Consider the following 57,671-nt stretch of genomic DNA (forward strand, 5'->3'; position numbering starts at 1 on the left):
AATGGTCTTCTCCGAATTTCCTCCTCCGCCGGCATGGATAGCAAGCCGGATGGCAGTGAGAGCCAGGCTGCCATAAATAACCGCACTGATCATGTAACCAATCCGTTTTGCCGTTCCTTTAGCTCCAGTGCCTTCATGCTGGACATCTTTTATCGACTTGATAAGTTCCCATATCACATATCCAATCAGACCAATGCCAATAAGCCAGAGCAGTATCCGGCCAAATGGTTCGTCAGCTACAGTCATGAGGGCGCCGCTTGTATCGGTCGTTCCTCCGCCGGCGCCTGCTGCTGCCATCAGGGCAAAGAGGCCAACGAGCGCATACACCGTTCCTTTTGCCATATGCCCCAGCCGCCCGAATCTCCGAATCCACGGTTTGGCTTCATGTACTTTTGATCGCATGCTTTCTTTTGCTGTCATCTTTTCTCCCTCCCTCCGCTTTCGTTTTCCTTTCTTATTCCCGTTTTTTGTTTTTACGCAAACTGGTATTTTTTTGGTCCATGAGTCCTTTTTGGTACGCAGCCATGGAAAAGAACGAATAAACTCATACATCCCTGCTTAACTTTCTTTTCTGCCAGTTAAGCGAACTGTATAGCAGAACAAAAAAGCACCCTTTTCAGGTGCTTTCTCAGATAGATACACAGCAGCCGCCGCTTCGCTTTGATTGATACAGCAGTCCATCTGCTTCTTTCATTAAAAACTGAACCGGTACTCGTTTTGTGTCAGCGATCCCGGCCGATAAAAACACGCCATATGTACGGAGTTCTTGATTCCGCTTGTTTTCATCGATTATTTCCTGGGCGAATAGAGATGCTTCCTCTGCTGACCGGTGTAAAAAGAGCACACCAAATTCATCACCGCCAAATCGAAAACCATAGGCATCGTCGGGAATGATTTGCTTGATAACTGAAGCAACCTCCATTAAAACATGGTCTCCCGCTTCATGTCCAAACCGGTCATTTACTTGTTTAAACTTATCCAGATCGATCATTAAAAGAGCATGTGTCTCTTTTTCGATCCAATCAGATGTCAGGATCCGCTTCCAATAAACCCGGTTGTACAAGCCTGTTAATCCGTCCTGGATGAGCAGCCGCTCGGTATTAATGGCATAAGACAGGAAGGAAGCAAGCTTTTTCAGAATTTGAACTGTTTTATTGTCGTATCGATTTAAGGATGTGTGAATGGAGCAAAGAGCACCGAATGTGCTGCCGTCCCCCCAAAAAATAGGTACACCCGCGTACGAGCCAATATTCAGCGAGTACGTAAAATCATGACGCTTTATACGCTCGTCTTCCTTAGCATTCTTAATCAGCATCGGCTGTCCGCCTGCATAAGGGATTTGGCAATACGTATCCTGGAGCCGGACAGTTTTCCCTGCTTGAACAAAAATATCACTTTTAGAAAGGGTCTGTAATACCTTCAGACGATCCCTTTCAATCAAGCTGATATAAAACGTTTCATCGCCGATTAAATCGTTGGCTATCGACAAAATATCCGCAAAGACGCGGGAAAATGCTGCTGTTTCCAGCCAGTCTGTTTCCACTTCCCCACCTTCTTTCATCCATGCAATCATTCATTTCAGTATAACGATGAAACAGCAAAAAGTCAGCTCTGCGCGGCTGACTTTTTGCTGTATTTTATTCGAATAATGTTGGGAGCTGGTTGATTAATGTGTAGCCGCCCATAAAAGCCATAAGCACAATGACAATTACTCCTGCGGCTGTCATCCAAATCGGGTGACGGTATTCACCAACAATCGATTTTTTATAAGCTGCAATGAGCATAACCGTAAGTGCGACCGGCAGAATAAGACCATTTAATGCCCCGGCTAAAATAAGCATTTTCACCGGTTTACCAATGGTTATGAAAATAACAGTGGAAAGCAAAATAAATGCGACAATGATTGACTTATCATACTTTGCAATCGTTGGGTGGAACGTGCGGATAAACGAAACAGATGTGTAAGCTGCGCCGACAACAGACGTAATGGCAGCTGCCCACATTACCACACCAAACAGACGGTATCCGATGTCACCTGCAGCCAGCTGGAACACAGACGCTGGCGGGTTTTCCGGATTAATCGGCAAGCCCTGCGCCACAACACCGAGTGCAGCAAGGAAAAGAAAAATACGCATGATTGAAGCTATTCCGATAGCAGATACTGAGCTCTTCGTCACCTGCGGAACTGCACCGACTCCTTTTATTCCTGCATCTAAAAGACGATGCCCCCCAGCAAATGTAATATAGCCGCCCACTGTACCGCCAACAAGGGTAACGATCGCAAGCAGGTCAATCGTATCCGGGGCAAATGTTCTGATTACCGCTTCCCCGACCGGAGGGCTTGCCTTAAAGACAACAAACAGGGTAAGGCCAATCATGACAAACCCCATTAGTTGTGTAAACTTATCCATTAATAGACCGGCTTCTTTCACAAGAAATATGGCGACGGCAATTACAGCACTGATAATAGCACCCATCACCGGGTCTATCCTGAAAATAACATTGGCACCAAGACCGGCACCCCCAATATTACCGATATTAAAAGCAATGCCGCCCAAAACAATAAGCACAGCAAGCACGTAGCCAAGACCCGGAAAAACGAGGTTTGCAATATCCTGCGCCCTCTTTTCCGCCACAACAAGAATTCTCCAAATATTCGTCTGAGCGCCAATATCCAGCAAGATTGAAACTAAAATAACAAAACCGAAGCTGGCGGCGAGCTGCTCAGTAAAAACCGTTGTCTGCGTTAAGAAGCCCGGTCCAATGGCAGAAGTTGCCATCAAAAAGGCAGCGCCTAGTAATATACTCCAATTCGACTTTTCCTGCTGTTGAAGCTGTTGTTGTTTTGACATATTTATTCCTCCCTGGCAATTGAACGCACTTCAATGCCTTCGTCCTGCAGCTTTGTCCGGATCAGCCGGGCAAAAGAAAGCGCATGTGGTCCGTCACCATGTATACAGACCGTGTCCGCTTGAATATCGACCTCTGTCCCGTCTGCTGCCCGTACTTTCTTTTCTTTCGCCATACGGATTACCTGAGATACCGCTTCCTCTGAGTCCTCAATTACTGCATGGGGCAAACGCCGCGGCGTCAGCATCCCTTCCCGGGTATAAGTACGGTCCGCAAAAACTTCACTAGCTGTTTTCAGTCCTGCTTTTTGGCCGGCTTCAACCAGTTTGCTTCCCGCCAGACCGTATAGAATAAGAGATATATCCACATCTTTAACGGCTGCCGCAATAGCAGACGCCATCTCTTCATTTGAAGCTGCCATATTATAAAGTGCACCATGCGGCTTCACATGATGCAGGGCGGCTCCTTTTACTTGCACGAACGCCTGAAGGGCGCCAATTTGATATACAACAAGTGAGTATACTTCTTCTGGCGAAAGCGCCATATTCCGGCGTCCAAAACCAGCTAAATCTTGAAAGCCTGGATGGGCGCCGATTTTTACGCCATGCTCTATCGCTAAATGGACCGTTTTTTTCATCACATCCGGATCGCCTGCATGAAATCCACAGGCAATATTCGCCGATGTAATGTATGGCATGATGCCCTGATCATGGCCGATAGAGTATGCACCAAAGCTTTCTCCCATATCACAGTTAATATCTATTTTCATAAGCTGCACCTCCAAAATCAGCGATCTACGGCACCGAGTTCAGCGGAGATCTGCCGTGATGCTTCTGTTAGCTTTTCGATCATTTCTTTTGCATGTGCTTCATCCTGAAAGCGGACTTCAGGGCCTACCAGGCTGATTCCGGCTACTGCGTCTCCTTTATGATTAAAAATAGGAGCAGCAATAGCGGAAGAATGATCTTCTAATTCAGAATGGCTGATCGACCAGCCATTCTTCCGTGTTTTTTCAATAAGCTGCCGCAGTTCTTCTTTATTTTCCGGTGTTCCTTTTGCGTACCGTACAATTTGGAATGATTCAATTAACCGCTCTTGTTCGGCGTGCTCCATAAAAGACAGCAGTACACGCGGGCATGCCCCTCCATATAGCGGGGCACGACGGCCAATTTGTGTGTAAACACGGACACGTTCCTGCGTATCAACCTTCTCAATGTAAACCGCTTCATCTCCGTCCCGGATCACAAGATTCACAGCTTCCCCTGTTTCTTTCCGGAGTTTTTGCATGTAGGGCAATGCAATGGAGCGGATATCCAGCCGTTCAGCGACAAGATTGCCGAGCTCCAGAAAAATCAATCCTAAACGGTAGGCACCTTCCTGATCTTTCTCCAGAAATCCGAGTTCAAGCAATGATTCTGCCATTCGATAAACAGACGTTTTCGGGAGCCCTGTTTTTTCTATCATTTGCAGCAGCGTTAATTTTTCTTCTGCAAAAAACAATTGAATGATTTCCATTGATTTAAGAACGGTTTTATTCACTTCTTCCTTCTCCCTGTTCCGATAAATGGAATAGCTCCTCCATTTATGGTTTTGCTCCATCAAATGACCATTTCTTTAGCAAAAGAGCGGTACGAATTTGTTTGATTTCCTGTTCGCGTTCCATGTAAAGCTGTTCTGCTTCATAAAGCGAAATTTCTTGAAAGCGGACGCGGTCTCCCGGCTTCATTTGAGCGATGATCGGTAAATCGGCCGCTGCAATTTGTCCAATTCTCGGGTAGCCGCCGGTTGTCTGACGGTCAGCAAGCAATACAATTGGGTTGCCATCGCTCGGCACTTGAATCGTTCCATTGGCTACCGCTTCAGACAATAATTCAAACGGCTGTTTCAGCCCGAGAGACGCACCTGAAAGGCGATATCCCATCCGGTCCGACTGCGGGGTAATTTGAAATTCCTTTTCGAAAAACTGCTTTTGGGAAGATTCCGAAAACTTCGCGTATTCGGCTCCTTTTAAGACACGGACCACACTTCTATTGACATAACGTTCAAACGGCACATACCAGTCAGTTGACGCAAATGACCTTTGTTTCAGCTTGCTTTGGAGGACTTTTTTTATTTTACGGGAGAAGCTGTTTTCCTCTCCCGGTGGAATCAAATCGCCTTCCTGGAGAGCACGCCCTTTAAAGCCGCCAATTTCCCCACGTATATAGGTACTTTTGCTGTTCATCACATTTGGAATGGAAAAGCCGCCTGCCACAGCAACGTACGCGCGGCATCCCGCTTTACAGCCGGTGAACGAAAGAACCGTATTCTTTTGTACAAAAACGGGCCTCCATAAAGGAACGGGATTTCCACCGATGACCGGGTTTAAGTTTCCGCCCGTAATGGAAATCAATGTGTCTTCGTTAAACTGAAGAGATGTACCCATCATCGTTACTTCAATGGCTGCTTCTCCCTCTTCATTTCCAACTAACACATTTGCGAGACGAAGCGAAAGCGAATCCATTGCGCCTCCAACCACGACTCCGTATTGTTGAAATCCGTATCGCCCTAAGTCTTGAATCGTTGCCAAGAGTCCCGGGCGGATGATTTGTACACTCATTGCCATCTCTCCTGATACTGGTCATATTCTTCCTTGGTAATCGGCACAAATTTCACGATGTCACCCGCCGACAGAACACTTGGTTGATCACGGTCCGGACGAAAAAGAGCCATCGGTGTCCGCCCGATCAGCTGCCATCCGCCTGGTGTAGAAATCGGATATACGCCTGTTTGACTGCCTGCTATTCCAACACTGCCAGCCGGGATAGACGTGCGCGGTGACGGCCGGCGCGGGGCATGTATTTTCTCTGAAAGGCCGCCCAGGTAAGGAAAGCCCGGTGCGAATCCGATCATATAAACGGGATACTCGGCTGAGGCATGCAAATGAATGACTTCGTCAGCTGAAAGATTGTTATGAGCTGCTACAAAATCAAGGTCCGGTCCAAAATCATTGCCGTAGCAAACGGGAATTTCTACAATCCGCGGTTTACTCTCTTCGTCTTCAACAAGTACCTCTAACATCCGTTCTAAGATGGCATGAACAATTTGAAAAGACGTTTTTTCTTTTTCCCCATATGCCTGTTTAACGATAAAGGGGTCATAAAAAACCGTTACACTGGCAAAGGCAGGTGTACATTCAATAAATCCGAAGAATGATTCATGCTGAAGCTTTGATGATAGCGCTTTCACTTTTTTATTAATAAAGGGACTGATTTCGGCTCCAAATTGAACAGTTATCGCCGACTCCCCTAACGGTTTCATTTGAATTTCTTCCAGATTATTTTTCATCTTTTAAATCAATCTCACCACCGCTGTTCCAAATATCGGAACAATAATTCTTATTTTCGGAATATAAAATCATTATAATTATCGGAAAAATGAAATGCAAGAAAAATGAAAAGCGACCAGAATCCTCTCTGGTCGCTTTTAGTATTACCATTCGCCGTTAAAAAACGCTTCCCCGGCTGAAGGAGTTGTGTAATGATTGTTTTCGCCGCTCTGCCAAATGCGTTCACCTGCTGCATTTTCATACAAAAACTTAAATGAGTATGAACGATCTGCCGCAAGATTTACGGAACCGCTCCAGCTGCCATCCATATTTTTAGTCAGCTCATATTTATACTGCTCCGAATTCCAACGGCCCATTTCTCCACGGTCTCCAATCACGTATACATGATTTGCCTCTTTCGGGATATTAGAAACCGTAAATGTGACGGGCATTTGCACTAACGCCAGCTTATCCTTCATCATATAGAATTCATTCGTTGGATTACCTGCTTCATCAAATAAATAATTCATGCGGAGTAGTGTAAAACCATCAAAGCCGTAGTTAAATACCATTTCTGCTGCGTTGTTAAAGCCCCACTCATTATTAATCAGTGCCAGCGCGTTTTCGCCATTCAGCGAAATGCCCCGCTCATTCGCGAGTGTGGCAATTTGAGCTACAAGTGTTTTGGGCGCGCTGTAGTAAGGGAGAACCTGCGCATTGTTGTCATCCATTTCTAAGCAGGTGAATGTAAGGGCCAGATCTGCTTTTTTTACATGATCGAGCAGCCTGCCATACTGATAGTAGCCTGTGCTGTATTCCGCTGCATGCGGCATTTCCGGGTCATTCATTTTCCAGTGTACACCTGAAATTTTAATACCGATCGGCACATCAAATGTACGGTCAAACTGTTTATGGGCCGCTCTTGAGATGTTCTCCATATGTTTTTCTAATGCACCCTGATACCAGCTCATAAACTCCTGGCCGTACCCCGGCTTGTAAGCATCACCGCTCGTAAAAAATGCATCTCCATTTGCTGGAGGCTCGATTTCAGCCCAGCTCTTGTACGCTGTGCCCCAAGCTGCGTTGAGCTTTTTCACATTTTTATATTTCGTTTTTAAATAATCTTGATAGTCTTTTTTTGCTCCTTCTGTATAAGCCTGCAGCTGCCCTCGCTCAGGCCATTCCCATCCGTCTGCAAATTGATAAGACGGATACCGAAGTTCACCGGCTGGTCCACCGCTCAAGTAAATTTTGACAATCAAGTCTTCCTCATCAGCAAACTGCCTCGCAAAAGCACGGTAAAATTCCTCATACTGCTTAGCTGTCCCTTCCCACCACGGAGCCAGCGCTTCTTTGTTAAAGTAACCGCTTTCACTTTTGAACGTCATATTTTCAACACTGTCTTTTTTCCACAGCCAGGATGGAATAGGATAATTACAATCATCTCCGACATTGCCGCCGCACTGATGGGTAGACATAATCGGCACCCATTTTAATCCAGACGACTGGACAGCCTGCGCGTATTTCTCATAATAAGACCAGTCGAATTGATTATCCCCTTTGCCTTCTACCATTCCCCACCAAATGTCTGTAGTGAGCGCGTAAACACCGTTTTCCTTCATCGTTTTAAGCTTTTCTTCAAATGCTTCCCAATCGGTAATTTCCGTTAGCGGTGCCATCACATAAAGCTTGTACTCTTTCTGTACATCCGCCTGAGCCGGCTGTACGCCACCAACCGCAGATACAAACAGTAAAGTGAACAGCAGCCATCCGTACCATACTTTCCTCACTTAACACAACCCCCTTCGTTTTGTGCAAACGTTTGCATTTAAAAGCAAAAAAAGAAGCTCATTCCTTCTTTTCAAAGAAAGTATAGTAAATGAACTTCTATTCAGTCAATCCTGTTTTTCAAAATGAATCTTTATGGCTAGTTTAAGAGAGCACCCTCCGCTCTATATCTGCGTCTTTTGACTTTCTGACGATTTTTCCATATCGATAGTAAACAAACGCTGCGGCTGCAAAGCCGATCACGGCTAAAAAAGCATCAAAAATAAAAATAATCGCGATGTTGCCGGTTTCGGATAAAAGTCCAGTCAATAGGGGCATCACAATGGCTGCCAGCCCTCCTGCTGTCGCGACAATTCCCGTAACTGTACCTTTTTTCTGCCAAAACAGCTCCGTTATAATCGTAATCGCAAGCTGGAAAATACCAGCTGTTGAAAAGCCAATAAAAAAAGCTGTTACAACGGCGACGGCCGGAACTTTCACCATTAAAATCGTTGTGATCGCGATAAATGTCATAATTGGGTAAATGACAATCACAGTGACCGGACGAACCATTTTTTTTAACAAAATAGATAAAGAGAGAACGGAAATAAGTGCTCCGATACTGTAGTAGCTCAACAATTTCACCGCACTGTCTGCGGCCATTCCGAGCACTTCCTCCCCGTAGCTTGGCAGCCAGATTTGCGCGACTGTAAACAATCCTGTCGACGTGAACCCGATAATCACAAGCGCAATTCCTTCACGTGAAAATCTCGGTTCTGATAAAAACTTCGACTGGCCGGCGTTTTCGGCTGCCTGGCTGGCCACAATGGCCCGGTGATCCGGAAATGTAACCGTCATGAGAAACAGCATATTCAAAAAGAAAATAGCGGCTGGCACAAAAAATGCATAGGTGTATGAGGCGCCCTGATTGGTGAAAAACAAAATCATAAATGGCAGCAGTGCCGCCCCGAGAGAGATAAATGCCTTGACCATTACATTGGCAGAGCCACTCGAACGCGGAAAGATTTCAACCAGTCCAGGATACGAGCCTGCATCCATTGCTGAGTTTGCGACTCCTGCTAACAGCGCAAACATAAAAGCCACTTCATAAACGGGCGACAGTGGAATGCCCACAAGAAAAATCCCCATCGCAAGCGCCGCAAAAATCACAAGCGGCTTCCGCCCAAACCGGTCCGAAAGATGGCCGGACAATGCGTAAGTAAGCAGCTTCCCGATCCCGATTGCACTGATAATGTAACTGATCCCCGCCTTGTCTGTATCCCATTGCTCGGATAATGAGGCCATATTGGATGATAGAATAATATTGACCATACCAAGCAAAAAATAGTTCACATACAGGCCGGAAGCAGCTTTTGTGTATGTATTCATCGTAACCACCCTTCTTTCTACAAACTTTTTTCATTATAGCAAATATTTCAATTTCCTGTTTTTCTATAATTTGTCTTTATTTACACCTCTGTTGCCACTAAAATACAAATAGTGTATTATTACACTAAATAAACCATATATTTATAAAAAGTGAAAATGTATGGAGTGCAATATAACAGAAAGTTAGATGAATTGAATAGAAAGGATGTGGCTGGATGAATACAAACAAAGGAGTTTTTTATTTTTTTAATTATGGATTGGTTCCGTTTTTTCTTGCTTTGCTTGCTGCCGGAGGACTTCTGATTTTTGAGCAGTTAACAGTAGTTTGTGCTGCCGTCTTTGCAATTGGCGGTTTTGCTGCCGGCATGTGGGCAGGCAGTAAAGCAAGTGTCAGACCGCTGGGCATATTTCTTTATCCGCTTCTTTACACACTTGGATTATGGGCATCGTGTATGATTATAAGCAAAGGCTTTTACGGAGCAGATGCATGGTCCTTGTTTGCTCTGCTGCACCTTCCGTTTGGACCCGCATATTTTTTCTCTTCGCTTTATGGGATTGGCTATTTATTTATTATCATTCCTGTACTATATGAATTCGCTTTTTTAATCGGCTTTTTGGCCAGAAATCGAAAGCTGAACATTCAAGCTTTGAAAAAAACGGTTCTGACAGCAGCAGCAATAGTCATTTTTGCCGGAACAGGCTTGTTTATCACCTGGGAGCGGGCTAAAACGGTTCTCCCTTCTCATGGATTTGATTATGAAGGAGGCAATTCGAGTACAGATTTAACTCCTTATAATGTGACCAATCCAGACAACATTCTTCCCAAACTGAATGAAAAATCTTTGGTTTGGATCGATAAGCGGCAGAATATGCTTGTACTCGACGGTGCTGAAGCGGCGTTTCCTGTTTACTCCGCTTTTGCACAGGCCGTTTATAAAAATGCAAATCAAAACAGCGATTTTATTACGTTTACCAATACGATCCATGCCTATGAACGGCTGCTTCAAGGGGAGACAGATATTTATTTTGGTGCTGAACCGTCTAAAGCTCAGCTGAAAATGGCCAAGGACGCCGGGGTCGAGTTAGTGATGACTCCGATCGGCAAAGAGGCGTTTGTATTTTTTGTTAATCAGCACAACCCGGTTCAAAACCTTTCGACCGGACAAATTCAATCCATTTACAGCGGCGAGACGAGAAACTGGAAAGAGGCAGGCGGAAACAGCCAGCATATTCTTGCTTTTCAACGCTCTGAAAATTCAGGAAGCCAGACGTGGCTGCAGAAAATCATGGCGGGCAAAACGATTATGACTCCTGTAAAAGAAGAAGTTCCGGAAGGGATGGGCGGCATTTTAGAAGAAGTCGCTGACTACCGTAATTACAAAGGGGCGATTGGCTTTTCTTTTCGTTTTTTCGCTTCCGGCATGCAAAGCTACGAGCAGCTTCGCTTTTTGTCTATTGATGGTGTAGCACCGGTTCCACAAAATATAGCAAATGGAAGCTATCCTTTTACCGCCACTCTTTACGCCATTACACTAAAAGAAAATAAAAAGCCGTCCTTGGCGCCTTTTCTTCAGTGGATGCAAGGCGAACAAGGGCAGCAATTGGTTGAGGAAACCGGTTATGTGAGGCTAAATCAATAAGTTAAGAGCAGACCGCCGTCGGCTTTGCGCAGACGATCCGGTTGCGGCCTGCCTGCTTCGCTTTATAAAGCGCATGGTCCGCTTCTTTGAGCAGCTGTTCAGGGGTAAACTCATCCGATATAGCCAGTCCTGCTGAAAATGTAACGGGCACTTGAACATTGTTCACAGCGACCGGCTGGCTGGCAACCATTTCACGAATTCGTTCAATGGCAGCCAGCGCATTTTTCTTTGCGCAGTCCGGCAGAATGATGACAAACTCTTCGCCTCCGTATCGGGCTACAATATCCACGCTGCGCACATTATTCAGCAGCCTCCCGCTCACTGCCTTTAGTACGCAGTCCCCGACAATATGTCCATATGTATCATTTACCTGCTTAAAATGATCAATATCAATGAAAACTAAAACAAACGGCTTTTTTCCACGCTTTCCAGTTGAAAACTGTTGAAAGTAAGCCATAAATGCCCCGCGGTTATACAGCTTCGTTAATGGATCTCTCCTGGCTGACTCAAGTAAATGCTGTTTGGATAGAAATTCACGGCGCAGGTCGTTGATCATCCAGACGATTAAAAAGCTGAGCAGGATGCTCGTCGGCAGAGCAATCGGTGTTATTTCAACTAAATAGGTCCGGGCGGGAATTACACCTAAAAAAGCAATAAACAAAACATTTACACTGTTTAAAGCTAAAACTGTCCAAATCACTTGCTTGACCGGAGCCAAGTTTGAAAAAACAGTACGTAAAATAACGCCTACTGCTGAAACAGCCATTACCGTCCAAAAGCCTGAGAGGGCTGCTTCATTTATACCAAAAGATAAGCGGGCCAGGCCAATTCCCAGTCCGGCCAGTAAAATAAGTTCTTTTTTCCACATAAACAACACGGCAATAATAATAGGCACAAACCGAAGATCAAAAATCACATGGTCATCCAAGTGGATGCCAAAAAACATGGAAGCCCATCCTGAAAACACCAGCATGGCTGCCAGCAGGCTGTTTTTCAGCCTCGGTCCGGCGTTGACTAAAAATTGTTTATATACCAAGCCGCCCATCGTAATAATAGCCATCAATACGGATGCATTTATGACAAATTCTTTGATGTTCATCATACCGTTTCCCCATCTCTCTTTGTATCATTGCTTCACGTGCTTTACAAACGGTTTAAAGTACTGCTCCCGGGTGAAGCGTATTTTGCTTTTTAGCCAGCCGCCCTTTACATTCGCCTTTCCTGTTACAAGTAGATCCTACTTCACGCAAAGTGTCCTTTAACCCATTATTTATAATTCTTTCGAATCGATAGATTAGTCCCGTTTATGCACGTTCCTCTACCTTATACCCTCTTTTCAGTTATTTAGCACTATCAAACACAAAAAAGACACCTGGAATGTGCCAGGTGTCTCTCTCTTTTAATTTTTCAGCCACTCTTTTAATTCAAGACGGCGTACCTTTTGCGTAACAGCCGGATCATTTTCAGCCAGTTGAAGTGCTTCTTCGTATGTATCGGCTACATATACAACCATTCCACCGGATCCGTCAGCAAAAGGCCCTTTCCCAAACACTTTATTTTCTTTTTCAAGCCCCGCTAGATACTCCAGGTGAAGCGGGCGTACTTCCTTGTTTTTCTCTGGATCGACCATGTGCAACAACGCTGCATAATATCCCACGTTTATTCCTCCATTCGATTCTGAATACTCTGTCAGTATAGCAGAAAAAAAGGAAAGAAAACTGTTACGAGTTTAGGATTTTTTGCTCTGCTGTTTTATAGCTCTCCTGCTCCCCGCCCGGTCTTTTTTTCTTGAAAAAGAAAGAAAGGATCAGCCCGCCGGTAATAAGCAGAGTCAATAAGAGCTGAGACTTCATAGAATCAATAAAGATCATGGAGATTAAAATGATGCCAATGCTGGCAATCACCGCATACGTAATATACGGAAAAAGCCACATTTTCATTTCAAGCTGACTATGTTCACGCTCTGCTTTCTTTCTCAGCCGTAAATGTGATACCGCAATAGCCAAGTACACAAGTAAAGCAATGGCCCCCGATGCATTCACGAGGAAAAGAAACAATTTATCCGGAGACACAAAGCTGAAAACAGCGCACACGTAAGCCAGAATGGTGCTGAGCCAGACCGCACGAACCGGGACGCCATGCTTATTCAGCTTGAGCAGCATTTTTGGCGCATCTCCTTTTTTTGCCAACGAATAAAGCATTCTGGAATTGGTGTAAAGCGCCGAATTTAAGCATGACAGGACCGCCACAAGCACGACTGCGTTCATAATTTGAGCGCCGCCAGGAATCCCCGCCATCTTCAGCATGGTCACATACGGGCTTGTTAACAGCTCCGCTGAATTCCATGGCAAAAGCATGACTAAAATGGATACAGAGCCCACGTAAAAAATTAAAATACGCCATACGACACTGTTGATTGCCATCGTTGTAGACTTAACAGGATCCTTCGATTCACTTGCCGCAATAGCCGCAATCTCGGCTCCAAAATAAGAAAAAATAACCGTTACAACTCCAACAAAAACTGAGCTAAATCCATTTGGCATAAAGCCGCCGTTTCCTGTTAAGTTAGATAAACCTGGTGAATTGGTTCCCGGAATCCATTGAAATAAAATAGCGAGACCAACAAGCATAAACACAACAATCGCTGCTACTTTAATCATGGCAAACCAATACTCAAATTCACCAAACGACTTTACTGAAAAAATATTTGTTAACGTTAGAAGGAACGTCAGAATTAAGCTCCAGGCCCAAATCGGCACGGCAGGCACCCATTGATTCATAATGGCACCGCCTGCTGTTGCTTCAATCGCAATGACAATCAGCCAGAAAAACCAGTAGAGCCAGCCGACCGTATACCCTGCCCACGGGCCAATTGCCTGGCGGGCGTAGGTAGAAAACGAGCCGCTGTCCGGATTTGCCGTTGCCATTTCCCCAAGCATTCTCATTAGAAAAATAACGAGAAGGCCGGCAACTGCATAGGACACAATTGCCCCCGGCCCGGTCGCATTAATCACGGAACCACTCCCGACAAACAAGCCGGCTCCGATAATGCCCCCGATTGAAATCATGGAAATATGCCTGGTTTTTAATTGATTGGTTAGCTGCTGCTCTTTCATTCTTTTCCCTCCTCTGTTTTTCAAAGGTGCATAGAAATGTACTTTACTTCCACGTATTCATCGAGCCCATAATGCCCGCCTTCACGGCCAAGTCCGCTTTGTTTCCAGCCGCCGAATGGTGCTTGGCTCACAGATGGCAGTCCATCATTGATTCCGACGATTCCATATTCCAGCCCTTCGCTGATCCGGATCGCATCGGACAGGTTTTTCGTGTACAGATAAGCGGCTAACCCGTATGGCGTATTGTTCGCCCGGCGAATCACTTCATCCATCGTTTGAAACGTAGCAACAGGAGCAAGCGGGCCAAACGTTTCTTCCTTCATGCACAGCATATCATCTGTTGCGCCGGCAATCACTGTCGGTTCAAAGAAAGTACCCTGTTCCCCATGCTCACGGCCGCCGGAAAGAAGAAGAGCTCCCTTTAAAACAGCATCTTCTACATGGGCCTTTACTTTTTCGAGAGCAGCTTGATTAATAACAGGGCCGATATCGGTACCAGCATCGAGCCCATTTCCTACTTTCAGCTTTGAAACGGCCTCAGCGAGTTTTCCTGTAAACGCCTCGGCGCATGACTCATGAACAAATACACGGTTTGTGCAAATGCACGTCTGTCCTGCATTGCGGTATTTCGAGGCAACAAGTCCTTCAACCGCCTGATCGAGATCCGCATCCGGCATCACGATAAAGGGAGCGTGACCGCCAAGCTCTAGTGACAGCTTTTTCATCGTATCTGCCGCTTTTTTCATCAATAGCTTGCCAATACCTGTCGAACCCGTAAAAGACAGCTTGCGGATACGGCCGTCTTTCATCCATGCATCACCGATTTCTGCCGGATCGCCCGTTACAACAGCAAGCACATCACGGGGAATGCCTGCTTTATAAGCCAGTTCGGCCAGCTTGAAGGCAGTCAGAGGCGTGAATTCGGAAGGCTTTACAACGACCGTGCATCCGGCTGCAAGCGCCGGTGCCACTTTCCGGGTAATCATTGCGGCTGGGAAATTCCATGGCGTAATCGCTGCAACTACGCCGACTGGCTGCTTTTGAACGATAATCCGCTTGTTTCGGTCTGAAGCCGGAATGGTCTGTCCATACAGGCGTTTCCCTTCTTCCGCATACCAAGAAATGTAACTGTTCGCATACCGGATTTCTCCGAGGGCCTCTTTCAACGGTTTTCCCTGCTCTCTTGTCATCAGCTCTGCGAGTTCCTTCTCTGACTGGCTGATCAGGCGGTGCCAGTTCATCAAAAGAACACTGCGTTCTTCCGCTGTCCGCCCTGCCCACTCGGAAAAAGCATTGTACGCAGCGTCTGCTGCCTGCTTCGCTTCCTTTCGTCCCTGTTTTGGCAGCCGGCCCACGATCTGGCCGGTTGCCGGGTTGATCACTTCGATGATGTCAACAGCCGCTGCGTTCATCATTACCCCTCACTTCCCATTAACTTTTCTACTTCCTGCAAAGCCATATTTAGGCTTACAATCAGTTCCTTGATTTCTGTTTCGTTAATGATCAGCGGCGGTGCGAACACAAGCGTGTCCTGCCCATCAAACGTGACGGACCGGCAAATCAATCCATGCTTTGCTGCCTCGGCCACCACTGTTGGCGCAAGCGGCTCGCTGCCAGCCGGCGTGGCCAGTTCAACCGCACCCATTAATCCGCGCGCCCGTACACTGCGGACAATAGAATGCTCTGCTTTGATCGCCTCAAATCCTTTCAGCAGCTCCGCTCCCATTCTTTTTGCGTTCGCAACAAGCCCTTCCTGCTCAATGATTTCAATGTTCTTTAAAGCAACAGCACAGGCCATTGGATGTCCGCTGTATGTGTATCCATGCAGAAGCGTGCCTGTAGAAAGATCACCCAGTTCTTTATAAAGCGACTCAGAAAATACGACGCCGCCAAGCGGTGCATATCCGCTTGTAACCCCTTTTGCAAAACACATCATATCCGGGATAACTTCATCGTGTTCAATACCGAAAAATGTACCCGTGCGGCCGAAGCCGGTAATGACTTCATCTGTGATAAACAAAATGCCATATTCATCACAAATGCGGCGCACCTCTTTGAAATATCCGTCCGCTGCAATATGAACGCCGCCTGCACCCTGAACCGGCTCAGCCACAAAGGCAGCCACTGTTTCCGGCCCTTCTTCTTCAATAACACGGCATAGCTCTTCTGTAGACATATGATCTGCGTAATGAAAGTCCGGCGCGAGTGAATTCGTAAAATCACGGAATGGCTTTAAGCCGGTTGCGCTGGTCGCTCCAATATTGACACCATGGTACGCTTTTGTTCTGGAGATAATTTTCTGGCGATCGGGCTGCCCTTTTAACACCCAGTAGTGGCGTGCGAGTTTATAAGCTGTGTCATTGGCTTCTGATCCGCCCGAAGTGAAAAACACCGCATTTAAATCACCGGGTGCAAGCTCTGCGATTTTGGCCGCCAGACGGATAGCCGGCTCATTGCTAAAGGAAGCGAAAGACGAACTGAATGCAAGCTTTGACATCTGTTCTAACGCTGCTTCCCCCAGTTCTCTTCGTCCATGGCCGACATTTACATTCCAAAGCGAAGACATTCCATCGATTACTTTTCTGCCGCTTTCATCATACAAATACACGCCTTTTCCTTCTGTGAAAATAAAAGCAGGGCCGCTTTCCTGCTGTGATTTCACAGCGGAGGTAGGATGAAAAAAGTGCTTTTTATCTAATTCTGATAGTTCCTGTAACTTTGCTTTTTCTTGAATCATTGTGATCTTCCTTCCTTGTTTAAATAACTTAAATTTATTATTTCAAAAAATCTAAATTTTGAAATTACTATTGTCAGGTTTTATAACAAACTTTATTTCAACTCTTTTATATTAATAAAATCACCTTTTATTGCAATCGCTTACAATATTAGATAAATAAAATTTTGTTATTTTAATATATTTTTATAAAATCTTGCATCTCCTTTGTTTTACTTATTGCAAGAAGTATGCCAATAGCCAGATGTGCTATACATTCGCGCTTTTCATTTCTTTTGATTCAAAATGAATCAAAAGAGAAAAGAAAACCGATTCAAAATGAATCATATTAATTCATTTTGAATCGGTTTTTATTTTTTGAAGCCGGCGGACAACAGTCGGCTGGCTGATCCCTAATGTTTTTGCCATTTGGTAAGTGGAAAGCCCCTTTCTTTCTGCTTGCCGCAGCCATTGCGTTTCCACATCAACGATCATTTCTTTTAGTGTTTTTCCTCCCTCCTCAAACAGGGAGAGAGAAGGCCATTGTTCAGGCTGATCAGGTGTTTCCGTGTGGAATGACAGCAGGCCCGGTGAAATCACAGGCTGGTCAGACATAATAACAAGGCGTTCGATTGTGTTCTCAAGCTCCCGCACATTTCCCGGCCAGTGATATGAAAGACATTTTGCCATTGTTTCTGAATGAAGACGCAGCGCTTTATTGTACTTTTGGTTAAACTGTGTTAAAAACAGATCGACGAGCATAGGAAAATCTTCTTTTCGTTCACGCAGCGGGGGAATTTCTACCGGTACAACATGCAAGCGGTAAAATAAATCTTCGCGGAATTCTCCTCTTTCCACCAGCTGTTTTAAGTCACGATTGGTCGCAGCAACGAGCCGAAAATCGACTTTTGTGCTTTTGACGGCTCCAATTTTTGTAATTTCCTTTTCCTGAAGGACTTTTAACAGCTTCACCTGCATTTCAAGCGAAAGCTCACCGACTTCATCCAAAAACAAGGTTCCTTTGTCTGCAGATTCAACCAATCCTTTTTTGCCTTTTTGACTTGCACCAGTAAAAGCACCCGGCTCATAGCCAAACATCTCCGATTCCGCCAGGCTTGCGGGAATGGCTCCACAGTTCACTTCAATAAACGCCCCGTCATGCCGCCCGCTTTCCTGGTGGATGGCCCGGGCAAAAATGGTTTTACCCACTCCGGATTCCCCAGAAAGCAGAACCGTTGCTTCACTCGGGGCCACGCGCCGCATCGTTTCGCGTGCTTTTCTCATTTTCGGGCTGTTTGTGGCGAGACGGCCAAAAGCTGTTTCCTGTTCACGCAGTTTTTCGATCTCCGACTCGTAACGTTCAAGTTTTGACTGCAGCTTCTCATAATCTTCCTTGAGCTTTTGAATTTCTGTTAAATCATGTGAAAGGCTGATTACACGGACGATGTTCCCCTCACGGTCAAATACAGGAATGCCTTTAGCCATGATCGTTTTCCCGACCGCTGTTTTTTGCATAAGCTGCACTTCCTGTCCCTGCTCAAGCACTTTCACGGTAACGGATGGGGAAAAAATATTTTTTTGTTCCAGCTCGTAAACGGAGCGGCCGATCATAGATTCCGACGATTCTCCGTAAAATTCATCGCTGTTTTTGATAGCGCGCAACACAATTCCGTTGCCGTCCGTTACAATGATATTATCATTGGATGCATGCAATATCGCTTCAAGCTCAAGTTCTAGATGCGTATGGTCCATCGCAATCACTACTCCGTTTTTTTGTTTTATTGTATCAAATGAAAAATAGAGCGACTACGGAAGAAATGGATGAATAACAAATGGATATTAAACACTTGCAATATTTTATCGAGGTTTCAAACTTCAACAGCTTTTCAAAAGCAGCCGATCACTTGTTTATCACGCAGCCGACTATCAGTAAGATGATTAAAAATCTGGAAGTGGAACTTGGCGTGGAACTGTTTGACCGTTCCCGCAAAAAGCTGGCACTCACCGACGCAGGCAAAATTTTATTGGAGCAGGCAAAGCTTGTTAACAAAGCATTTCGTAATCTGGAAACCGAGCTCGATAATTTGCTGGAGCTGAAAACCGGACACATTCGAATTGGCCTGCCGCCCATTTTTGATGCGCACTTTTTTTTAAAGGTCGTCGGATTGTTTCATGAAAAATACCCTGGTATTACGTTTCAACTGAAAGAAGAAGGTTCAAAATCTATTGAAGATGCCGTGGAACAAAACGAGCTGGATGTTGGTGTGATTGTTCTCCCTACACAAGACGAACTGTTTCATCACTTTGCCTTTATGGAAGAAGATCTAATGCTCATTCTCCCTATATCCCATCCTCTTGCCGGACGTGTGGAAATCGATCTGGCATCACTTTCATCTGAGTCCTTTATTTTATTTAATAAAGACTTCGCACTGAACGATCGGATCATTTCTTCCTGCAATGATGCCGGATTCCAGCCTCGTGTGATTTCTGAAAGCTCGCAATGGTCATTTATCGAAGAAATGGTCGCTTCAAAGCTTGGCATTTCCCTTCTTCCAGAAAGCATATGCCGGCATTTAAGCGATCACGTTTGTACAGTGAGAGTGGTAAACCCATCGATTAATTGGAATTTGGCTATTATTTGGAGAAAAAATCAATATTTATCCTATGCAGCGAAGGAATGGCTTTCATTCACTAAGAAAGAGCTTTCAAAAGCGGCTTCTCCCCAATGAAGCCGCTTTCCTTCATGCCGTTTATTTATGAATGAAAACATTTACATAGATAAAAGCTATACTGAAAATGAAAAACAACCATTTTACTTACATTGTAAACGGGCGTACACTGAGAGCGTGATTCCAACATGGAAGGATTGAAAACCATGAGCGCAGTAAAAGAAGCGATCAAAACACGTGAAAGCCGCATCGTACATACCGACCAAGTATTGTCATGCGATTTAAATAATTATCAAACTTTATTCGGCGGCGTGCTGATGAAAAAAATCGACAGCGCTGCCTGCCTGTCTGCAAGACGCCATTCTCGCGTAAAACAGTGCGTGACTGCTTCAACCGATTCCATCGACTTTTTAGATTCGATTCGTGAAACGGATTCGGTTTGCGTTGAGTCGTTCGTTACTTATACAGGCCGTACATCAATGGAAGTATTCTGTAAAGTGATTGCCGAAGATATCGGGACAGGCGCACGCCGTATTGCAGCCACTGCTTTTTTAACTTTTGTAGCTATTGGCGAGGATAAAAAGCCTGTTGAAGTACCTGGTGTCATTCCTGAAACCGAAGAAGAAAAGTTTTTGTTTGAAACAGCAAAGGACCGTGCGGAAATGCGTAAAATCCGCAGAACAAAAAGCAAAGAACTTGCTGAATACATGACTTTGAAAAAACCATGGGACAGATAAAGGAGGAACGAGAATGATTGCAACATTGTGCAGTATTGATGAATTAAAAGAAGTGAAAACGGCGCTTGTCGATTTGCAGGATTCTTATCCTGCTCTTTGTGAAAAATTCGTTCATGTAGCCGGATTAACACGCTCACTTCAGTTAAAGTATCAGTATATGGGCTGCTTGATTATGGACGAAAATTCTGATGACTGCATCCCAAATATTCCATACAGCTCTGTGCTTCGCCTTTACAAAAAAGAAGTTCAAACGCTGAAAAACGATGAGCATATTGATGTCTTGAAAAAGCTTTTCCGTTCATTTAAAGACACAGGCTATGCGAAAATCAGCCTGCTTGCTCTTGGACGTTCACCTGAATCTCTTATCGGGGCATCAAGCGTAAAGTAATTAGAACCAGGAGAAATTTTCCTGGTTTTCTTTGTTTTTCAGCAGGCTTGTATTCAAAAAGCAAAAAGAACCTCCTTTTTATGAGAGGTTCTTTTTTTCTGCCAGCTGATCGACCAGCTTTTCTGCTGTTTTACGGTACATGTTGCTCATATGAACAAGAGCCAGGATCTGCATAATATGGCCAAGCTCATCGGTGCGAGCCGTAATGTCTTCGATCCGGCCGGCAATGTCTGCCCTTCCATGCTTCACATTATCAGCCGCTACCGTTAAAAATTCTTCATAGAAAGAATCCAAATCAATGTCACCGATCCGCTCATTAATACCGGAGAGAGTTGTTTTAATGTCGTTGATCGACAATGACCCTTTCAGCTGGTAAATGAGGCTGATCAGCAGCAGATGCTCTTTCGAATACTTTTTTTGCTGAATAGGAAACAACAGTTTTCCTTTTGCATAGTTGTTGATCATTGTTTTTGTCAATACTTTTTCTTCTTCATTGCGCGTCGAGCTTTCGAATGTTCGTTCGAATAATTGAATAACCTGATCCATGTATAAGTCAATACTCGGTATCTTATCCGGTGTCAACTGGTTATCAAGATGAAGTTCATTTAAAACGTCTGTCAGTTTTCCCACATAAACACCTGCTTTTTAGATCGTTATATTACTTTTATTATAAGGGAATATCCTCCACATGTAAAACTTGACTATATAACATAACAAAAGTATTATATTACGTAGTTATTAAAACTACATGTAACAGGAGGAACGTCTATGACCTCTCTTATTCGCGAACCAATCAATGCCCTTACTCACTGGTTTGGAGCGTTTTTATCTGTAGCTGCTCTTGCTGCGATGCTGCTCAAGGCTTCCACAACCGGCTCTGCACTGGCCCTTTTAGCTGTACTGGCCTTTGGCATCAGCTTAATTCTTTTGTACTCAGCTTCTGCGCTTTATCACTCCGTTATCGCGTCTGACGCGGTGATTGCTCTTTTCAGGCGCTTGGACCATTCGATGATTTTCGTACTTATCGCCGGCTCTTATGCACCCTTTTGCTTGATCAGCCTGCATAGCCGGACCGGGTTGATTTTATTTTGGATCGTCTTAGCTGCAGCTGTTTTAGGTATTTTGTTTAAAATGATTTGGTTCACCTGTCCGAGATGGGTGTCAACCGCTCTGTATATATTCATGGGCTGGATGGCTGTGTTTGTTTTTTCCCCGCTTGCTTCAAGCATGGAAACTGGCGGTCTTGTCCTGCTTGTAGCCGGCGGCATTTTTTATACGATCGGCGGCATCATTTATGGGCTGAAGCCGTCCTGGATGCAATTTGGACAGATGGGCTTTCATGAAATTTTCCACATTTTTATTTTGCTTGGCAGCCTCGCTCACTTTTGGAGTGTGTTTCTTTACGTCCTTTAACTTCAATAAAAAACCACGGGCTCGCGAGTCCCGTGGTTTTGTCCAATTTTATTCAAAGTCTGGTGCCTGACGATGTTCCGTCCCTTCTTGATACGAGTAAGCGAGCTTGATCAACGTCGGCTCGCTAAACGCTGTGCCAAGCATCTCCATGCCAATCGGCAGTCCTTCATCACTGAATCCGATTGGAACCGACATCGCTGGATATCCTGAGAATGGGCTTAATTTAGGATTTGGCCCGCCGCCCTGGTCACCGCCAATTTTTTGCGGCAGTATAGCCGAAGTTGGATACACTAAAGCGTCTATATCCCGTTCTTCGTACACTTCCATTAAACTTTCAGTCGTAATTTTAGGACGGTTTACAATGATGTCCTGATAAGTAGCATCTTCTTCTAGAGATACTTTCGCATCCCGCGCTATCATTGATTCTTCCATTGCAGGATGATATTTTCCGCTCGCGATAATCTCACTCAGCGATTTTACAGGTGCATTTTCTCCAAGCGAAGCTAAATAATCATTTAACTGAAATTTAAACTCATAGGAGCTTAAGCTTGGATAAGCCATAATTTTATCCAGGTTTGGAATGGTAACGTCTACTACCTCCGCTCCGAGCGCTTCCATATCATCAATTGCCTGCTCGGTCGCTTCAATAATCTGCTCGTCTTCTCCAAACAGAGCTTTGACAACGCCGATCCGCGCGCCTTTTAACCCATCTTCATCCAGGTAAGCGGTGTAGCTGTCCGGAATATGGCCATTGCTTTTTTCCGTGATCGGATCCGCCTCATCGTAACCAACAATTGCATCCAGCACAACAGCCGCGTCTTCCACAGTTCTAGCCAGCGGCCCGCCCGTGTCCTGCGTCAGTGCAAGTGGAATAATGCCATCCCGGCTGGCAAGACCCATTGTCGGCCTGATTCCAACCAGGTTGTTGAAAGAAGCCGGTACCCGAATCGAACCGCCTGTATCTGTCCCCAGTCCTGCTGCCGCAAAGTTTGAAGCAACAGCAGCACCGGTTCCACCGCTTGAGCCGCCGGGATAACGTGTTAAGTCATACGGATTCAAAGTCTGCCCGCCCAATGAACTGTATGTATTAAAGCCAAAAGCAAATTCATGCAGGTTTGCTTTGCCGATAATGACGGCACCTTCCTCACGCAGCTTTGCTGTCTGGAAAGCATCATCCGGTGCTATCGATCCTTCCAATGATAAGGAACCAGCTGTAGTTGGCATATCGACTGTGTCATAATTATCTTTTAACACAATAGGAATGCCATGCAGCGCTCCGCGGATTTTTCCTTCTGCCCGCTCTCTATCAAGCTGTTTTGCGGTTTCGATCGCTTGTGCGTTCACGGAGATCATTGAGTTGATCTTTGGCCCCTGCTGGTCAAACTTTTCGATACGATCCAAATAAAAACGGACCAGCTCTTCTGAAGTCAATTTCCCTTCTTCCATCGCAGCACTCATTTCAGCAATGGTTGCTTCTTCTATATCAAACTGCTCAACCAGTTCTTTTTGGAGAAAGTGAAACAGCCGTAAAATGGTTGCGGCAGATTGTTCACGTGTCATATGCAAGGCCGGATTGAACTTGCCGTTCGTGTCGCCATACATAAATTTAGCTCTTTCAACCGCTCCAATCGAACCGGCGAACGCTCCGTCATCCTTTACATCCTCGAACGATTCGGCTGCAGACGCAAGCTCCGCGGTTTCGGCTAAAATTCTGGCAGCCTGCTCGCGCGAAACCGGCTCGTTTGGCCGGAATGTTCCATCGCTGTAACCGGCAATCCAGCCTTTTTCCGCCGCTTTTAAAATCGCAGGGCCTAATGTGCTCGCGGCAGGGACATCTTTAAATGTTTTCGAGGAACCGTCCGGCAGCTCCTCTCCACCGGCTGACTCGTATACAGCCACAACGAGCCGGGCAAATTCCCCTCTCGTCACAGCCTGCTTCGGTTTAAATGTGCCATCTATGTATCCGCTGACTAAACCACGCTCTTTTGCTTCTGTTACTTCTGCTGCCAGCCGCCCTTCTACATCTGTAAACCCGGCTCCCGCTGTTGTCGCAAACACGCTCAGCCCCATTGTAATACTTGCTGTAAATAGTGCTGCTGTTTTACTTTGTTTCTTCATGCCATCTCCTCCTCTAGCTATCTACTTTTTAAATTAGCAAATCCTAGTTCTCATTTCTCTTTTCATGTCATATTTCCTTACATGATTTAATGAAAGCCATTTTTACTTGATTGGGAGGAAATAAAAAACAAGCGCAAATCAATTTGCGCTTGTTTTACTGGCCGAGCTTTTCAATATTATTCCGGAGCTCCTGAAGTTCCTGAACCGTCTTTAACAGTTCCGTATTTTCTAAAAGAGCAGCCGGGTCAAGTGTACCGTTTTCGAGCTTGCTGTTTACTTCATTTAAACCTGATTCAAGCTGTGCACTGTAATCAAGGAGCTTTTCATGCACGCCTTCCGCAATGACCGGCGCTTCCATTTGCTGCACCTGGTCAATTTCCTGCTGCATGTTTTCAAGCTTTCCTTGCGCATCCTCCATCAAGTTCGGATTTGATGCAGCATTTTCAAGCAGCGCCGGAATATCACTTGCAAACTGCTGTGTTTCATCCAAAAAGCCTGATATATCATTGGCATAGGTTAACGTATCATTGGCCTGGTCGAGCAGGCTGCACCCGCTTAATAGAATAGCAGACAGCCCGGCAGCCGCGGCCCATTTTAACATCATATCGTTTCCTCCTGTTTCTTCGTTATCTAGTATACGAATGATACAAGCAAATGGATTCATTTCTTTTCACAAAAAAAATTCACCGGCTTTGAGCCGGTGAATGAAGGTGTAGACAAAATAAGAAAGCAGGCTGATTGAAACCGCCTGCTCTTCCAGGAACGCCGCCGGCTGAGAAGTGAGTGACCTTTTTCGGGTCATGAGCATTCGCAGACGGCAAGTGACGCCGAAAGCGTACATTTGCGGGCAGTCTTATTCAACGAGGTGCAGCCGATAAAGCCGCCCTGCTGCTTTCTCTATTCGCTGTGCCGCTCCTTCTTCAAAGGCAACTAAAAAACAAGTAGATGGTCCGGCTGACTTTTTCATATCCAGCTCACAGCAGCCCTTTTTGCCGGAAAGCTGCTCAAGCTCATGGGCAATTCCTTTTGACCCGACAGGCAAAACAGCCCGGACACCTTCCATTTTGATGATTTCGCGAAAAACAGCGAGAGGCGCTACATCTTCTGCGCATTCCAGTACTTCTTTGCCGACGAGCGGCTTGCCAATAACACCGTACTGTACTTCTCTTCCTTCTACACGGCCGGCTTCCCGAGCATGCCGGCCGATGATGACCATGCCGGCGGCTGACTGAAGCATACTGAAGTTCGATTCTGTACTGCCGGTCACCTCCAGTGCACAGCCAAGCTCAGCAGCCGCCCGCTGAACCCCTTCCTTGAGCGCCTTCCATGCCGCATCTCCAGAGAAATTATGAAGAACTGCCGCAAAAGGCTCTCCGCCAGCAGCCATACATTCCATTAAAGCAACCCGGGCTGAAAAGTAACCAACTACTTCATACGGAGCCCGGACGGCATCATGTTCCTTTTCTCCAATAGCGCCGCTGTTATCAGCAGCGATAATCAGTCCGTTTGTTCGAATTACATCACGCATAAAAACGGCCATACCGTTTCTTAAATAGGGGTACAAGGCGAGGAAGCAATATATAAGCGGCTGCACCGTTGATCAAAGCAGCAACTCCAATCGCCGGTACCGAGCTTACATAAAACGCCATACCCATAAAGGGGATAAACAGCGCCGGCAGCACGATTCCATTTAAAAAGACAAAGGCCGGCAGGGCAATCCATTTCCAGCCTGAACGGTACATCCTACCGAACAGCCACATAACGGCGGCCATTTCCGCTGCCACAATCCCGTGCAGCGGCCCCATCGGAAAACCGCCGAACAGCGCTGAGACGATATGGCCAAAAGCACCGATCAAGGCACCTGCGGCCGGGCCCAGCAAAACCGCACCAATCAGTGCCGGAAATGAATCAAGCGCCACACTTGAAACAGGTGCCGGCACTTTTATCATCCCGCCCGCCACAGACAGTGCAATAAACAGCGCCAGCCAGCTTACTTTTCCCGCTCTCATGATTTGTCCTCTTTCCGCTTTCCTTTCCGGAAAACATTGGCGCTCCGAACGTACTCCACATCTTTCACACTTTCACGAAAGTTAATAACGCGGGCAATGGCAAAGAAATAGTCTGATAAACGGTTTAAATATTTCAGCGTCACCGGGTGCACTTCTTCATCCGTGCGCATAAGCGCGACAACAAGACGTTCCGCCCGGCGCGCTACTGTGCGTGCCAAATGAATATGGGCAGAGCCTTTTGAGCCGCCCGGCAGGATAAATCGTTCCAGCTCCGGCGCTTCCTGAATATACGTGTCAATTTTTACTTCCATATTATCAATTGATTCCTGCTGCAGCTTAAAACCGCGTTTCCCATTGATCGTAGCTAGATCACCGCCACAGTCAAACAGTTCATGCTGAATGGTTTCCAGATCCGCCAGAATATCATGAAACTTGACCGGGTCAAGCTCAGTCATAGCTATGCCGACAACTGAATTTAATTCATCAACTGTGCCATAAGCGTCTACCCGGATATTGTCTTTGCCAACCCGTCCTCCGATAATGCTCGTTTCTCCTTTGTCGCCTGTTCGTGTATACAGTCTCATTCTGTTTCCTCCTTTATTGTTTCGGCAATACCATACCAGACGGTGTCTACACGTCTGGAGGCGGCTGCCGTATCTTGAAAACACCAGCCCGCTGCATCACGGAAAAAACGGTCAAAAGCATTCATTGGCACAATGCCTTTTGTAATATCCGTCCCAATTAAAATCACTATTCGGTCTTCTTTTTGCCACTTCTCCAGCTGTTTTCGAAACAGCAGCCGGGCTTCCTCCGGTGTTTCAGACCGCTCCAGCAGGGCACGTATATACAGCTCTATCCCTTCCAGTACAACGATTTCTTCCCTTAATTCAGGTGCTTCCTTTTCTTTATAAAACGAATGCCACTGGTGCGGTGTCTGCTCCAGCTTATAAAAAGCGGTCACCCATTTTTTCTTGCCGTTAAAGGCACCACCCGTAACGAAGTGCATCGTTTCCCCCTCCTCATGTCGGCCAGGCTTCCCGAAAGCTCGAACCCCTGTCCATTTTCTGATGTCCATTCACCAAATCCTTTTGCTTCCGGCGCCCAAACCGATAATAAATGGCGGATCACACCCCCATGGGTCACAAGCGCCGCACGCTGAATGTCCCGCTCAGCCATTTCGTTTAATACATCGCGAAACCCTTCTTCCACGCGTTTGGCGAAGGAGGCATACGAATCGCCGCCCGGTACTGGAAGGGAGTAGTCCTCAAGCCAGCGCTGATAAGCAAGTTCATGCTCCAGCTCAACATGCGTTTTCCCTTCCCACTCCCCAAAATGGAACTCACGCAGTTTGTCGAACACGGTTTGGGGCTGCGGCCAAAACACTGTGGCAGTTTGCCTGCAGCGCACTAAATCACTTGTTACGATCCAATCATAATCTGCCATTGGCCGCCCAAGCGCCGCTCTCCCGCTTTCGCTGAGCGGCACATCAGTCCAGCCGCAAAATTGCTTCCTCTCATTTGCTTCTGTTATCCCGTGCCGAAAGAGACCGACAGCCACACAATCATCCATAACAGCAGTTCCGCTCCTTCCTGTGAAGCACCGAGTAAATCTCCGGTCATTCCGCCGAATTCTTTTTTCATGGCGCCTTTTATCCATATAAAATATATCCACGAAGCACCTGCCATTACCCAAAACATAGGGTGAAACGCATAAACAAGCACAGCCGCCAGGAAAAAACAGCCATAGATAAACGGCAGTGAAGCAGAATGCCCTTGTTGAAAAAAGGCGGCTAAGCCTTCTTCTTTCGCCGGCGGCACGTACTGAAGCAGAAGGCCGGTCAGCGCCTGTGCAAAAAACGGAATAAGAACGATGCTGTATGTATACCCGCTGCCAGCGCGCACCGTTTCGTAAATAAATAGAAATTTAGCCGCTAAAAGTAAAACAAGGGCCAGCACTCCGAATGCACCCATATGGGGATCTTTTAAAATAGCAAGCCTCTTTTCCTTATCACGAAAGGAAAAGTGGGCATCTGCCCAGTCCATCCATCCGTCCAAATGCAGCCCTCCGGTTAACGCAATAGGCAGCAGCCAGACAAGAAACGCAGCGGACAGCGCTGAAAAGGGACTCCATTCCAGCAAAACCCAGAAAGTGCCGGCATAAATACATCCTTTCGCAATGCCAAGCAGCGGCAGTAAATGCAGAACGGCTTTTCGCTCAGCTCGCTCCATGGGCAAAGTTCGGTGCAAAGGAACGGTCGTAAAAAACTGCAGGATGATCCCGGCAGCGTATAAGTAGGATTTCATCGCCGCTCCTCCAAAATAGCCTCAAACGCCGGCCAATCAAGATATTTCTCGAGATGAGCAGCAATTCGGTCATAGGTGCCATCCCGGTTTATATCTGCCGGCGGCCGCTTCGTCAGACCCTTTGCCAGACGAAGCCTATTCAGCCAGTCGGCTCGAAAAGCATCATTGTAAAATAAATGATGTAAGTACGTGCCGCAAAGCCGCCCATCTTCTGAACGATAGCCGTCCGTATGCGAAGCCCCCGTTAAAAATGGCGGGCCGTCTACGGTCGTCCGGCCAAAGTGAATTTCATAACCGGACAGCGGAATCCCATTCGCTGTTCCTGTTGTACGGATGACCGTTTTTTTCTGTTGGAATACCGTATCAGCCGGAATCAGGCTAAGTGCCCGTTCGATCGAATCCGGCACCCCGGTGTCACGGCCTTCCGGATCAACCAGCTCTCTTCCCATGAGCTGAAAGCCGCCGCACAAGCCCATAACCGTTCCTCCTTTTTCGGCAAAGGAACAGATTTTTTGGGCGAGACCGGTGTCTTTTAAAAAGCGAAGATCCGCAAAAGTGCTTTTTGTACCTGGAATAATGACAGCATCCGGCTGACCAAACGTATCCGCACTGCCCACCCAGCGCACACTCACATCTTCTTCAAATGCAAATGGTTCTATATCACTTCCATTGGATACGTACGGCAGACGGATAACAGCAAGCTCTATATGGGCTCCCTCCCGCTTTACATTGCGGATCGAAAGAGAATCCTCTCCTTCAAGCGCATGCCCCGGCAAAAATGGAAGAACCGCGAGAACAGGGATACCCGTATAATCTTCGATCCACTTTTTCCCGTCTTCAAAGAAAGCAGGGTCACCGTGAAACCGGTTTACGATAATGCCTTTTACCCTCCTGCGTTCTTCTTCCTCTAAAAGAGCGAGTGTTCCGACAAGCGAGGCAAACAGGCCGCCGCGGTCGATATCTGCTGTTAAAAGAACGGGCACATCCGCAAGCTCCGCCGTTTTCATGTTCACGACTTCCCGTTTTTTCAAATTCATTTCAACGGGACTGCCAGCACCTTCAATCACAAGTGTATCGCCCAGCTTTTCTACTTCTGCCAGCCCTTTTTGAATAGCGGAAATGGCCTGCTCATAATAGGACTTTCTGTACGCCATGCCGGACATGACTTCAAGCCGTTCCCCAAACAGCACAATTTCCGACGAACCATTGCCCGCAGGCTTTAAAAGCAGCGGATTCATGAAGGGACTGGCCTCAAGGCCCGCCGCCTCGGCCTGCAGTCCCTGCGCCCGGCCGATTTCTTTTCCGTCAGCTGTCACATAGGAGTTATTCGATACATTTTGCGGCTTAAATGGAACAGGCCGGTATCCCTTTTGCAAAAGAAGACGGCAAAGAGCCGTCGCAACGAAGCTTTTTCCCGCATCGGAAGAGGTTCCCTGAATCATCACTCCGCGCATAAAATCCCGCCTTTCTTGACAATGGGAATACCGTGCTCTACTAAAATAGCAATCTCGCATTCCTGTACAAGCCGCTGGTGAACCATGCCGAGCTTTTTCGCATACTGCGCCGTCAATTCACCCGGCATCGGCTCGAATGACAGCTCGTTGGAAACAAGAACGACCGCATGCGTCCGGCCAGCCAGTGAAAGCAAATCACTTACGATTCGTTCGTCTGCTTCGGAGGCAGGCTTGTCCTCACGAAAAAACTCACCGGCCAAAAGCGTCGTAATACAGTCGACCAGCAGTATATCAGACGGCACTGTCTCGATCTGACCCAGGTCAACAGATTGTTCCACCGTTATCCATCTGGCACCTGAGTTTGCCCGGCGATCTTGATGGTGCCAGATACGTTCCTTCATTTCGCTGTCTGTCCGCTGTCCGCATGCTGCATAAACGAGACGGCTTTCCTCACAGGCTAGCTGCATCGCTAGCTTTTCAGCCAGGCTGCTTTTTCCGCTGCGGACACCTCCTGTAATAAAAACGATCATTGCGTCTTCCACTCCTTTAGAGCAGTGAGCAGATGCTCATTTTCCACCCTTCCTTTGACCGCGGAACGAAGCCATTTTCCATCCAGCCCGCGAAAGTTTTCTGTATGGCGCAGGACAACACCTTTCCCAAGCAAAAAGCGGAGCAGCGGCTTTTGGTCAACGAGTGCCGGATCCCGCAGCAAATAAAAATTTACAGCAGATGGAAGAACCATAAATCCTGCTTTCACCAGCTCACTTGTGCTCCAATCCCTTTCCTCTTCAATCCACTTTCTAGTCTGCTCGGCATGGACCGTATCCTGCGCGATTTTTTCGGCAGTCCGAAGCGCAACCGCGTTTACATTCCAGTGAGGCTGGTAAGGTGTAAGGGCATGAATGATTTCCTGTGAAGCCGCCACGTAGCCGATGCGCAGGCCGGCGACCGCGTACATTTTCGTCATGGAATGCAGCACCGCTAAATGCGGAAACGAAGCAATCTCTGTGATCAAAGACTTCCTGCTGTTAAAATCATAAAAAGCTTCATCCACAACAACCCATGTGCCAAACGGGCGGGTTTGGCGAAGCAGCGCAAGCAGCTCTTCCCTTTGAAATACCTGTCCGGTTGGATTGTTTGGCGTGCAGAGAAAGAGTACGGCTGCTTCTTTTGCCTGCTCGGCCAGTTCTTCAATTGGCAGCACCCAATTTTCCGGGTCAACCGGCACATGCCGGATCTCGCAGCCGTACGCCCGGCAGGCATCTTCATATTCAGAAAAAGCCGGCGTTGCAATCACCACTTTGCGGCCGGCAGCATGGCGGGCAATAAAATGAATAATCTCGGCCGCTCCATTGCCGAGCAAAAGATTTCCCGAGCCGATGGAAAATCGGGCGGCAATGGCTGCTTTGGCTGCTTTACCGGACGGGTCCGGATAGTCTTCCACCACTTCAAAAAGAGACGGCCATGTTTCTTTGAGCCAGCGGGGCGGCCCATACGGATTTGTATTTACACTAAAATCTATTATGCTTTCCGGCTTTTCTACGCCCGATGCCTGATATAAATGACCGGGGTTAGCCCCATGTGATGGCAGCTTCATAAATGATCACTCCTGCAAGGAACAGCAGCACAAATAAATAAGCAGCCCGTTCCATTAATTTAGCGGCTTCGATAATGTGTTCCGCGCGGCGGGGACGAATGGCATCTCCCATTCGGGCACGGTCTGACACAATGCCTTTGTATGTATTTAATCCACCCAGCTCAATTTGAAGCAGCCCCGCTACAGCTGCTTCGCACCAGCCGCTGTTCGGCGATGGATGCTTTTTCGCATCGCGCCGTACGATATACCATGCATAACCCCGTCCTCCCTGCGGCTTTTTGGCCGCTAAAATAAGCAGGACGGCGGTCAAACGGGCAGGAATAAAATTAACTATATCATCAAAACGGGCAGATGCCGTGCCGAACCTGCCGTACCGTTCGTTTCGATATCCAACCATCGAATCACACGTATTGACAGCACGGTACAGGAGGGCGGCTCCGCCTCCGCCAACCATTGCCCAAAACAGCGGAGCGATCACGCCATCCGATGTATTTTCTGCGACGGTTTCCACTGTCCCGCGCGTAATCTCCCCTTCATCAAGCTTTTCCGTGTCACGCCCGACGATCCAGGAAAGCTTATGGCGCGCTTCCTTCATATCGCCAGCAATGAGCGGATGATACACATCCATTCCTGCTTCTTTCAAGCTTCGCGGTGCAATTGATGCCCAGATCATGACGGCTTCTAAAGCAATGGAGAAAAAAGGATGAAGACGGGCAGCGAGTGCCAGCGCGCCAAATGAACATACGCCGGTCACGAAAAGAACAACGGCCAGCATAGCCAATCCTTTTTCGAAACGGCGGGCTCCTTTATTCCACTTTCTGTCCAACAAAGCAATCAGCGCTCCAAACCATTTAACCGGATGCGGCCAGCTGCGCGGATCACCAACAAGCCGGTCCAGAAACAGGGCGATGACGATTGCAGCCGCATGCCCGATCACAGGCCGCCCTTTCTGCGAGCTGTTTTTTCAAGAGACTCCGTCACTGATTGATAGACCGCCCGGCCAATCGCAATGCCAAGCGGCGTAACCGATCCGGCAGACTGCTGATAGGAACCGTTCTGTGTTGCTGCTATTAATATACTATCTGTTGAGGTGCCCGTTGCCGTTGTTCCCGTATTCACATCCAACACTCCTCTATCCGCAAGCGCTTTTGTTTTTGCCTCGGTAGCTGTCATAATCCCTTGGACAAAAGCTTCTTCTGATAATTTTCCATTTACAAAAACCCATATATTGATCGTTCCTGGCGCAATATGCTGCTTCCAGCTGCTGCGCGGATGCGTAACATCTACGGCATTGCCGGCACCAGCTGTTGCCACCGCAAAAACATAAGCATCTTCCTGCACTTCTCTTCGCCAGGCCGCATCCTCCATATAAACGGCCGTCATCATTCCAACGGTTTCCTGCAGGTTAAATCCCTTTTGCGTAAAATAAGCAGCCGCTTCCTGCTCATAGTTATCGATATTGTAATGCTTATCCACATGGCGGTTTACAAACGTGCTCCTCCATCCCCAGCCGGCGCCAATCACGCCGGATGACAGCGATTTAAGGGGAACGGGTGAACGAAGCACCAGGTGCCCGCCATGATGCTCAAGCAAATGCGCATCAATGTCAACGGCTTCTTTTGACAGGACTCTTTCCGGCAGGATACTGATCTGTGGCTTTGGCACTTCCGGATGCGGCTGCTTTTGTACCTCTGTGCTGTACACATCCCGAATTTCCTGCTCCACCATCAGATCAGCCGGCTGGCCAAGCGCATGAATCCTTCCTTTGTTCATAAGCAGCAGCCGGTCACAGTATAAAGAAGATAAATTTAAGTCATGAAAAATGGAAACGACCGTTAATCCATCTGCTGTCATTCTTTTCAGCAAATCGAGCAGGTCTTTTTGAAAAGGCAGATCTAAATGGTTGGTCGGTTCATCAAGCAGCAGGATTTCCGGCTCCTGCGCCAGCGCCTGCGCAAGGAAAACACGCTGCCGTTCACCGCCGGACAGGGCAGACAGCGGTTTTTCAGAAAACGCTGCTGTTCCAGTCCGCTGCATCGCTTCCTGTACCATTTCTTCGTCTCGCTCAGTCCATGATTTAAAAAAACCGGTTTGGTGCGCGTACCGTCCGAGCGAAACCGTTTCTTTTACCGTATAAGCAAACTGGCTGGACGTCATTTGCGGAAGAACCGCTATAATGCGCGCCAGCTCTTTCGGACTGTATGAATCAATCGGTCTTCCCTTTATGAGAACTTCTCCCGCATCCGGCTTGATCAGCCCGCTGATCATATTCAGTAAAGTTGATTTACCACTTCCATTCGGTCCTAAAATACCGAATAATTCTCCCTGTTTAACAGAAAAGGATACGCCGCGGACAATAAGCCCGCTTCCGTATCCTCCTGAAAGCTCGTTCACTTGCAGCATCACGCGACGCCTCCTTTTCGTTTTCGGTTCATTAAAATAAGTGCAAATACCGGTGCACCAATCAGCGATGTAATGACGCCAATGGGCAGCTCTGTCGGCGAAATGATCGTACGGGCGGCAAGATCTGCTATAATCAAAAATCCACCGCCGGCAATCATGGACAAAGGGAGCAAATGTCGATGATCAGGCCCGATCAAAAGCCGTACAAAATGAGGAACCACGAGGCCGATAAATCCGATTGTACCGGATACCGCAACGGCCGCTCCAGTTAAAATGGAACCTGCAATCAGTACGAGTATTTTCTTTCGCTGAACATTCACTCCCAGGTGTTTCGCTTTCTCTTCTCCAAATGACATGGCGTTTAACTCTGGCGCCAAGTACAGCAGAAGGAGTGCACCTCCTGCAAAAAACGGCAGCATCAGCTGTACATAAGGCCATCCCCGCATTGACACACTGCCAAGCAGCCAATTGATGATTTGCCGGAGCTCTTCCCCGGTAAGGGCAATCATGAGCGAAATAAATGAGCCTAAAAACGAACTGAAAATAATACCGGTTAAAATAATGGTTTCAAGTTTCATCGATCGTTCAATGGCCTGCGCAAACAGCAGTACACAAAAAATCGTCAGCACAGCCGTCACTATACTTACGACGGGAAGCGTAAAGCCGCCCAGAAACGGAATAGATACATGAAAAAACAATACAAGAACCGCTCCTACCGATGCACCCGATGAAACACCAAGGGTATATGGATCCGCCAGCGGGTTGCGGAGCAAGCCTTGAAAAGCAGCTCCCGCAATCGCCAGTGAGGCCCCAATCAGTCCTGCCAGTACAACGCGGGGAAAACGGATTTCCCATACAATATTATCAATGGACGGATCTATATTCCCTTCCGTTCCAACGATATGATGTGCTAGAATAGCCGTAATCTGGCTAAATGGCACCCTAATCGTTCCCGCTGCTGTTCCGGCAAATGCGGCAGCAGCCAGAAAAATCAGCGCAATGATGTAAGCCGTTTTTTTATTGAGCAAAAACGTCTGGGTAGACCGCTTCCGCAATGGCTTCAGCTCCTTCTACAAGGCGCGGGCCAGTCCGGCTTGTAAGATCCGCATTTACTTCAAATACTTCTTTATTTTTCACTGCATTTACATTGCTCCAGCCTTCACGCTTTAACACACCATTCACTGCGTTTTCAACATAACCTCCATAGTTTAATAGGATAACATCTGGATTTTTTTCAATAACCGCTTCCTCTGTTACCTGCGGCCAGCCCTCTTGATCGGCCATCGTATTATTAATATGAAGCATGTCGAAGATTTCATTTAAAAATGTACCATTTCCTGCTGTATACAAGGTCGGATCTACTTCAAAGAACACGCTTTTTTCGTTTTCTTCTTTAATAGAAGCAGCTTTTTCTTCAAGGTCGGCAAAGCCAGCTTTTAATTCTTTTACTTCTGTTTCTGCTTCTGCCGTTGTTCCTGTTGCTTCACCAATTAACTCAAATGATTGATACATTTCATCAATGCTCGCTGCATTGTTGATCACAAGTACATCAATACCAGCATCACGAAGCTGTTGAATGCCTGTTTCCGCAGCAGCCCCAGCAGAATCATGCGCCAGCACTAAATCCGGCTTTAAGCTGATGATTTTCTCAACGTTAAACTCCATTCCGCCTACTTTTTCTTTGTTTTTAACATCTTCAGGATATGTATCATTATCCGAAACCCCTACGACTTCCTCACCCAACCCAAGCTCATACACAATCTCCGTATTGCTCGGCGCGAGTGTAACAATACGTTTAGGCGCTGCCTCAATTTCTACTTTTTGATTGTCAGCTCCTGTAACGGTCACAGGAAAAGCAGCGGTTTCTTTCGCCGGCTCATTTTCTTTGGCTGTATCAGTCTTTTTTTCTTCCCCGCCTCCGCAGCCTGCTAAGAGTGCTGCTGATAGTCCAAGTGTAATCCACGTTTTTTTCATTTGTATTTCCTCCTTTTTTAACACACAAAAAAAGCACCTCTGGTTAAAAAAAGGCGCATGAAGAACCCGAAATCAGGGTTCGTCACACCACCTATCCGCGCAGGTTTTTGGTGCATGAGCAAGGCAGGTCTCCTGGCTTATGTTCATCACACCCGGCGCCTTCCCATGCTTTTGCACAGTGGCAAGTCTGCCGGATGCTCCCATTTACAGTGGCGGGACCGCGCTGGACTTTCACCAGCTTCCCTTTTCAGAATCCGCACAAAGCGGCTTCACCTTGCTCATTTCCTATATGTTTTCCGTCATCGCTCATTATACCCGAAGAAGAGTCGAAACTGAATACTTTTTAAATATTCCATTTTAAAGAGTGAGACGAAGGTTTATTGTTCAAAATAAGTGGAAGAGAAGGAATAAAGGAGGCGGGCTCCATGAACGGACTAACAGTCTTTCTGATTTTGGCCGTCATCATCATTGTAGGTTTTATCTTAATCCGCTTTATCCGCGGCTCATCCTATCCTGCCGATGCGCCTAAAGTTGACAGGCCGCCAGATGAAGAGGGCCAATTTATTAATCATCGTGACCCTTCACATAATGACAAACTTTAAAGAGAAAAAAACGGCTCCAACATAAACAATATGTTGGAGCCGTTTTTCTGCACATTTAAAAAAGATAATAATAAGGAAGAAAAACGATCCACTTTCGAACTTTACTATCCGTGTACCGGTTTTTCAGCGATTAGAATGCCGTCTTCATCTGCGTACACATATTGCCCTGGCACAAATTCCGCGCCACCAAATGTGACCGAAATATCCCTTTCTCCCTCGCCTTTTTTCACGCTTTTAAACGGGTTGCTGCCGAGGGCTAAAACACCGATATTTTGTTTGGCAAGCTCTGCTGTATCACGCACACAGCCATTGATAATGATGCCTGCAAGTTTTCTTTCTTCCGCAATTGCACCAAGCAAATCGCCAACAAGTGCACAGTTTTTTGAGCCGCCTCCATCCACTACAAGAACATGCCCGGACGGAATCGCCTGCAACGCCTGCTTTACAAGTACATTGTCTTCAAATACCTGCACGGTTGAAATAGGCCCATGAAATTGCTTTCTCCCCCCGTATGACTTCAGCTCAAGTCCGACGAGCGTGAGTTCTTCTGCATAATGATCACATAAATCAGCTGTTTTAATCACCTTTACCATCTCCCTTTTTCTTTAGGTTCGACAAAACCTGGTTGATCCCTCCAGGTTTTTATGAAGAAAACCCGGGGAAAAGAATGATAATTCATTTTGCAGGGAGGTTTATCATGAAACAGGTAATTGGCTTATTTGATGGAGAAATTGATGTGATTCGTAAAATAGAAGATTTAAAAGTAGAAGGATATGATCCCGCTAAAATAACAGCCCTTACAAAGGATGCCGATGTATACTTAACCATCCAAAACCGGACGGAAGCAAACGTAGAAACAGCCGGTCCTTCCTTAAAAGAAAAAGTAAAATCAATTTTCACCCGTGAAAAGCCGGTCAAAGACGCACTCATTGATTTCGGCTTATCCGAAGAAGATGCGGAAAAATACCATGAAGGGCTCGCAAAAGAAAAAGTGCTGCTCGTCACTGACGAACAGCACGCCGGTACTGCTTAAATAATAGCTGCACTGCTTCGCCGGCAGCACCTGGAAATGCCTTTTCACCAAGTGCCCGCAATGGTACGATTTCTTGAATGGAATTGGTCACAAACACTTCATCCGCCGCTTCTGCCTCGGCCGGCGTATACAGGCCTTCCTCAACGCGGAGACCTGTATCACGGGCAATATCCATGACAAATCGGCGGGTAACGCCGCCCAAAATACCTGTTTGGAGCGCTGGCGTGTACAGCGTTCCTTTTTTAGCCCAAAACATATTCGATACTACGCCTTCTGCGACAAACCCGTCTTCGGTCAAAAATATCCCTTCTATAGAAGGATCACTCCCGGCTTCCCTTTTTCCAAAAATATTATTTAAATAATGATGGGATTTCAGCCGGCTTTTACCTTCCGGACGGTTCCGCCTCGTTTCAAGCCAAACACCCCTCTTTTCGGTCATTGGCCCCGCGGATGCCACCTTTTTTTGAAACACGATCACATTTGGTTTTTGATACGGAGCGGTCTGCAGCCCAATGTCTCCTTCTCCGGCTGACACATTAAACCGGATGTACGCGTCACGCCATCCATTTGCTTCTTCCAGCTGCGCTAAAATATCCAGCACTTCTTCACACGCAACGTGCAGATCAATATGAAGCTCCTGCAAGCTTCGATTGAGCCGGTTTAGATGCTCGTCGAGTAAAAAAGGCGTTCCGTCATACGTGCGAAACGTTTCAAATACGCCAACACCATATAAAAATCCATGGTCAAACGGAGAAATACGCACTTCACTGTTCGGGATAACCTGTCCATTTACGTATGTGAACATGGCCGCTCCTTGTACGTATCCATAAAGTTTTGCAGCATTTCTTTTCCATATTCGGTCATGATAGACTCTGGATGAAACTGGACCGCTTCCACCGCGAGTGTTTTATGGCGGATGGCCATAATTTCACCTTCTTCTGTCCAGGCCGATATCTCAAAGCAGTCCGGCAGTGTCTCTCTTTTTACAATCAGTGAATGATAACGGGTTGCCCGAAATGGGCTTGGCAGTCCTTTGAAAATCGTTTTGCCATCATGAAAAACAGGCGACGTCTTGCCATGCATCAGCCGCTCAGCGCGCACAACATCACCGCCGAAGCTTTGTGCAATCGACTGCTGGCCAAGACAAACCCCAAAAAGCGGAACCTGTCCTGACAGCTTTTCGACTGTCTCCAGGCTGATCCCCGCTTCATTCGGTGTGCACGGTCCCGGGCTGATCATCACAAAATCCGGTTTCATTTCCTCAATGGCGGCAACCGTTATTTCATCATTCCGCCGGACAACCAGATCCTCACCAAGTTCTCCAAGATATTGAACAAGGTTATACGTAAACGAATCGTAATTATCAATCATCAAAATCATGTGTGTGCATCCTCCGCAAGTTCCATCGCCTTTAACATGGCGGCTGCTTTTTTCAGCGACTCTTTGTATTCATATTCCGGCTTTGAGTCAATGACAATGCCTGCACCGGCCTGGACATATCCATAGCCGCCCGCACTAAGCATGGTGCGAATGACAATGTTTAGTTCCATATCTCCGTTATAGCCAATCCAGCCGATGGAGCCTGTGTAAATGCCGCGGCGTACCGGCTCAAGCTCTTCAATAATTTCCATCGTCCGCACTTTTGGCGCGCCGGTAATCGTTCCGCCCGGGAAAACAGCGTCAATCACATCAGCATTTGTTTTCTTTTCCGCCAGCTCTCCGCACACATTAGACACAATGTGCATGACATGTGAATACTTTTCAATGACCATAAATTCATCCACATGAACAGAGCCGTAGCGGGAAACACGGCCCAGGTCGTTGCGCTCCAAATCCACAAGCATTACGTGCTCAGCTCGTTCCTTTTCATTGTCGATAAGCTCTTTTGCAAGACGCTCATCTTCAGCGTCATCCTTACCGCGTGAACGCGTCCCAGCAATCGGCCGGGTTGACAGCTTCTGTCCGCTTTTTTTCACCAGCAGCTCCGGAGAGCCGGAAACGACTTGAAAGTCCGGTGTTTGAATATAAGCCATATAAGGAGAAGGATTCAAGTTGCGAAGCGCCGCGTACACAGCAAGCGGCGGTACGGTGAGGGGACGGGCACGGCGAACCGACAAATTCACCTGGAACACATCTCCTGCCGCAATATATTCACGAATCCGTTCAACCGCTTCTTTAAATTGTTCCTCCGGGAAAGAAACGTCTGTTTTATCCGTTCCCTGTCCAGATGTCCAATCTACCGGTCCCGCTGGGTCACACCATGCTTCAAACCACTCATCCAGTCCTTCTTCCGTTTCGGCAAGCTGCATCACAAAAAGCTCATTCGTGTGATGATCAAACGCCGCCCACTGATCAAAAAACAAAAAGCATGTATCCGGCAGGCCGGTATCATCCTCAGCGTGATCCGGAAGATCTTCGATAAATCGGGCATAGTCATAGCTGATCCAGCCAATAGCGCCGCCTTGAAAATCCGGCAGCCCTTCCTTTCTCGGTACTTTGCGTTCGTCAAGAAGCGAAATAAGCGCATGGACCGGATTGCCGGCTATCCGCTGCTCCTTCCCATCTTTTTTTACAACAAGTCCTTCTTCAGCGGAAACCGCGATGGCAGAAGGCTGAATACCCGCAAAGCTATAGCGGCCGCCCCGGCCGCTTTCAAGCAGTGCATGATGGGACTCATTTTTTGAAAGTGCTGTATATTGGTGAAAAAATTGCTCATGTGTATATGACGTTTTTCGGTAAAAAATGTTCACGTGGTGCCACCTTTCGCATGTTGTTGCCCTTATCATAATACGGCGGCACCCATTTTGAAAATGTTATTTCACAGCGATAAAACGATTGACCGTAACGGGATATTTAGACGACACAAGTTCTGTCCAGCCGTTTAATACAGCTTCTTGTGCTGACTTGGCGGACAGCTGCTGAAATAAGATCGTGGAAAAGCCGGCCGCTTTTAGTCTCTCCCAGTAACCGGCAAGTGATTCGGCGTATGGGTAGTCTGATGCCGAAGGCAGAGAGCTTGATTCTGCAAAATCCGCAACAAACCGGCCCCCTTCCTTCAGCGCTTCATAGGCTTTAGCGGTCCATTGTGCTCCGTCCGCATACGGATGAACAGACAGCGGCGCTGCTACTGTATCAAATTTATGCTGCTGAACCTGCGCAAACGAAACGACCGGCAAAACGGCTGCGCCTGCGTCTGAACACCGCGCTGTCAGCGTTTCAGAGCCGCCGATAATCATGACACGCTCTCCCTGCTGAGGTCGAATAGTAGTATATAAATTTCCTTGTTCAATCTTTAACGGCTTGTCTGTTTTGTTTTTGACGGTCATGACCGACGCCTCCTTTTTAAAAATAAAAAAACCTTTCTTCACGAAATAAGAAGAAAGGTTTTCTAGTTAGTCTTCTTATCTCTCAGCTTTCGCTGCAAGAATTAGCACCGTGCCTTCCATAGGTCGGTTGCCGGGTGTCATAGGGCTTGTCCCTCTACCTGCTCTTGATAAGATGTATGCAATTGTCCGTTTATTTGTTAAGGAGGATTATGACATGTTTCATTTTACCTGTCAACCATGTTACAATTTTTAAAAAAACAACGGAGATGAAAAACATGAAAATTGCCTGTCTGCAAATGGATATAGCGTTTGGCGACCCGGAAGCAAATTACAGCCGGGCGGCAGACTTTTTAAAAAAAGCAAGCGAAGCCGGCTGTGAGCTGGCTGTGCTGCCAGAACTTTGGACAACCGGCTATGATTTAACGCGCCTGAATGAAATTGCGGACCGCGGAGCAGAGCGGGCCAAGCAGTTTTTAACAGAGGCAGCCCAAAAATACGGCATGCACATCATTGGCGGCTCGGTTGCCAATGATACGGGCAGCGGTGTTAAAAATACAATGATTATCGTTGACAAAGACGGCCGCCTCATTCATGAATACAGCAAGCTGCACTTGTTCCGGCTCATGCATGAGGAAAAATATTTAATTGACGGCGAGGAAGATGGTTTGTTTGAGCTGGCCGGTGAAAAGATGGCTGGATTTATCTGCTATGACATTCGCTTCCCGGAATGGTTCCGTAAACAAGTTGTAAACGGCGCCCGTGTTTTATTCGTTCCTGCCGAATGGCCGCTCGCCCGTGTAGATCACTGGCGCACACTGCTCACAGCGCGCGCGATTGAAAATCAGACTTATGTGATCGCCTGTAACCGGTCTGGTTCCGACCCTGACAATCAGTTTGCCGGGCATTCTATGATTATCGGCCCGTGGGGTGAAGTGATTGCTGAAGCAGGCGAAGCGGAGGAAATGCTTATCGGTGAAATAGATTTTGATGCGATTGATGAAATCCGCAGCCGCATTCCTGTTTTCGAAGACAGAAGAACATCGTTTTATTAAGCAAAAAGCGCCGCTGGCACATGCCGGCAGCGCTTTTTTTATGGAGCCAGGGGTATTTTCTGCAAGCAAAAATCCGTCCATTATGCGTGGACGGTCTTGCCCTTTCATTTCCATTCGTACGGTGTTTCCTGGTAGACATAGTAGTTAAGCCAGTTTGAATAAAGCAAATGAGCGTGAGAGCGCCATTTATTTGGCGGACGATTAGCAGGGTTGTTGCCTGGAAAGTAGTTTTCCGGCATGTCTATCTCAAGGCCTTTCGCACAGTCACGCTCGTATTCTTCCGCGAGCGTAGTTGCATCGTATTCAAGATGTCCGGTAATCATAATATTCCGTGCATCTTTTGACATGATGAGCAGCGGTCCTGCTTCTGGTGAAGAAGCGAGCAAAATCAGTTCATCATTCGCCTCAATCGCTTCCTGGCTGACATCAGTGTGACGGGAAACCGGTGCCGAAAATACATCGTCAAACCCGCGCAGTAGTTTTACAGTCGGATCGGTGATTGCATGTTCATACACACCAGAACATTTTTTAGGCAGTTCAAACTTGCCGATGCCGTAATGGTGATACAGCGCTGCCTGTGCTCCCCAGCAAATATGCAGAGTAGACGTTACATTTGTTTTTGCCCAGTTCATAACGTCCTGCAGCTCCGCCCAGTAGCTGACCGCTTCAAACTCCATCAGCTCAATCGGCGCTCCAGTAATAATCAAGCCGTCATAACGGCGGCTTTTCGCTTCTTCAAGCGTAATATAAAATTGCTCGAGGTGGGATTTACTTACGTTTTTTGATTCATATGTGGCCGTATATAAAAACGAGACATTTACCTGGAGCGGCGTATTACCAAGCAGACGCAAAAGATGAGCTTCTGTTTTTTCTTTTTCCGGCATCAAATTCAGAATTAAAATATTAAGCGGGCGAATATCCTGCGTTCTGGCACGATCCGCGTCCATGACGAATATATTTTCCCTTTCCAGCACTTCGCGTGCCGGCAGCTGATGCGGTATATTAATCGGCATAATGTTCCTCCCTACAAGTCATAATGAATAAACAAACGATACAAGCAGTAGCCTAATAGATGTTCCCTGCTCTTGTTTCTGAAATCATTATAGACACCTTTTTCAGAAAAAAACAACCGTCCCAAATCATTATTCTAAAATAATAATAAGGAACGGTTGTTTGATTATAGTTTTAAGTTTTTCAGTGCATCTGCCAGCGCCGTATTCACCGGTTCATCCTGGTTTTGTTTTTTCAGGTACTGATTCACATCACGCTTTGTTGCCGCACCCTTGCCACTTTTTTGCTTTCTTTTTTCGAATGCAGACAGCTTCTCCCGGTGGCCGCATTTGCATACAAACAAGCGGCCTTCTCCTTCGCCCCGCATTTCCATTTTCTTGTGGCAGTTCGGGCAGCGGGCGTTTGTTACACGGGCAACCTGCTTGCGGTAGCCGCATTCGCGGTCCTGACACACGTGCATTTTACCCTTTTTCCCGTTCACTTCAAGCAGCAGCTTGCCGCATTCAGGGCATTGCTTGCCGGTCACATTATCATGCTTGAACTTCGCATCGCTGTTTTTAATTTCATTTGTTACGCTTTTTGCATAAGTGCGGATTTCCGCCATAAACGCCTCAAATTTCAGCTTTCCTTTCGCGATTTTCTCAAGCTTTTGCTCCCAGTCCCCTGTCAGTGCGGGCGTCTGCAGGTCTTTAGGAACAAGATCAAGCAACTGCTTTCCTTTAGAAGTCACACGGATGTTTTGCCCCTGCTTTTCAATTAAAAACGTATTAAACAGCTTATCAATTACATCTGCGCGAGTCGCTACCGTTCCAAGCCCGCCTGTTTCGGTTAATGTTTTCTTCACGTCCTGGTCTACATTCATCACCTTCGACGGATTTTCCATAGCGGATAAAAGAGTGCCTTCATTAAAAAACGGCGGCGGCGTTGTTTCCCCTTCTGTCGGGATCAGCTTGCTTACCGGCAGCTGCTGATTTTTCTCAACAGCCGGCAGTGATGGCTCCGCGTCTTCGTCCTGGCCATATACTTCCTTCCAGCCGGCAGACTTGACCACGTTGCCTTTAACGGTAAATATTTCTCCGCCAATGCTGGCTTCAATGACCGTCTGCTCGTACTCATATGGCGGGAGAAGCGCAGCTAAAAAACGCTTTACGATCAAATCGTAAATTTTCCGCTCTTTGTCGCTCAGCTCATTGAGTATTGGCGGCTGTTCGGTTGGCACGATGGCATGGTGATCGCTTACTTTTGCATCGTTTATAACCGATTTGCCCGGCTGAATGCTACGGCGCAGCACTTTTGCCGCAAATGGTGTATACGGACGCACTTCTACTGCTTCCACCCGCTCTTTTAAGGTAGACACCATATCCTGCGGGAGGTAGCGTGAGTCTGTACGCGGATACGTAACAAGCTTGTGGCGCTCATACAAATTTTGCATGGCATTCAGCGTTTCTTTCGCTGAGTAGCCAAACAGCTTATGCGCGTCACGCTGCAGTTCTGTTAAATCATACAGCTCTGGGGCATATGATTTTTTCGCTGTTTTTTTCACATTCGTAATCACTGCCTTGGCGCCTTCGATTGCTTCTATCCGTTCATCACGCTTTTCCTTTGAAAATGTCCGGCTGTTTCCTTTTGCATCCTGCCACGTCAGTTTCATGCCGCCTGCAGATGCCTGGATGCCATAGTAGCTCTTCGGCTGGAAATTCTTGATCTCCTCTTCCCGTTTGGCAATGATGGCAAGCGTTGGCGTTTGAACACGTCCGCATGACAGCTGCGCATTGTACTTCGTTGTCAAAGCACGCGTCGCGTTGATCCCGACAAGCCAGTCTGCTTCTGCCCGGGCAACGGCAGATCGATACAGGTTCTCGTATTCGCGGCCGTCGCGAAGTTTTTGAAACCCTTCCTTGATCGCTTTATCCGTGACAGATGAAATCCATAAACGCTTCACCGGCTTTTTCGCATGGGCTTTGTCGATAATCCAGCGTGCAACCAGCTCTCCTTCACGTCCTGCATCGGTCGCAATAACGATGGTCGAGACATCTTTTCGCAGAAGCTGTGCTTTTACCGCATGAAACTGCTTGCTCGTCTGGCGGATCACCACGGTTTTCAACGTATTTGGCATAAGCGGCAGGTCCGCTATGTTCCACGTTTTATATTGATCGCCGTAGCCCTCCGGATCCGCATGTGTTACAAGGTGGCCAAGCGCCCATGTGACAATATATTGATTTCCTTCTAAAAATCCGTTCCCTTTTTTGCTGCATCCTAGAACGCGGGCAATATCACGGGCAACGGATGGTTTCTCTGCAAGTACAACGGTTTTGCTCATATAACCATCCTTCCTATTGGTGCACTGTTTCTATTATATCACACACTTAAAAATTATTCTGAAATAGCAACCAGAAAAAGGACAAGAGTTAGCGCATATAAGTAAAAGGGAAAAGAACGAAAAAAGGAGGCGATTTTGTGCGAATTTTTTGGCTTAATTTAATTGGCTTTCTTGTCGTTGTGGCCGTAAACAGCCTGGCAAACGCTATCCCCCTTAATAGACAGACGACCAGCGAGATTTCCGACAGAATAAACGTTCTTTTCACACCGGCCGGCTATGTATTTTCGATTTGGGGATTCATTTATTTCTTACTGCTTATTTGGCTGCTTCGGGGCTTCAAACCATCTCATATTGATCGGAAGATTCATGTGCCCTTTTTATTCAGCTGTGCCTTTAATGCAACATGGATTTTTCTTTGGCACTATGAGTTTTTTGTACTTAGTACATTGGTGATCATCGCCCTGCTCGTTTCACTTATCATCATTTACTCACGCATAGAAAGGGAACACTTTTCTTTTTGGGACCGGTTTCCATTTTCAGTTTATCTCGGCTGGGTCAGCGTGGCTGTAATGGCTAATATAAGCTATACGTTAACGTATTATGAATGGAACGGCTTTGGCCTTTCAGCTGCCATCTGGACGATTCTTCTGATTCTTTTAGCTTCTGTACTGGCTGTGACGTTCCGCTTTGCACACCGGGACCCCGTATATCCGCTTGTGTTTGTTTGGGCCTTCTCTGGCATCGCAGTCCGAAACTGGACAGATGAGCCTTTTATCGCCTTTACAGCCGTCGGAGCCGCTTTAATTGTTTTTCTCTCTTCTCTCTTCTCCCGCAAAAAATAGTATACTGAAAGAAAAAGAAGAGGAGGATTACCCATGTTTGCGCAAAAAAAAGGCGACATTCCTTATTTACTTGGCCTCATTTTTTTCTTTGCTGCCATTATTTATTTTTTCGCCGCCAACTGGCCCGGGCTTGACCGTCCGGTGAAAATCGGTTTAAGCATATCGATTTTGCTTCTTTGTGCCATACTGGCTTTTTTATACCGCAGAAGCCGCACATTTGCGTATCTTGGCAACTGGTGGCTGCTGCTGTCGGTTGTTGCGTTTGCGGTCGCCGCCGCGCTCATTGGCCAGATGTATAATTCACATGCGGATTCATACATGCTATTTTTCGTTACTCTGATCCCTGCCGTTCTCCTGGCCGCCTTTACCCGTTATCGGCCGCTGTACTGGCTCGCATTTTTACTGTTTGAGCTCACCTTCTGGCTGAAGCTGTATCCAACCGGTGCCTTTATTACCTACACAGATGGTGAGCAGCTGCTCATTTATTTAGGGGCCATTCTTTTGCACGGAGCGATTTATGTTTTCTGGCGCAAACTCCAGGAAGAAAAGCTTTCGTTTATATCTCTGGTTATCATGCAGGGGTGCGCGGTTTATTTGCTCGATACGCATATGCTTTATGATACGCTTGCAGGCAATATGGATTACCGTGCCGTTTTTCTGCTGCTTCATGCTGCGTATATTGTATTTATTGTTTTGTTTTGGAGAGCGTTTATCGGCTCACAAAAAAGCCATCCATTTGAATTAGGCGTTCACCTTTTGTTTTTCGGGTTATACGTGGTTCCAAATATGTTTTACATGACTTACCAGCTGCTTGGAGAATTTATTTTTTACACAGGTTTTCCGATGCTGCTTTTGCTTTTTGCTTTTAGTATTATCGGCCTTCGAAAAATTGCCTCTTCCGGCAGCATGCATGATCATAAATGGAGACGGTATACGATTACTTTTTTCACAGGAGCCCTGGCATTCATCGGCACACTGATTGCCGTGTTTTCTCTGAGCTCGTTTGTCGGCATGCTTTTCGGGTTCAGCGGAAACTTTTCGCTCAGCTTTCTCGTTCTCGCCCTTCTTTGCACGGCTGCAGGCCTGACTGTAAAAAAAGAATCGTGGCTGGTGGTCCGTCTCACACTTCAAATTACCGGACTTATCTTTTTGTTTTCTTATCTCGTGTCCGAATGGGATCGTACCTGGACAGCTTTTCTCCTTGCGGTTCCGCTCGTACTGCTGACTGTACTGCTTTTTAAACGAAATGAATCCATTCTTTATTATATATCAGCGAACGCTGTGCTTCTGTATGGCATTTTACGCCTGCTGACAGAAAATGATGTATCGCTTTCTGTCAGCACCTGGGTGTTATTCTCGGCTGCTGCAGGAAATGCGGTCGTGTTTCTTTCTTTTAAAGAGCAGCCTGTCGGCATGGCTGGTTTTTGGCTGTCCATTCTCTTTATGCTTTACTCGCTGACTGAAAAAGGCTGGGATTCTCTTTTTCTTCATGCCGTGTTTCTTTTATATATTTTCTGGCACCTTTTTAAGCCTGCTTCGGAAAGAAGGCTGTACCGCTGGCCGGTCTGGGCAGCTTTTATCGCCTTTTTTATCTGGAAATACTATGAGTACGCCTGGCTGCTTTTGCACAAGTCGCTTTCTTTTTTACTGATCAGCCTGCTGTTTTTCGTCCTTTGGTTCATCTGGGGAAGAAAACACACCGTCCCGGTTCCTGTCAAAAAATGGAGCGCCGGCCTGTTTGCAGTGGTGCTTGTACTTCAAGCTGCCTTTTTAATCACGACTGCCTGGCAGAAAGAACAGCTACTTCAAAAAGGAGAAGTGGCTGCGCTGGAGCTTGCTCCTGTGGACCCGCGCTCCCTTATGCAAGGAGACTATGTTCAGCTTGGCTACACCATCGGTACAGTGTACATCGATCAATTTTATAACAGCTCCACAGCTCCTCCGGAAGGAAAAATCAATGTGTCCTTAAAACCTACTTCAGAGTTTATATCTTATAACGGAAAACAGATTCCAGTCTATCAAGCAGAAGCGTTTACGCACCAGCAGCCAGACGGCCTGTTTATAAAAGGTTCCGGGCGATATGGCATATTAACCCTCGGTATTGAGCATTTCTTTATCCCTGAAAATACAGGAACAAAGTGGGAACAAAAAACACATGCGATTATCCGCATCGCTGAAAATGGAGATGCCTTTTTAGAAACCATTCGCTAAAAAACAGCCCGATTTCTTTCGTGCTGTGAGACTGTAGACAATTTATATGGATGACCGTGCACACGAATGGGATGGATCGGCGGCGTCCAGGCAGCTCCGCTTTCCATGGGGGCAGGCGCTGAGCCCACAGGAGTCTGCGCCGCCTTCCCGCCGCCAAGTGGCTTGCGACAAGATTGTAGATTGTACAGAGCGAATAAGGTCGTATCTTTCTGTTTAAAAAAGAGAAAAGGTCTATTCAGTCCTTGCTTATGGATCTGCACAACACTAGTGAAGCCTGGCGGACGAAGACTCCTGCGGGAAGTACAGTGAGTCGTGAGACCCCGCAGGCGCAGCCGAGGAGGCTCCCGCACTGCCCGTGGAACGCGAAGTCCGGCAGGCTTCACTTATCGGCTCTCATACAAACAGCTTACACTGCTTGGGTACAAAAAAATGAAAAGATATCCCGAAAACAGCTATACCCCTCTGTATTCCGACTATCCAACTTCTTTCAGGCTACTTTTGTCATGAAACTGTAATATGAAATACATAGAACTGTAACTCATTGTCCGGAATTTTCTGATATATTTACATCAACTTACATGTAACCGTTTAGCAGCGGCCATCAGACCGGAGGGACTAGCGTGAAAAAAGGATTATGGATCTTCCTTAGCATTTGTTTCATCATGTTCGGCGGCCTTTTGCCCGCTCAGCAAACAAATGCAGCTTACAACGCCAAGGCGGCAATCGCTGAAGCAAAGGAACATATGGGCACACCTTATCAATTTGGCGGTACAACACCGGCAGGCTTTGACTGCTCGGGATTTATCCAATACGTGCATAAACAAACCGGCTATTCACTGCCGCGTACAGCAGCCGATATGTACAAAAAAGGACAAGCTGTTTCTAAAGCCAACATGAAGCCAGGCGACCTTATGTTTTTTACAACGTACAAAAAAGGTGCTTCTCACGTAGGCATTTACCTTGGCAATAATCAATTTATTCATGCTTCCTCCTCAAAAGGAGTTACGGTTGATCAAACGTCTAACTCTTATTGGAGCAAGCGGTATATCGGTTCTAAAACACTAGATTAATAGCTCAAACGCCCGTCGTTGCTCCTATCAGCGGCGGGCGTTTTTTCGTTTTGAAAATGCACAAAAGACAGACTTCTATCATGATACTTATGACACACACAAGAAAACAGTTATGCTATAAGGAGGCTCACGGTTATGAAAAGAACGATTACATGGCAGCTTGGCGTTATCATTCATTATCGGCATTATTATCGCAATGCTCATGATCACTTCTGTTACTACTTATAAAAAAGCTTACGACAAATTATATGAAGCTGCCGGAATTGAAGCATATAGCTGTGCCAATATTACAACCGGCCTGATTACAGAAGACACCATACGTGCCGTCCTAAAGGCAGCAGCTCAAGCTCTCGGCACTCAGTTAAACTGAACTACTGGCCATAAAGCTATACTTTGAAACACAATATATTGTTGATCAAATCAGAACCCTTTTGGCGCTGGACGATCATTTAAAGGACCAAGGCTTTAACGTTGGAGACTCTTTTATATTGATGAGGAAGCGATATCCACACTGATCCAAGCAGGTCATCCTACCTACTCTAAAGTGTATGAGTACGGAGGCATGAGCCGCTTGTCAGGCTATGAATCTATTTATGAGAATGGGGAAATTGCGGCTGTCAGCGTAACATTGTATCCGAGCGGACGTGGGATGTTGTGAAAAACGGTATTTTAATCAGCTCGATTCCGATAGCTCTCGCTTCTATTGTTACCGTATGGTTAATTCGCCGCAAAACAAAACCAATCTCCGCTTTGATTGACCAGGCAAAAGAAATAGCTGATGGCAACCTTTCTGTTGTAAACAAGTATGATAAGACGCAGGATGAAATTGGTGATTTAGCCCGTACGCTAAATGGAATGGCCGCCAATTTCGGAAATGTAATGGGGACGTTAAAAGAAACAGCCGAGCAGTTAGCGCAAAATTCAACCCATACAGCCGAGTCTTTAACGGAAATGAAAATATCTGTGCAGCAAGTGTCTGCCAGCATGGGAGAGGTTGCTTCTTCCGTATCAGATTACTGCCCAGGCACTGACCGGCATACACGAGGCAGTTTCACAAACCATGCATGAAATCGGCGGAGTATCCCGGCTGACTCATAAAGAAGCGGTCAATTCTGCACGGGTTGTCGAACTAATCAGCCAGCTGGCCGCTACCATCCGTGAGATTGAAGACCGGACGGTAGACATATCAGCCGCCGCGCAGCAAACTCCCTCTGCCAATGACTCCGTGGCGGACCGGTCTGTTCAAACAAGCTTAGTGGCTGGAAAATTAAACGGCATTGTCGCTCTATTCCACCTTTTAAAAAAGAGTCTGCGAAAATTTCGCAGACTCTTTTTATTCAGCTGATGCTGATTCGGCTTCCATCGGCTTGGACTTTTTCACTTCAATCGCATGAATATGGTGACCTTCCGCATCGCGGATAATGAATTCATAGCCATCCTGCTCAATCGAATCACCAAGCTTAACATCGATGTTTTCAGTGAGCGCCCAGCCGCCGAGCGTATCTACTTCCTCATCAGAAAGCTCTGTGCCTAACAGGTCATTTACCTCTGAAATAAGCAGGCGCGCATTTAATAAATAATGCTTTTCACCAAGCTTTTGCACATCCGGTTTTTCATCGGTATCAAATTCATCCCGGATTTCTCCAACGATTTCTTCCAAAATGTCCTCAACTGTTACAAGCCCTGATGTACCGCCATATTCATCCATAAGCACAGCCATGTGAATACGCTCTTTTTGCATTTTTAAAAGCAGGTCGTGAATCGGAATGGTCTCAATCACGCGAATCACCGGCTTCACAAATTCTTCGAGCGGCCGGCTCCGATCGCTGTTCCGGTTTAAATAATACGAAAGCAGCTCCTTCATATTTACCATGCCGAGAATATTATCCTTATCACCATCATCCACCGGATACCTCGTATACTTTTCCAGTTCAATGATGGAGGTAATTTCATCCCACTTTAAGTCCTTCGACAGCGTAACCATATCGGTACGCGGCACCATAATTTCTTTTGCGACACGCTCGTCAAACTCAAAGATACGGTCTACATACTTGTACTCTGATTGATTAATCTCTCCGCTTTTAAAGCTTTCTGATAAAATGATCCGCAGCTCTTCTTCTGAATGGGCCATTTCATGCTCGGACGCAGGCTTTAGTCCGAAAATACCGACAAGTCCGCGCGCAGAGCCATTCAATGCTTTAATGAAAGGATACATGATTTTATCGAAAATAATAATGAGCGGTGAAAACTTTAATGTTACCCATTCCGCTTTTTGAATCGCAACGGTCTTTGGCGCAAGCTCTCCGACAACAACGTGCAGAAATGTAACCACCGCAAACGCAATAATAAAAGACAGAATGCTTGCAGCGGATGGAGCAACCTCGAAATGTTCGAATACCGGATGTAGTATAGCTTCTACCGTTGGTTCACCGAGCCACCCAAGTCCAAGAGCAGTAATAGTGATGCCAAGCTGGCAGGCGGATAAATATTCATCGAGGTTCGACGTTACTTTTTTCGCTGCCATCGCCCGCTTGTTTCCTTCTTCAACAAGCTGATTGATGCGTGACTGGCGCACACGAATAATAGCAAATTCAGTTGCTACAAAAAATCCGGTTAATACAATGAGTAACGCAAATGATACCAATTTAACAGCAATACCTATATCTATCAATATTCGGAAAAAGCAGTCTGACTGCTTTTTCCTCTCACCTCCTAGGGTAAAAAAGTAAGTTTTTCTGTACCCATGTTTTCTCCTATCATACCAAATGGCAAAGGATTTCTTATAATGATTCGTCTTCTTTTTTCACGATTTTCATGCCTTCCAGCGCAATTGCATAATGAATCGCATGTTTTAGCGTAGCAAAGCACTTTAAGTCGTTTAAATAAATGCCTTTTGAAGCCATCTCCATCCCCAGTTCCGGTGAAATGCCGGCGACAATCGGCACTGCGCCGATCAACTGAATGGATTGTGTCACTTTTTCAAGTGTGCTTAAAATCAAATTGTTCATTGCTTTAATGCCGGTAACGTCCAGAATCAGCATATTCGCTTTGTGCTCCACGATGGCCTGAAGCGCTTTTTCCGTAAAATCATCTGACCGCTCTTGATCAAAACGCCCCATCACCGGCGTAACCAAAATGCCGTCAAGAACCGGAATAATTGGCGATGACAGCTCGCGGATCAGCTTGCGCAGCTCAATCGTCCGGTTTTCAACCATCGCTTCAAGCTGGGTGATTGTCTGCTGCTCCCGTGTTTGAATATGCTCGCGCACGTTTTCCGACGGTGTTTTTGAAGATGAAAACAATTCAATTTCTTTATATGACTTTTCCTCGTCCGCCTCATACTCCGTTACTTTGTACCAAATTTTTTCCCCGATCAATCCGCTCAGTACGCCAGCCCAATGTCCTCCAAGAAATGTGCCCGCACCCTCTTTCCCCTGCGCCTGCACGACCTTGCTTTCCCAGTCATTGCGAATAGACAAAACCGCTCGGCGCTCTGCTAAGCACAGCCGCTTGAATTCTGTCGCTCCCCAGCCGGCCGATGCGTACATATTGGGCAGGAGCTCCAGCGTTTTTTCCACGCTCCATTTTTCTTTATAAAAACGGCTGACGATTTTTCCCGTCCGGTATCCTGCGGTTTCCATCACAACCCGGGCGGATTCTGCACCTGTTACTTCCTCAATCGTATCAATGAACGTTTTCAGCGCTGTTTTTGTCCAAAAAAGGACTACATCCGCTCCTTCAAACTGAAACAGCCCTTCTGCCCGGTCCCATTGAAGGCTCGTTCCATTGATTTCGAATTGCTGCTTTTCCTGCATCCATAATCCCTCCCGTGGTTTCTCATACAGTCATTTTACAATGAGTACCCGCCGTTTAACAGTTTTCTCCCGTTTTTTTCGGAAAATGATATAATGATCAAAAAGAAACAAGGAGTTTATATAGATGAGTATTTTATCAGTCAGCCGCTTGAGCCATGGCTTCGGCGACCGTGCTATTTTTAATGATGTGTCATTTCGTCTCCTAAAGGGCGAGCATATTGGTCTTGTTGGGGCAAACGGCGAAGGAAAATCGACTTTTATGAATATTATTACTGGAACGCTGCAGCCGGATGAAGGAAAAGTAGAATGGGCTAAAAATGTCCGTGTCGGCTATCTTGACCAGCACGCGGTATTGAAGCAGGGCATGACCATTCGCGATGTACTCCGTACAGCGTTTCAATATTTATTTGATATTGAAACAAAAATGAACGAATTGTTCGGGCAAATGGCGGATGTTACGCCGGAAGAGCTGGAGAAGCTTCTTGAAGAAACAGGTACGATGCAGGACTTGCTGACGAACAATGACTTTTACGTGATTGATGCCAAAATTGAAGAAACAGCACGCGGGCTCGGGCTTGATGATATCGGCCTTGATCGTGATGTACATGACTTGAGCGGCGGACAGCGGACAAAAGTACTGCTGGCCAAATTACTGCTTGAAAAGCCAGAAATTCTGCTGCTGGATGAGCCGACCAATTACCTGGATGAACAGCATATTGAATGGCTGAAGCGTTACCTGCAGGAATATGAAAATGCGTTTGTCCTTATTTCACATGATATTCCATTCTTAAACAGTGTGGTCAACTTGATTTATCATATGGAAAACCAAGAGCTGAACCGCTACGCCGGCACATACGAAGACTTTATGAAAGTGTATGAAATGAAAAAACAGCAGCTTGAAGCGGCTTATAAAAAGCAGCAGCAGGAAATTTCCGACTTGAAAGACTTTGTAGCCCGTAATAAAGCGCGCGTTTCCACACGGAACATGGCGATGTCACGCCAGAAAAAGCTTGATAAAATGGATGTCATTGAGCTTGCCGCAGAGCGTCCAAAGCCGGAGTTCCGCTTTAAAGAAGGCCGGACACCGAGCAAGCTGATTTTTGAAGCGCGCGACCTGGTGATTGGATACGGTGAGCCTCTTTCACGCCCGCTGAATCTGCGCATGGAACGCGGACAAAAAATCGCCCTGACCGGTGCGAACGGCATCGGGAAAACCACTCTGTTAAAAAGCCTGCTTGGTGAAATCAAGCCGGTTTCGGGTACAGTTGAACGCGGTGAAAATCTGCTGATTGGCTACTTCCAACAGGAAATGAAAACTGATAAGGGTAATACGTGTATTGAAGAGCTTTGGACGGAATTTCCGTCATTTACCCAGTACGAAATTCGGGCGGCACTGGCCAAATGCGGTTTAACAACCAAGCATATTGAAAGCAAAGTGTCCGTTTTGAGTGGTGGGGAGAAAGCAAAAGTCCGCCTGTGCAAGCTAATTAACCAGGAATCGAATATTTTGGTGCTAGATGAGCCAACCAACCATTTGGATGTGGATGCAAAAGATGAATTAAAACGGGCTTTAAAAGACTATAAAGGCAGCGTTCTGCTTATTTCCCACGAGCCTGAGTTTTACCGGGATGTTGTCACTGATATTTGGAACGGTGAATCCTGGACGACAAAGGTGTTTTAATGGGAACGCCAAAGCGAATTGCCCTGTCGTGGAGCGGCGGCAAAGACTGCATGATGGTTTTTCATATGTTAAAAAAACAGCCAGTCGATATTGCCTGCCTCGTCACTACAGTGCCGATTGAAACGGGACGCACATTCGGGCACGATGAGAAAATGGAGCTGATTGAAGCGCAGAGCAAAGCGCTTGGCGTTCCGGTTCACTTTATTCGATGCCGCTATGACCACTACACAGAGGACTTTATCCGTGACTTGCACGAGCTGAAAGAGTCGTTTCAGCTGGACGGGGTTGCATACGGGGACATTTATACAGACGCTCATTTTGAATGGGGAGAAAATACAGCGGCCGCTGCAGGGCTGCCCGCTCTTTTCCCTCTTCGTGCCGGGCCGGATCAAGCTTCCCGCATGCTAGAAGAATTTATTGATACACAATATAAAGCATTCATTATCCGTACTCGTAAAGGCGTGATCAGCCCAGACTTTCTCGGCCGGACACTCGATGCCTCTTTTGCGGCGGATATCGCGCAGACGGACTGCTGTCCGATGGGTGAAAAAGGTGAATTTCATACGTTTGTTTATGATGGACCGCTTTTTCAACACCCTATTTCGTTCCGCACTGGGGACGTTTTGGAGTCAGATGCTTCATTCCGCCTGGAGCTATTTTTATAAAAAAGGAGACAGCTGCAGCTGTCTCCTTTTTCTTGTCCGTACTTTGTCCGGATTTGTTTCCCGGCTTCAATTATTTTTTTCGCTCCGGGCCGGCTTGCTTTTTACCGGTAATGCTTTCCCTTTGAAAAATTCATATTTTTCGAGCTCTACGCCCATTTGGCGCGCCATTTTTTTCAGCTCTTTTTCTTGAAATTCACTTGTAATCAACGTGATGACTGTACCGTCCTCACCAGCACGTCCTGTACGGCCTGAACGGTGTGTGTACTCACGCACATTGTGGGGTGCCTCAAAGTGCAGCACATGGGTCAGCCCTTTCACATCGAGTCCGCGTGCGGCTACATCTGTTGCAAACAGAAGCGGTGCTTTGCCGTTTCGGAAATCCCGGATGGCTTTCACACGCTCTTCTTTGCGAAGCTCACTATGCAGCACCGCATTTTTAAGTCCTTTGTACGCCAGCTTCTCTGACATCACATTGACATCCGTAATGTCTTTGATAAAAGCGAGCATCCGCTCAGGCTGAAATACGCGCATGACCTTTTCGATCATTTGCTGCTTTTCTTTCCACGCGCAGGTAAAATAAAGGTGGCGCACCGTTCCTTCCTTAGGCAGGCTTCCTTTTTCGATGTGGACGGTTTCCGGATCCTTCATCAGCTCTTTCGCTTTCTCTTCAGCCGCAGCGGGCAGCGTAGCCGAAAACAGAGCAAGCTGGCGGTCCTTTTGTGTAGCTTTGATAATCGCTTGAACCGGCTCAAAAAGGGCAGTTGTAAATAGCTCATCCCCTTCATCCAGCACGATAAATTTCACTTCATGCATTTTTAATTTTTTCATTTGAATGAGTTCCAGAAGCCGTCCAGGTGTTCCGCAGACGATATGAGGCGGTTTTTTCAGCCGGTCCGTCTGCCGTTTAATGTTTGCGCCGCCAATCATGCCGGCAGATGTAATCACACCGCCGCCGAATGTGCGGATTTCTTCCTGTATTTGCATAATCAGCTCACGCGATGACGCCATGACGATCGCTTGAACTTGATTGCGCTTCGGGTCAATTTTCTCCAGCATCGGTAAAACATAAGCCAGCGTTTTTCCCGTTCCGGTCGGTGATTCAGCAATCACGTCACGTCCATTCAATAAAAGTGGAATGGCTTCTTCCTGAACGGGCATAGCCTGCTTAAAACCGGCCTTCTCCCATGATTCTTGTAAAAATGGCTGCAGTGATGATAAAAAAGCGGGTTGTGTTGACATAAAAGCTCCTTCATTGTTTTTTGTTTATTATCCATTTTTTTCTCATGTTTAACAATGACAAAATAAGGTTACAGTACAGAAAACGATTTCTTAGGAGATGAATCGAATGAATAAAAAGCTTGATCAAGGCAAAATGGACAATCCAGAGCAAATCGACACCGAAAACGAAAGCCTGTATGATAAATTTGAAGAAGAACAAAACGTAGATGCGATTCCACTTGAAGATTTGAAAATGGAACAGCGAGAAGAAAAGGACAAGCATAAAACAAAAGACTCTTCCTCAAGCCAAGAAAAATATCCGGATTAAAAGCAGCGGCCATCTTGCCGCTGCTTTTTATCTGGAAACGTACGGATTGCCTTCCACCCAAAAACGCCACGGATAATCCTTTGCTTCTCCGCTATTTGGAATGCCGATTCTGGGGCCGACGGCGATTTTTTCCGGTGTGAAGCCGTGGGCAATAAACAGAGGCGGCTCATCAAAACGACGCCCATAATCGATCATATGAATGCCAAGTGCTTTTGTCAGCTTGCCGGGACCGCTCGTTAAATTTTTCATCGGCATTTCTCCCCGCCGTTGGATCATTAAATCGACCCCATCGTACGGTTCCACTGCCCGGATCAATACAGCTTCCGGCAGTCCTTCTTCCCCGCTCACCACATTCACTAGACAATGTGTGTGCATCAAATAGGTATACACGCGCCCAGGCTCCGCAAACATCACTTCTGTACGCTTTGTTCTTCTATTATTATAGCTGTGCGCTGCACGGTCTAATGGACCCCGGTATGCCTCTGTTTCCACAATAAAGCCTGAAGCTGTGCCTTCTTCTGTTTCCTTCACAAGAAGGCAGCCGAGTAAATTGCGGGCCAGAGACAGCGTCGGTCCATGAAAAAACGCGTCACTAACCGGCTTATAGCTATAGCTGTTTGAACCGTTCTGTAATGTTTTGCCGGTCTGCT

Annotated in this window: 59 protein-coding genes and 2 riboswitches (3 of these 61 running past the window's edge); of the genes, 16 read left to right on the top strand and 43 right to left on the bottom strand. The window is 46.6% G+C overall.

Annotated elements, in window-relative coordinates:
- The 9 genes from RIN81_RS10565 to RIN81_RS10605 form a co-directional block, all read right to left on the bottom strand.
- Nucleotides 1–420, bottom strand: partial view of a DUF1206 domain-containing protein gene (locus RIN81_RS10565; protein ID WP_309089954.1) — the 5' portion only. 411 nt of this gene lie to the left of the window's left edge; only the first 420 of its 831 coding nucleotides appear in the window; the start codon lies at nt 418–420; the stop codon falls past the left edge of the window.
- Nucleotides 421–628: 208 nt separating this feature from the next.
- Nucleotides 629–1,543, bottom strand: coding sequence for a sensor domain-containing diguanylate cyclase (locus RIN81_RS10570; protein ID WP_309089956.1), 915 nt, complete (start codon nt 1,541–1,543; stop codon nt 629–631).
- Nucleotides 1,544–1,637: 94 nt separating this feature from the next.
- The gene (locus tag RIN81_RS10575; protein WP_309089958.1) at nt 1,638–2,852 is read right to left on the bottom strand and encodes an NRAMP family divalent metal transporter; all 1,215 of its coding nucleotides are present in this window, start codon (nt 2,850–2,852) and stop codon (nt 1,638–1,640) included.
- 2 nt (nt 2,853–2,854) lie between these two features.
- Entirely contained in the window at nt 2,855–3,619 is a 765-nt protein-coding gene (locus tag RIN81_RS10580) for a LamB/YcsF family protein (RefSeq protein ID WP_309089960.1), read from the bottom strand.
- A gap of 17 nt (nt 3,620–3,636) precedes the next feature.
- On the bottom strand, nt 3,637–4,389 hold the full coding sequence (locus RIN81_RS10585) for an IclR family transcriptional regulator (protein WP_309089962.1): 753 nt from the start codon (nt 4,387–4,389) through the stop codon (nt 3,637–3,639).
- A 43-nt stretch (nt 4,390–4,432) separates the two neighbouring features.
- Entirely contained in the window at nt 4,433–5,449 is a 1,017-nt protein-coding gene (locus tag RIN81_RS10590; RefSeq protein WP_309089964.1) for a 5-oxoprolinase subunit C family protein, read from the bottom strand.
- Nucleotides 5,446–6,150, bottom strand: a complete 705-nt coding sequence (pxpB, locus tag RIN81_RS10595) for a 5-oxoprolinase subunit PxpB (protein WP_309089966.1) — start codon at nt 6,148–6,150, stop codon at nt 5,446–5,448. The genes RIN81_RS10590 and pxpB overlap by 4 nt, the downstream gene beginning before the upstream one ends.
- A 171-nt stretch (nt 6,151–6,321) precedes the next feature.
- Nucleotides 6,322–7,947, bottom strand: a complete 1,626-nt coding sequence (locus tag RIN81_RS10600; protein ID WP_309089968.1) for a family 14 glycosylhydrolase — start codon at nt 7,945–7,947, stop codon at nt 6,322–6,324.
- A 142-nt stretch (nt 7,948–8,089) separates the two neighbouring features.
- Nucleotides 8,090–9,313 (bottom strand): MFS transporter, encoded by a 1,224-nt coding sequence (locus RIN81_RS10605; RefSeq protein WP_309089970.1) that lies wholly within the window; start codon nt 9,311–9,313, stop codon nt 8,090–8,092.
- Nucleotides 9,314–9,528: 215 nt separating this feature from the next.
- On the opposite strand from RIN81_RS10605, the gene RIN81_RS10610 reads away from it, so the two are divergent.
- Nucleotides 9,529–10,953, top strand: coding sequence for a PstS family phosphate ABC transporter substrate-binding protein (locus RIN81_RS10610; protein WP_309089972.1), 1,425 nt, complete (start codon nt 9,529–9,531; stop codon nt 10,951–10,953).
- Nucleotide 10,954: 1 nt separating this feature from the next.
- Here the strand turns inward: RIN81_RS10610 and RIN81_RS10615 are convergent, their stop codons facing one another.
- The 6 genes from RIN81_RS10615 to RIN81_RS10640 form a co-directional block, all read right to left on the bottom strand.
- On the bottom strand, nt 10,955–12,055 hold the full coding sequence (locus RIN81_RS10615) for a GGDEF domain-containing protein (protein ID WP_309089973.1): 1,101 nt from the start codon (nt 12,053–12,055) through the stop codon (nt 10,955–10,957).
- Between the two features lie 297 nt (nt 12,056–12,352).
- Nucleotides 12,353–12,610 (bottom strand): YciI family protein, encoded by a 258-nt coding sequence (locus RIN81_RS10620; RefSeq protein WP_309089975.1) that lies wholly within the window; start codon nt 12,608–12,610, stop codon nt 12,353–12,355.
- Nucleotides 12,611–12,674: 64 nt separating this feature from the next.
- A complete protein-coding gene (locus RIN81_RS10625) occupies nt 12,675–14,069 on the bottom strand; it encodes an amino acid permease (RefSeq protein ID WP_309089977.1) in 1,395 nt (464 codons plus the stop codon).
- A gap of 20 nt (nt 14,070–14,089) precedes the next feature.
- Nucleotides 14,090–15,484, bottom strand: a complete 1,395-nt coding sequence (locus RIN81_RS10630) for an NAD-dependent succinate-semialdehyde dehydrogenase (protein WP_309089979.1) — start codon at nt 15,482–15,484, stop codon at nt 14,090–14,092.
- Complete coding sequence (locus RIN81_RS10635; protein WP_309089981.1) at nt 15,484–16,806, bottom strand: aminotransferase family protein; 1,323 nt, start codon at nt 16,804–16,806, stop codon at nt 15,484–15,486. Before RIN81_RS10635 ends, RIN81_RS10630 begins: the two co-directional genes overlap by 1 nt.
- Before the next feature lie 330 nt (nt 16,807–17,136).
- Entirely contained in the window at nt 17,137–18,534 is a 1,398-nt protein-coding gene (locus RIN81_RS10640) for a sigma-54 interaction domain-containing protein (protein ID WP_309089984.1), read from the bottom strand.
- A gap of 80 nt (nt 18,535–18,614) precedes the next feature.
- Between RIN81_RS10640 and cidR the strand changes: the two genes are divergently transcribed.
- The 3 genes from cidR (at nt 18,615) to RIN81_RS10655 (ending at nt 20,576) form a co-directional block, all read left to right on the top strand.
- Nucleotides 18,615–19,511: a cidABC operon transcriptional activator CidR gene (cidR, locus tag RIN81_RS10645; protein ID WP_309089986.1), complete on the top strand. Its 897-nt coding sequence runs from the start codon at nt 18,615–18,617 to the stop codon at nt 19,509–19,511.
- A 146-nt stretch (nt 19,512–19,657) separates the two neighbouring features.
- On the top strand, nt 19,658–20,188 hold the full coding sequence (locus tag RIN81_RS10650) for an acyl-CoA thioesterase (protein WP_309089988.1): 531 nt from the start codon (nt 19,658–19,660) through the stop codon (nt 20,186–20,188).
- A gap of 13 nt (nt 20,189–20,201) precedes the next feature.
- A complete protein-coding gene (locus RIN81_RS10655) occupies nt 20,202–20,576 on the top strand; it encodes a hypothetical protein (protein WP_309089990.1) in 375 nt (124 codons plus the stop codon).
- A 78-nt stretch (nt 20,577–20,654) separates the two neighbouring features.
- Here the strand turns inward: RIN81_RS10655 and RIN81_RS10660 are convergent, their stop codons facing one another.
- On the bottom strand, nt 20,655–21,206 hold the full coding sequence (locus RIN81_RS10660) for a DUF1836 domain-containing protein (protein ID WP_309089992.1): 552 nt from the start codon (nt 21,204–21,206) through the stop codon (nt 20,655–20,657).
- A 138-nt stretch (nt 21,207–21,344) separates the two neighbouring features.
- Here RIN81_RS10660 and trhA point away from each other — a divergent pair, with 138 nt between their 5' ends.
- A complete protein-coding gene (gene trhA, locus RIN81_RS10665; protein WP_309089994.1) occupies nt 21,345–21,989 on the top strand; it encodes a PAQR family membrane homeostasis protein TrhA in 645 nt (214 codons plus the stop codon).
- Between the two features lie 48 nt (nt 21,990–22,037).
- On the opposite strand, the gene RIN81_RS10670 is transcribed toward trhA, so the two are convergent.
- The 15 genes from RIN81_RS10670 to RIN81_RS10740 form a co-directional block, all read right to left on the bottom strand.
- Nucleotides 22,038–24,107 carry an amidase family protein gene (locus RIN81_RS10670; RefSeq protein ID WP_309089996.1) on the bottom strand — a complete coding sequence of 690 codons (2,070 nt, stop codon included), beginning with the start codon at nt 24,105–24,107 and terminating at the stop codon, nt 22,038–22,040.
- A 154-nt stretch (nt 24,108–24,261) separates the two neighbouring features.
- Nucleotides 24,262–24,711 (bottom strand): DUF6376 family protein, encoded by a 450-nt coding sequence (locus RIN81_RS10675; RefSeq protein WP_309089998.1) that lies wholly within the window; start codon nt 24,709–24,711, stop codon nt 24,262–24,264.
- Nucleotides 24,712–24,960: 249 nt separating this feature from the next.
- Entirely contained in the window at nt 24,961–25,635 is a 675-nt protein-coding gene (locus RIN81_RS10680) for an ATP-binding protein (protein WP_309090000.1), read from the bottom strand.
- Entirely contained in the window at nt 25,628–26,116 is a 489-nt protein-coding gene (locus RIN81_RS10685) for an ECF transporter S component (RefSeq protein WP_309090002.1), read from the bottom strand. The genes RIN81_RS10680 and RIN81_RS10685 overlap by 8 nt, the downstream gene beginning before the upstream one ends.
- Nucleotides 26,113–26,700: a cob(I)yrinic acid a,c-diamide adenosyltransferase gene (locus tag RIN81_RS10690; RefSeq protein WP_309090004.1), complete on the bottom strand. Its 588-nt coding sequence runs from the start codon at nt 26,698–26,700 to the stop codon at nt 26,113–26,115. The genes RIN81_RS10685 and RIN81_RS10690 overlap by 4 nt, the downstream gene beginning before the upstream one ends.
- The gene (locus RIN81_RS10695; RefSeq protein WP_309090006.1) at nt 26,697–27,122 is read right to left on the bottom strand and encodes a bifunctional adenosylcobinamide kinase/adenosylcobinamide-phosphate guanylyltransferase; all 426 of its coding nucleotides are present in this window, start codon (nt 27,120–27,122) and stop codon (nt 26,697–26,699) included. The genes RIN81_RS10690 and RIN81_RS10695 overlap by 4 nt, the downstream gene beginning before the upstream one ends.
- Nucleotides 27,074–27,685, bottom strand: coding sequence for a histidine phosphatase family protein (locus tag RIN81_RS10700; protein WP_309090008.1), 612 nt, complete (start codon nt 27,683–27,685; stop codon nt 27,074–27,076). The genes RIN81_RS10695 and RIN81_RS10700 overlap by 49 nt, the downstream gene beginning before the upstream one ends.
- Nucleotides 27,643–28,419 (bottom strand): adenosylcobinamide-GDP ribazoletransferase, encoded by a 777-nt coding sequence (gene cobS / locus RIN81_RS10705; protein WP_309090009.1) that lies wholly within the window; start codon nt 28,417–28,419, stop codon nt 27,643–27,645. The genes RIN81_RS10700 and cobS overlap by 43 nt, the downstream gene beginning before the upstream one ends.
- The gene (locus RIN81_RS10710; RefSeq protein ID WP_309090010.1) at nt 28,416–29,873 is read right to left on the bottom strand and encodes a cobyric acid synthase; all 1,458 of its coding nucleotides are present in this window, start codon (nt 29,871–29,873) and stop codon (nt 28,416–28,418) included. Before RIN81_RS10710 ends, cobS begins: the two co-directional genes overlap by 4 nt.
- Complete coding sequence (locus RIN81_RS10715; RefSeq protein ID WP_309090012.1) at nt 29,861–30,403, bottom strand: bifunctional adenosylcobinamide kinase/adenosylcobinamide-phosphate guanylyltransferase; 543 nt, start codon at nt 30,401–30,403, stop codon at nt 29,861–29,863. Before RIN81_RS10715 ends, RIN81_RS10710 begins: the two co-directional genes overlap by 13 nt.
- On the bottom strand, nt 30,400–31,470 hold the full coding sequence (gene cobD / locus RIN81_RS10720) for a threonine-phosphate decarboxylase CobD (RefSeq protein ID WP_309090014.1): 1,071 nt from the start codon (nt 31,468–31,470) through the stop codon (nt 30,400–30,402). Before cobD ends, RIN81_RS10715 begins: the two co-directional genes overlap by 4 nt.
- Entirely contained in the window at nt 31,445–32,407 is a 963-nt protein-coding gene (cbiB, locus tag RIN81_RS10725) for an adenosylcobinamide-phosphate synthase CbiB (RefSeq protein WP_309090016.1), read from the bottom strand. Before cbiB ends, cobD begins: the two co-directional genes overlap by 26 nt.
- Nucleotides 32,404–33,873, bottom strand: coding sequence for an adenosylcobinamide amidohydrolase (locus tag RIN81_RS10730; RefSeq protein ID WP_309090018.1), 1,470 nt, complete (start codon nt 33,871–33,873; stop codon nt 32,404–32,406). The genes cbiB and RIN81_RS10730 overlap by 4 nt, the downstream gene beginning before the upstream one ends.
- Nucleotides 33,873–34,928: a FecCD family ABC transporter permease gene (locus RIN81_RS10735; protein WP_309090020.1), complete on the bottom strand. Its 1,056-nt coding sequence runs from the start codon at nt 34,926–34,928 to the stop codon at nt 33,873–33,875. The genes RIN81_RS10730 and RIN81_RS10735 overlap by 1 nt, the downstream gene beginning before the upstream one ends.
- Complete coding sequence (locus tag RIN81_RS10740) at nt 34,891–35,847, bottom strand: ABC transporter substrate-binding protein (protein ID WP_309090022.1); 957 nt, start codon at nt 35,845–35,847, stop codon at nt 34,891–34,893. Before RIN81_RS10740 ends, RIN81_RS10735 begins: the two co-directional genes overlap by 38 nt.
- A 105-nt stretch (nt 35,848–35,952) precedes the next feature.
- A riboswitch (cobalamin riboswitch) is annotated at nt 35,953–36,139 on the bottom strand.
- 133 nt (nt 36,140–36,272) lie between these two features.
- Here RIN81_RS10740 and RIN81_RS10745 point away from each other — a divergent pair.
- Nucleotides 36,273–36,449, top strand: coding sequence for a hypothetical protein (locus RIN81_RS10745; RefSeq protein WP_309090024.1), 177 nt, complete (start codon nt 36,273–36,275; stop codon nt 36,447–36,449).
- A gap of 104 nt (nt 36,450–36,553) precedes the next feature.
- On the opposite strand, the gene rraA is transcribed toward RIN81_RS10745, so the two are convergent.
- The gene (rraA, locus tag RIN81_RS10750; RefSeq protein WP_375164531.1) at nt 36,554–37,042 is read right to left on the bottom strand and encodes a ribonuclease E activity regulator RraA; all 489 of its coding nucleotides are present in this window, start codon (nt 37,040–37,042) and stop codon (nt 36,554–36,556) included.
- Between the two features lie 104 nt (nt 37,043–37,146).
- On the opposite strand from rraA, the gene RIN81_RS10755 reads away from it, so the two are divergent.
- Nucleotides 37,147–37,482, top strand: coding sequence for a YflT domain-containing protein (locus RIN81_RS10755; RefSeq protein WP_242233870.1), 336 nt, complete (start codon nt 37,147–37,149; stop codon nt 37,480–37,482).
- On the opposite strand, the gene pabC is transcribed toward RIN81_RS10755, so the two are convergent.
- The 4 genes from pabC to RIN81_RS10775 all read right to left on the bottom strand — a co-directional run bounded on the left by pabC (nt 37,451) and on the right by RIN81_RS10775 (nt 40,808).
- Complete coding sequence (pabC, locus tag RIN81_RS10760) at nt 37,451–38,287, bottom strand: aminodeoxychorismate lyase (protein ID WP_309090029.1); 837 nt, start codon at nt 38,285–38,287, stop codon at nt 37,451–37,453. The genes RIN81_RS10755 and pabC overlap by 32 nt on opposite strands.
- Complete coding sequence (gene pabA, locus RIN81_RS10765; protein WP_309090031.1) at nt 38,272–38,862, bottom strand: aminodeoxychorismate/anthranilate synthase component II; 591 nt, start codon at nt 38,860–38,862, stop codon at nt 38,272–38,274. Before pabA ends, pabC begins: the two co-directional genes overlap by 16 nt.
- The gene (pabB, locus tag RIN81_RS10770; RefSeq protein ID WP_309090033.1) at nt 38,859–40,232 is read right to left on the bottom strand and encodes an aminodeoxychorismate synthase, component I; all 1,374 of its coding nucleotides are present in this window, start codon (nt 40,230–40,232) and stop codon (nt 38,859–38,861) included. Before pabB ends, pabA begins: the two co-directional genes overlap by 4 nt.
- A 63-nt stretch (nt 40,233–40,295) precedes the next feature.
- Nucleotides 40,296–40,808: a class I SAM-dependent methyltransferase gene (locus tag RIN81_RS10775; protein ID WP_309090035.1), complete on the bottom strand. Its 513-nt coding sequence runs from the start codon at nt 40,806–40,808 to the stop codon at nt 40,296–40,298.
- A gap of 72 nt (nt 40,809–40,880) precedes the next feature.
- A riboswitch (SAM riboswitch) is annotated at nt 40,881–40,982 on the bottom strand.
- Between the two features lie 101 nt (nt 40,983–41,083).
- Here RIN81_RS10775 and RIN81_RS10780 point away from each other — a divergent pair.
- A complete protein-coding gene (locus tag RIN81_RS10780) occupies nt 41,084–41,860 on the top strand; it encodes a carbon-nitrogen family hydrolase (protein ID WP_309090037.1) in 777 nt (258 codons plus the stop codon).
- A gap of 104 nt (nt 41,861–41,964) precedes the next feature.
- On the opposite strand, the gene metA is transcribed toward RIN81_RS10780, so the two are convergent.
- Together metA and RIN81_RS10790 are read right to left on the bottom strand one after the other, a co-directional pair.
- A complete protein-coding gene (metA, locus tag RIN81_RS10785; protein ID WP_242233876.1) occupies nt 41,965–42,873 on the bottom strand; it encodes a homoserine O-acetyltransferase MetA in 909 nt (302 codons plus the stop codon).
- A 164-nt stretch (nt 42,874–43,037) separates the two neighbouring features.
- Complete coding sequence (locus tag RIN81_RS10790; protein WP_309090040.1) at nt 43,038–45,191, bottom strand: DNA topoisomerase III; 2,154 nt, start codon at nt 45,189–45,191, stop codon at nt 43,038–43,040.
- Between the two features lie 137 nt (nt 45,192–45,328).
- Here RIN81_RS10790 and RIN81_RS10795 point away from each other — a divergent pair, with 137 nt between their 5' ends.
- From RIN81_RS10795 to RIN81_RS10815, 5 genes are all read left to right on the top strand, one after another.
- Nucleotides 45,329–46,033 (top strand): TspO/MBR family protein, encoded by a 705-nt coding sequence (locus RIN81_RS10795; RefSeq protein ID WP_309090042.1) that lies wholly within the window; start codon nt 45,329–45,331, stop codon nt 46,031–46,033.
- 33 nt (nt 46,034–46,066) lie between these two features.
- Nucleotides 46,067–48,244 (top strand): GDYXXLXY domain-containing protein, encoded by a 2,178-nt coding sequence (locus tag RIN81_RS10800; protein WP_309090044.1) that lies wholly within the window; start codon nt 46,067–46,069, stop codon nt 48,242–48,244.
- 662 nt (nt 48,245–48,906) lie between these two features.
- Nucleotides 48,907–49,314, top strand: coding sequence for a C40 family peptidase (locus tag RIN81_RS10805; protein WP_375164535.1), 408 nt, complete (start codon nt 48,907–48,909; stop codon nt 49,312–49,314).
- 654 nt (nt 49,315–49,968) lie between these two features.
- Entirely contained in the window at nt 49,969–50,382 is a 414-nt protein-coding gene (locus RIN81_RS10810) for a methyl-accepting chemotaxis protein (RefSeq protein WP_309090048.1), read from the top strand.
- A complete protein-coding gene (locus RIN81_RS10815) occupies nt 50,375–50,659 on the top strand; it encodes a hypothetical protein (RefSeq protein ID WP_309090050.1) in 285 nt (94 codons plus the stop codon). Before RIN81_RS10810 ends, RIN81_RS10815 begins: the two co-directional genes overlap by 8 nt.
- Here the strand turns inward: RIN81_RS10815 and RIN81_RS10820 are convergent.
- Both RIN81_RS10820 and RIN81_RS10825 read right to left on the bottom strand, forming a co-directional pair.
- Nucleotides 50,648–51,958: a hemolysin family protein gene (locus RIN81_RS10820; protein WP_309090052.1), complete on the bottom strand. Its 1,311-nt coding sequence runs from the start codon at nt 51,956–51,958 to the stop codon at nt 50,648–50,650. The genes RIN81_RS10815 and RIN81_RS10820 overlap by 12 nt on opposite strands.
- Nucleotides 51,959–52,094: 136 nt before the next feature.
- Complete coding sequence (locus RIN81_RS10825) at nt 52,095–53,129, bottom strand: STAS domain-containing protein (protein ID WP_309090054.1); 1,035 nt, start codon at nt 53,127–53,129, stop codon at nt 52,095–52,097.
- Between the two features lie 124 nt (nt 53,130–53,253).
- Here RIN81_RS10825 and RIN81_RS10830 point away from each other — a divergent pair, with 124 nt between their 5' ends.
- Together RIN81_RS10830 and RIN81_RS10835 are read left to right on the top strand one after the other, a co-directional pair.
- Nucleotides 53,254–54,810 (top strand): ABC-F family ATP-binding cassette domain-containing protein, encoded by a 1,557-nt coding sequence (locus tag RIN81_RS10830; protein WP_309090056.1) that lies wholly within the window; start codon nt 53,254–53,256, stop codon nt 54,808–54,810.
- Entirely contained in the window at nt 54,810–55,475 is a 666-nt protein-coding gene (locus RIN81_RS10835) for a Dph6-related ATP pyrophosphatase (RefSeq protein WP_309090058.1), read from the top strand. Before RIN81_RS10830 ends, RIN81_RS10835 begins: the two co-directional genes overlap by 1 nt.
- A gap of 66 nt (nt 55,476–55,541) precedes the next feature.
- Here the strand turns inward: RIN81_RS10835 and RIN81_RS10840 are convergent, their stop codons facing one another.
- Nucleotides 55,542–56,714: a DEAD/DEAH box helicase gene (locus RIN81_RS10840; protein WP_309090060.1), complete on the bottom strand. Its 1,173-nt coding sequence runs from the start codon at nt 56,712–56,714 to the stop codon at nt 55,542–55,544.
- Nucleotides 56,715–56,820: 106 nt separating this feature from the next.
- On the opposite strand from RIN81_RS10840, the gene RIN81_RS10845 reads away from it, so the two are divergent.
- Complete coding sequence (locus RIN81_RS10845; protein WP_375164532.1) at nt 56,821–57,021, top strand: hypothetical protein; 201 nt, start codon at nt 56,821–56,823, stop codon at nt 57,019–57,021.
- A 27-nt stretch (nt 57,022–57,048) separates the two neighbouring features.
- Here the strand turns inward: RIN81_RS10845 and RIN81_RS10850 are convergent, their stop codons facing one another.
- On the bottom strand, nt 57,049–57,671 hold the 3' portion of the coding sequence (locus RIN81_RS10850) for a DNA-3-methyladenine glycosylase (RefSeq protein ID WP_309090064.1). Its footprint extends 4 nt past the window's final position; the window shows 623 of its 627 coding nt (coding positions 5–627); the start codon falls outside the window, past its right edge — the gene reads right to left on this strand; it ends in the stop codon at nt 57,049–57,051.
- A protein-coding gene (locus tag RIN81_RS10855; RefSeq protein WP_309090066.1) for a DUF2254 domain-containing protein crosses the window boundary here: on the bottom strand, nt 57,629–57,671 show its 3' portion. 1,193 nt of this gene lie beyond the right edge of the window; only the last 43 of its 1,236 coding nucleotides appear in the window; its start codon lies off the right edge, out of view; it ends in the stop codon at nt 57,629–57,631. Before RIN81_RS10855 ends, RIN81_RS10850 begins: the two co-directional genes overlap by 47 nt.

This window comes from Domibacillus sp., from assembly GCF_031181085.1.
Lineage (GTDB): Bacteria > Bacillota > Bacilli > Bacillales > Domibacillaceae > Domibacillus.

Coding starts and splice junctions, on each gene's coding strand:
- RIN81_RS10700 (WP_309090008.1), bottom strand. CDS start 27,685: ATGGATGATTGTGTGGCTGTCGGTCTCTTTCGGCACGGGATAACAGAA.
- RIN81_RS10775 (WP_309090035.1), bottom strand. CDS start 40,808: ATGACCGTCAAAAACAAAACAGACAAGCCGTTAAAGATTGAACAAGGA.
- RIN81_RS10730 (WP_309090018.1), bottom strand. CDS start 33,873: ATGCTGCAAGTGAACGAGCTTTCAGGAGGATACGGAAGCGGGCTTATT.
- RIN81_RS10780 (WP_309090037.1), top strand. CDS start 41,084: ATGAAAATTGCCTGTCTGCAAATGGATATAGCGTTTGGCGACCCGGAA.
- RIN81_RS10655 (WP_309089990.1), top strand. CDS start 20,202: ATGATTGCAACATTGTGCAGTATTGATGAATTAAAAGAAGTGAAAACG.
- RIN81_RS10745 (WP_309090024.1), top strand. CDS start 36,273: ATGAACGGACTAACAGTCTTTCTGATTTTGGCCGTCATCATCATTGTA.
- RIN81_RS10840 (WP_309090060.1), bottom strand. CDS start 56,714: ATGTCAACACAACCCGCTTTTTTATCATCACTGCAGCCATTTTTACAA.
- RIN81_RS10835 (WP_309090058.1), top strand. CDS start 54,810: ATGGGAACGCCAAAGCGAATTGCCCTGTCGTGGAGCGGCGGCAAAGAC.
- RIN81_RS10640 (WP_309089984.1), bottom strand. CDS start 18,534: ATGGACCATACGCATCTAGAACTTGAGCTTGAAGCGATATTGCATGCA.
- pabC (WP_309090029.1), bottom strand. CDS start 38,287: ATGTTCACATACGTAAATGGACAGGTTATCCCGAACAGTGAAGTGCGT.
- RIN81_RS10800 (WP_309090044.1), top strand. CDS start 46,067: ATGTTTGCGCAAAAAAAAGGCGACATTCCTTATTTACTTGGCCTCATT.
- cidR (WP_309089986.1), top strand. CDS start 18,615: ATGGATATTAAACACTTGCAATATTTTATCGAGGTTTCAAACTTCAAC.
- RIN81_RS10755 (WP_242233870.1), top strand. CDS start 37,147: ATGAAACAGGTAATTGGCTTATTTGATGGAGAAATTGATGTGATTCGT.
- RIN81_RS10825 (WP_309090054.1), bottom strand. CDS start 53,129: ATGCAGGAAAAGCAGCAATTCGAAATCAATGGAACGAGCCTTCAATGG.
- metA (WP_242233876.1), bottom strand. CDS start 42,873: ATGCCGATTAATATACCGCATCAGCTGCCGGCACGCGAAGTGCTGGAA.
- RIN81_RS10630 (WP_309089979.1), bottom strand. CDS start 15,484: ATGATGAACGCAGCGGCTGTTGACATCATCGAAGTGATCAACCCGGCA.
- RIN81_RS10790 (WP_309090040.1), bottom strand. CDS start 45,191: ATGAGCAAAACCGTTGTACTTGCAGAGAAACCATCCGTTGCCCGTGAT.
- RIN81_RS10650 (WP_309089988.1), top strand. CDS start 19,658: ATGAGCGCAGTAAAAGAAGCGATCAAAACACGTGAAAGCCGCATCGTA.
- RIN81_RS10680 (WP_309090000.1), bottom strand. CDS start 25,635: ATGCGTGATGTAATTCGAACAAACGGACTGATTATCGCTGCTGATAAC.
- cobS (WP_309090009.1), bottom strand. CDS start 28,419: ATGAAATCCTACTTATACGCTGCCGGGATCATCCTGCAGTTTTTTACG.
- RIN81_RS10740 (WP_309090022.1), bottom strand. CDS start 35,847: ATGAAAAAAACGTGGATTACACTTGGACTATCAGCAGCACTCTTAGCA.
- RIN81_RS10815 (WP_309090050.1), top strand. CDS start 50,375: ATGCATGAAATCGGCGGAGTATCCCGGCTGACTCATAAAGAAGCGGTC.
- RIN81_RS10805 (WP_375164535.1), top strand. CDS start 48,907: ATGTTCGGCGGCCTTTTGCCCGCTCAGCAAACAAATGCAGCTTACAAC.
- RIN81_RS10605 (WP_309089970.1), bottom strand. CDS start 9,313: ATGAATACATACACAAAAGCTGCTTCCGGCCTGTATGTGAACTATTTT.
- RIN81_RS10590 (WP_309089964.1), bottom strand. CDS start 5,449: ATGAGTGTACAAATCATCCGCCCGGGACTCTTGGCAACGATTCAAGAC.
- RIN81_RS10685 (WP_309090002.1), bottom strand. CDS start 26,116: ATGAGAGCGGGAAAAGTAAGCTGGCTGGCGCTGTTTATTGCACTGTCT.
- RIN81_RS10575 (WP_309089958.1), bottom strand. CDS start 2,852: ATGTCAAAACAACAACAGCTTCAACAGCAGGAAAAGTCGAATTGGAGT.
- pabA (WP_309090031.1), bottom strand. CDS start 38,862: ATGATTTTGATGATTGATAATTACGATTCGTTTACGTATAACCTTGTT.
- pxpB (WP_309089966.1), bottom strand. CDS start 6,150: ATGAAACCGTTAGGGGAGTCGGCGATAACTGTTCAATTTGGAGCCGAA.
- RIN81_RS10625 (WP_309089977.1), bottom strand. CDS start 14,069: ATGAAAGAGCAGCAGCTAACCAATCAATTAAAAACCAGGCATATTTCC.
- RIN81_RS10695 (WP_309090006.1), bottom strand. CDS start 27,122: ATGCACTTCGTTACGGGTGGTGCCTTTAACGGCAAGAAAAAATGGGTG.
- RIN81_RS10675 (WP_309089998.1), bottom strand. CDS start 24,711: ATGATGTTAAAATGGGCCGCGGCTGCCGGGCTGTCTGCTATTCTATTA.
- RIN81_RS10715 (WP_309090012.1), bottom strand. CDS start 30,403: ATGATCGTTTTTATTACAGGAGGTGTCCGCAGCGGAAAAAGCAGCCTG.
- RIN81_RS10670 (WP_309089996.1), bottom strand. CDS start 24,107: ATGAAGAAACAAAGTAAAACAGCAGCACTATTTACAGCAAGTATTACA.
- rraA (WP_375164531.1), bottom strand. CDS start 37,042: ATGGTAAAGGTGATTAAAACAGCTGATTTATGTGATCATTATGCAGAA.
- RIN81_RS10830 (WP_309090056.1), top strand. CDS start 53,254: ATGAGTATTTTATCAGTCAGCCGCTTGAGCCATGGCTTCGGCGACCGT.
- trhA (WP_309089994.1), top strand. CDS start 21,345: ATGACCTCTCTTATTCGCGAACCAATCAATGCCCTTACTCACTGGTTT.
- RIN81_RS10610 (WP_309089972.1), top strand. CDS start 9,529: ATGAATACAAACAAAGGAGTTTTTTATTTTTTTAATTATGGATTGGTT.
- RIN81_RS10690 (WP_309090004.1), bottom strand. CDS start 26,700: ATGAGACTGTATACACGAACAGGCGACAAAGGAGAAACGAGCATTATC.
- RIN81_RS10615 (WP_309089973.1), bottom strand. CDS start 12,055: ATGATGAACATCAAAGAATTTGTCATAAATGCATCCGTATTGATGGCT.
- RIN81_RS10580 (WP_309089960.1), bottom strand. CDS start 3,619: ATGAAAATAGATATTAACTGTGATATGGGAGAAAGCTTTGGTGCATAC.
- RIN81_RS10710 (WP_309090010.1), bottom strand. CDS start 29,873: ATGCGCGGAGTGATGATTCAGGGAACCTCTTCCGATGCGGGAAAAAGC.
- RIN81_RS10845 (WP_375164532.1), top strand. CDS start 56,821: ATGAATAAAAAGCTTGATCAAGGCAAAATGGACAATCCAGAGCAAATC.
- cobD (WP_309090014.1), bottom strand. CDS start 31,470: ATGAAGCTGCCATCACATGGGGCTAACCCCGGTCATTTATATCAGGCA.
- RIN81_RS10635 (WP_309089981.1), bottom strand. CDS start 16,806: ATGATTCAAGAAAAAGCAAAGTTACAGGAACTATCAGAATTAGATAAA.